Annotated in this window: 42 protein-coding genes and 2 pseudogenes; 22 read left to right on the forward strand and 22 right to left on the reverse strand. The window is 69.6% G+C overall.

The window, feature by feature from the left end; translation table 11 throughout:
• Window positions 1-20 precede the first annotated feature (20 nt).
• From HNQ01_RS12785 to HNQ01_RS12800, 4 genes are read left to right on the forward strand one after another with little or no spacing between them, the layout of a single operon-like run.
• Window positions 21-1,334, forward strand: coding sequence for an ABC transporter substrate-binding protein (locus tag HNQ01_RS12785; protein WP_173805831.1), 1,314 nt, complete (start codon window positions 21-23; stop codon window positions 1,332-1,334).
• 4 nt (window positions 1,335-1,338) lie between these two features.
• Window positions 1,339-2,223 carry an ABC transporter permease gene (locus tag HNQ01_RS12790; RefSeq protein ID WP_173805832.1) on the forward strand — a complete coding sequence of 295 codons (885 nt, stop codon included), beginning with the start codon at window positions 1,339-1,341 and terminating at the stop codon, window positions 2,221-2,223.
• Between the two features lies 1 nt (window position 2,224).
• Window positions 2,225-3,103 carry an ABC transporter permease gene (locus tag HNQ01_RS12795; protein WP_173805833.1) on the forward strand — a complete coding sequence of 293 codons (879 nt, stop codon included), beginning with the start codon at window positions 2,225-2,227 and terminating at the stop codon, window positions 3,101-3,103.
• Window positions 3,100-3,825 carry a GntR family transcriptional regulator gene (locus HNQ01_RS12800; protein ID WP_173805834.1) on the forward strand — a complete coding sequence of 242 codons (726 nt, stop codon included), beginning with the start codon at window positions 3,100-3,102 and terminating at the stop codon, window positions 3,823-3,825. The genes HNQ01_RS12795 and HNQ01_RS12800 overlap by 4 nt, the downstream gene beginning before the upstream one ends.
• Window positions 3,826-3,858: 33 nt before the next feature.
• On the opposite strand, the gene HNQ01_RS12805 is transcribed toward HNQ01_RS12800, so the two are convergent.
• A complete protein-coding gene (locus tag HNQ01_RS12805; protein WP_173805871.1) occupies window positions 3,859-4,056 on the reverse strand; it encodes a YgaP family membrane protein in 198 nt (65 codons plus the stop codon).
• A gap of 179 nt (window positions 4,057-4,235) precedes the next feature.
• On the opposite strand from HNQ01_RS12805, the gene HNQ01_RS12810 reads away from it, so the two are divergent.
• The gene (locus HNQ01_RS12810; protein WP_173805835.1) at window positions 4,236-5,657 is read left to right on the forward strand and encodes an FAD-binding oxidoreductase; all 1,422 of its coding nucleotides are present in this window, start codon (window positions 4,236-4,238) and stop codon (window positions 5,655-5,657) included.
• Window positions 5,658-5,675: 18 nt separating this feature from the next.
• Here HNQ01_RS12810 and HNQ01_RS12815 read toward each other — a convergent pair whose 3' ends face one another.
• The 5 genes from HNQ01_RS12815 to HNQ01_RS12835 form a co-directional block, all read right to left on the reverse strand.
• The gene (locus HNQ01_RS12815; protein ID WP_173805836.1) at window positions 5,676-7,244 is read right to left on the reverse strand and encodes a SpoVR family protein; all 1,569 of its coding nucleotides are present in this window, start codon (window positions 7,242-7,244) and stop codon (window positions 5,676-5,678) included.
• Window positions 7,241-8,527: a YeaH/YhbH family protein gene (locus HNQ01_RS12820; RefSeq protein WP_217427527.1), complete on the reverse strand. Its 1,287-nt coding sequence runs from the start codon at window positions 8,525-8,527 to the stop codon at window positions 7,241-7,243. Before HNQ01_RS12820 ends, HNQ01_RS12815 begins: the two co-directional genes overlap by 4 nt.
• 60 nt (window positions 8,528-8,587) lie before the next feature.
• Window positions 8,588-10,510, reverse strand: coding sequence for a PrkA family serine protein kinase (locus HNQ01_RS12825; RefSeq protein ID WP_173805837.1), 1,923 nt, complete (start codon window positions 10,508-10,510; stop codon window positions 8,588-8,590).
• A 511-nt stretch (window positions 10,511-11,021) separates the two neighbouring features.
• Entirely contained in the window at window positions 11,022-11,951 is a 930-nt protein-coding gene (locus tag HNQ01_RS12830) for a ParB/RepB/Spo0J family partition protein (protein WP_173805838.1), read from the reverse strand.
• An 18-nt stretch (window positions 11,952-11,969) separates the two neighbouring features.
• Window positions 11,970-12,548 (reverse strand): RBBP9/YdeN family alpha/beta hydrolase, encoded by a 579-nt coding sequence (locus HNQ01_RS12835; RefSeq protein WP_173805839.1) that lies wholly within the window; start codon window positions 12,546-12,548, stop codon window positions 11,970-11,972.
• Window positions 12,549-12,606: 58 nt separating this feature from the next.
• On the opposite strand from HNQ01_RS12835, the gene argC reads away from it, so the two are divergent.
• Entirely contained in the window at window positions 12,607-13,548 is a 942-nt protein-coding gene (argC, locus tag HNQ01_RS12840) for an N-acetyl-gamma-glutamyl-phosphate reductase (RefSeq protein WP_173805840.1), read from the forward strand.
• Window positions 13,549-13,639: 91 nt separating this feature from the next.
• Here the strand turns inward: argC and HNQ01_RS12845 are convergent, their stop codons facing one another.
• The gene (locus HNQ01_RS12845; protein ID WP_173805841.1) at window positions 13,640-13,987 is read right to left on the reverse strand and encodes an SWIB/MDM2 domain-containing protein; all 348 of its coding nucleotides are present in this window, start codon (window positions 13,985-13,987) and stop codon (window positions 13,640-13,642) included.
• Between the two features lie 316 nt (window positions 13,988-14,303).
• Between HNQ01_RS12845 and HNQ01_RS12850 the strand changes: the two genes are divergently transcribed.
• The 5 genes from HNQ01_RS12850 (at window position 14,304) to HNQ01_RS12870 (ending at window position 20,283) form a co-directional block, all read left to right on the forward strand.
• Window positions 14,304-15,002, forward strand: a complete 699-nt coding sequence (locus HNQ01_RS12850; protein WP_173805842.1) for a TerC family protein — start codon at window positions 14,304-14,306, stop codon at window positions 15,000-15,002.
• Window positions 15,003-15,184: 182 nt separating this feature from the next.
• Window positions 15,185-17,788 carry a serine/threonine-protein kinase gene (locus HNQ01_RS12855; protein WP_173805843.1) on the forward strand — a complete coding sequence of 868 codons (2,604 nt, stop codon included), beginning with the start codon at window positions 15,185-15,187 and terminating at the stop codon, window positions 17,786-17,788.
• Between the two features lie 31 nt (window positions 17,789-17,819).
• Window positions 17,820-18,602 carry a Stp1/IreP family PP2C-type Ser/Thr phosphatase gene (locus HNQ01_RS12860; protein ID WP_173805873.1) on the forward strand — a complete coding sequence of 261 codons (783 nt, stop codon included), beginning with the start codon at window positions 17,820-17,822 and terminating at the stop codon, window positions 18,600-18,602.
• Between the two features lie 47 nt (window positions 18,603-18,649).
• Window positions 18,650-19,330 carry an FHA domain-containing protein gene (locus HNQ01_RS12865; RefSeq protein ID WP_173805844.1) on the forward strand — a complete coding sequence of 227 codons (681 nt, stop codon included), beginning with the start codon at window positions 18,650-18,652 and terminating at the stop codon, window positions 19,328-19,330.
• Between the two features lie 170 nt (window positions 19,331-19,500).
• Complete coding sequence (locus HNQ01_RS12870) at window positions 19,501-20,283, forward strand: MBL fold metallo-hydrolase (RefSeq protein WP_173805845.1); 783 nt, start codon at window positions 19,501-19,503, stop codon at window positions 20,281-20,283.
• Between the two features lie 13 nt (window positions 20,284-20,296).
• Here HNQ01_RS12870 and HNQ01_RS12875 read toward each other — a convergent pair whose 3' ends face one another.
• A complete protein-coding gene (locus HNQ01_RS12875) occupies window positions 20,297-21,058 on the reverse strand; it encodes a sulfite exporter TauE/SafE family protein (protein ID WP_173805846.1) in 762 nt (253 codons plus the stop codon).
• A gap of 347 nt (window positions 21,059-21,405) precedes the next feature.
• Window positions 21,406-23,067 carry a GMC family oxidoreductase gene (locus tag HNQ01_RS12880; protein WP_173805847.1) on the reverse strand — a complete coding sequence of 554 codons (1,662 nt, stop codon included), beginning with the start codon at window positions 23,065-23,067 and terminating at the stop codon, window positions 21,406-21,408.
• 127 nt (window positions 23,068-23,194) lie between these two features.
• Here HNQ01_RS12880 and HNQ01_RS12885 point away from each other — a divergent pair, with 127 nt between their 5' ends.
• Window positions 23,195-24,151 carry a LysR family transcriptional regulator gene (locus HNQ01_RS12885; protein WP_173805848.1) on the forward strand — a complete coding sequence of 319 codons (957 nt, stop codon included), beginning with the start codon at window positions 23,195-23,197 and terminating at the stop codon, window positions 24,149-24,151.
• Here HNQ01_RS12885 and HNQ01_RS12890 read toward each other — a convergent pair.
• On the reverse strand, window positions 24,111-24,752 hold the full coding sequence (locus HNQ01_RS12890) for a MarC family protein (protein ID WP_173805849.1): 642 nt from the start codon (window positions 24,750-24,752) through the stop codon (window positions 24,111-24,113). The two genes, HNQ01_RS12885 and HNQ01_RS12890, sit on opposite strands and share 41 nt — an antisense overlap.
• Before the next feature lie 307 nt (window positions 24,753-25,059).
• Between HNQ01_RS12890 and HNQ01_RS12895 the strand changes: the two genes are divergently transcribed.
• On the forward strand, window positions 25,060-25,512 hold the full coding sequence (locus HNQ01_RS12895; RefSeq protein WP_173805850.1) for an RNA recognition motif domain-containing protein: 453 nt from the start codon (window positions 25,060-25,062) through the stop codon (window positions 25,510-25,512).
• A 145-nt stretch (window positions 25,513-25,657) separates the two neighbouring features.
• Here the strand turns inward: HNQ01_RS12895 and HNQ01_RS12900 are convergent, their stop codons facing one another.
• Genes HNQ01_RS12900 through HNQ01_RS12915 form a run of 4 tightly spaced genes read right to left on the reverse strand, consistent with a single transcriptional unit; the run spans window position 25,658 to window position 28,757 of the window.
• Window positions 25,658-26,479, reverse strand: a complete 822-nt coding sequence (locus HNQ01_RS12900; RefSeq protein ID WP_286180756.1) for an SDR family oxidoreductase — start codon at window positions 26,477-26,479, stop codon at window positions 25,658-25,660.
• Between the two features lie 13 nt (window positions 26,480-26,492).
• Window positions 26,493-27,173, reverse strand: a complete 681-nt coding sequence (gene lptC / locus HNQ01_RS12905) for an LPS export ABC transporter periplasmic protein LptC (RefSeq protein ID WP_173805851.1) — start codon at window positions 27,171-27,173, stop codon at window positions 26,493-26,495.
• A 16-nt stretch (window positions 27,174-27,189) separates the two neighbouring features.
• Entirely contained in the window at window positions 27,190-27,810 is a 621-nt protein-coding gene (locus HNQ01_RS12910) for a KdsC family phosphatase (protein ID WP_173805852.1), read from the reverse strand.
• Window positions 27,810-28,757, reverse strand: a complete 948-nt coding sequence (locus HNQ01_RS12915) for a KpsF/GutQ family sugar-phosphate isomerase (RefSeq protein ID WP_173805875.1) — start codon at window positions 28,755-28,757, stop codon at window positions 27,810-27,812. The genes HNQ01_RS12910 and HNQ01_RS12915 overlap by 1 nt, the downstream gene beginning before the upstream one ends.
• A gap of 122 nt (window positions 28,758-28,879) precedes the next feature.
• Here HNQ01_RS12915 and HNQ01_RS12920 point away from each other — a divergent pair, with 122 nt between their 5' ends.
• Window positions 28,880-30,877: a monovalent cation:proton antiporter family protein gene (locus tag HNQ01_RS12920; RefSeq protein WP_173805853.1), complete on the forward strand. Its 1,998-nt coding sequence runs from the start codon at window positions 28,880-28,882 to the stop codon at window positions 30,875-30,877.
• A 3-nt stretch (window positions 30,878-30,880) separates the two neighbouring features.
• Here HNQ01_RS12920 and HNQ01_RS12925 read toward each other — a convergent pair whose 3' ends face one another.
• From HNQ01_RS12925 to rpmH, 7 genes are all read right to left on the reverse strand, one after another.
• The gene (locus HNQ01_RS12925; protein WP_173805854.1) at window positions 30,881-31,348 is read right to left on the reverse strand and encodes a Crp/Fnr family transcriptional regulator; all 468 of its coding nucleotides are present in this window, start codon (window positions 31,346-31,348) and stop codon (window positions 30,881-30,883) included.
• Between the two features lie 125 nt (window positions 31,349-31,473).
• Window positions 31,474-32,106: a hypothetical protein gene (locus HNQ01_RS12930; RefSeq protein ID WP_173805855.1), complete on the reverse strand. Its 633-nt coding sequence runs from the start codon at window positions 32,104-32,106 to the stop codon at window positions 31,474-31,476.
• Between the two features lie 263 nt (window positions 32,107-32,369).
• A complete protein-coding gene (mnmE, locus tag HNQ01_RS12935) occupies window positions 32,370-33,785 on the reverse strand; it encodes a tRNA uridine-5-carboxymethylaminomethyl(34) synthesis GTPase MnmE (protein ID WP_173805856.1) in 1,416 nt (471 codons plus the stop codon).
• Window positions 33,786-34,184: 399 nt separating this feature from the next.
• Window positions 34,185-35,846 carry a membrane protein insertase YidC gene (gene yidC, locus HNQ01_RS12940; protein ID WP_173805857.1) on the reverse strand — a complete coding sequence of 554 codons (1,662 nt, stop codon included), beginning with the start codon at window positions 35,844-35,846 and terminating at the stop codon, window positions 34,185-34,187.
• The gene (gene yidD, locus HNQ01_RS12945; RefSeq protein ID WP_173805858.1) at window positions 35,843-36,226 is read right to left on the reverse strand and encodes a membrane protein insertion efficiency factor YidD; all 384 of its coding nucleotides are present in this window, start codon (window positions 36,224-36,226) and stop codon (window positions 35,843-35,845) included. Before yidD ends, yidC begins: the two co-directional genes overlap by 4 nt.
• A 17-nt stretch (window positions 36,227-36,243) precedes the next feature.
• A complete protein-coding gene (locus HNQ01_RS12950; protein ID WP_173805859.1) occupies window positions 36,244-36,747 on the reverse strand; it encodes a ribonuclease P protein component in 504 nt (167 codons plus the stop codon).
• Window positions 36,748-36,776: 29 nt separating this feature from the next.
• Window positions 36,777-36,911, reverse strand: coding sequence for a 50S ribosomal protein L34 (rpmH, locus tag HNQ01_RS12955; RefSeq protein ID WP_133595998.1), 135 nt, complete (start codon window positions 36,909-36,911; stop codon window positions 36,777-36,779).
• 226 nt (window positions 36,912-37,137) lie between these two features.
• Between rpmH and HNQ01_RS22205 the strand changes: the two are divergent.
• The 8 genes and pseudogenes from HNQ01_RS22205 to HNQ01_RS12990 all read left to right on the forward strand — a co-directional run.
• A pseudogene (locus HNQ01_RS22205) lies at window positions 37,138-37,332 on the forward strand (DnaA N-terminal domain-containing protein); the annotation flags it as partial.
• A 486-nt stretch (window positions 37,333-37,818) separates the two neighbouring features.
• The gene (gene dnaA / locus HNQ01_RS12960; protein ID WP_286180760.1) at window positions 37,819-39,273 is read left to right on the forward strand and encodes a chromosomal replication initiator protein DnaA; all 1,455 of its coding nucleotides are present in this window, start codon (window positions 37,819-37,821) and stop codon (window positions 39,271-39,273) included.
• A 43-nt stretch (window positions 39,274-39,316) separates the two neighbouring features.
• The gene (gene dnaN, locus HNQ01_RS12965) at window positions 39,317-40,447 is read left to right on the forward strand and encodes a DNA polymerase III subunit beta (protein ID WP_173805861.1); all 1,131 of its coding nucleotides are present in this window, start codon (window positions 39,317-39,319) and stop codon (window positions 40,445-40,447) included.
• A 124-nt stretch (window positions 40,448-40,571) separates the two neighbouring features.
• Complete coding sequence (gene gyrB / locus HNQ01_RS12970; protein ID WP_173805862.1) at window positions 40,572-43,109, forward strand: DNA topoisomerase (ATP-hydrolyzing) subunit B; 2,538 nt, start codon at window positions 40,572-40,574, stop codon at window positions 43,107-43,109.
• Between the two features lie 24 nt (window positions 43,110-43,133).
• Window positions 43,134-44,012: a DUF3800 domain-containing protein gene (locus tag HNQ01_RS12975; RefSeq protein ID WP_173805863.1), complete on the forward strand. Its 879-nt coding sequence runs from the start codon at window positions 43,134-43,136 to the stop codon at window positions 44,010-44,012.
• 69 nt (window positions 44,013-44,081) lie between these two features.
• Window positions 44,082-44,573 (forward strand): DUF3037 domain-containing protein, encoded by a 492-nt coding sequence (locus HNQ01_RS12980; RefSeq protein ID WP_173805864.1) that lies wholly within the window; start codon window positions 44,082-44,084, stop codon window positions 44,571-44,573.
• Window positions 44,570-44,998 (forward strand): HI0074 family nucleotidyltransferase substrate-binding subunit, encoded by a 429-nt coding sequence (locus HNQ01_RS12985; RefSeq protein ID WP_173805865.1) that lies wholly within the window; start codon window positions 44,570-44,572, stop codon window positions 44,996-44,998. The genes HNQ01_RS12980 and HNQ01_RS12985 overlap by 4 nt, the downstream gene beginning before the upstream one ends.
• Entirely contained in the window at window positions 44,995-45,447 is a 453-nt protein-coding gene (locus HNQ01_RS12990) for a nucleotidyltransferase family protein (protein ID WP_173805866.1), read from the forward strand. The genes HNQ01_RS12985 and HNQ01_RS12990 overlap by 4 nt, the downstream gene beginning before the upstream one ends.
• Here the strand turns inward: HNQ01_RS12990 and HNQ01_RS12995 are convergent.
• Window positions 45,398-45,654, reverse strand: a pseudogene (locus HNQ01_RS12995) (IS5/IS1182 family transposase); the annotation flags it as partial. The gene HNQ01_RS12990 and the pseudogene HNQ01_RS12995 sit on opposite strands and share 50 nt — an antisense overlap.

The following is a 45,654-nucleotide window of genomic DNA, read 5'->3' on the forward strand; positions in this document are numbered from 1 at the left end:
CCAACCCTGGAGCTCTCGCCATGTCCGCTGATCTCGAACCGCAGAACGCCCCGGCTGCCGCGCCGACCACCGACACGCCCGAACTGCAGCGCCGCGGCTTCCTGCGCGCCGCCGCCGGCGTCGGCGTGGCCGCCACCGGCATCACCGGCTTCCCCTTCGTGCATGCGCAGGAAAAGATCGTGCTGCGCTACCTGGGCACCGCGGTGAACCAGGACAAGGCCATCGCCGAGAAGTTCGAGGCCGACACCGGCATCAAGATCCAGTACATCCCGGTCACCACCGACGACGTCACCAAGCGCGCCGTCACCGCGCCCAATTCCTTCGACCTGATCGACACCGAGTACTTCTCGCTGAAGAAGATCATCCCGACCGGCAACCTGCTGGGCATCGACGTCAAGCGCATCAAGAACGCGGACAAGATCACCAGCCTGTTCACCAAGGGCGAAGTGGCGGGCAAGAAGGTCGGCGACCAGGGCACCGCGCCGAAGAAGGTGATGTACCTGCCGGGCGCCACCGCCAAGGAGTTCGCCAAGGAGCCCACCGGCTTCATGACGCTGATCCCGACCGTCTACAACGCCGACACGCTGGGCATCCGCCCCGACCTGATCAAGCGCCCGATCAGTTCCTGGGCCGAGCTGCTGAACCCCGAGTTCAAGGGCAAGGCGGCGATTCTGAACATCCCGTCCATCGGCATCATGGACGCGGCGATGGTGGTCGAGGCCATGGGTCTCTACAAGTACCCTGACAAGGGCAACATGACCAGGAAGGAGATCGACCTCACCATCAAGACGCTGATCGAGGCCAAGAAGGCCGGCCAGTTCCGTGCCCTCTGGAAGGACTTCAACGAGTCGGTCAACCTGATGGCCTCGGGCGAGGTGGTGATCCAGTCGATGTGGTCGCCGGCGGTGACGGCCGTGCGCACCAAGGGCATCGACTGCACCTTCCAGCCGCTGAAGGAAGGCTATCGCGCCTGGGCGGCCGGCTTCGGCGTGCCCAAGACCGTCACCGGCCGCAAGGCCGACGGCGTCTACGAGTTCATCAACTGGTTCCTCGACGGCTGGGCGGGTGCGTATCTCAACCGCCAGGGCTACTACAGCGCCGTGCTCGAGACCGCCAAGGCCAAGATGGAGCCCTACGAATGGGCCTACTGGATGGAAGGCAAGCCGGCCACCCAGGACATCAAGAGCCCGAACGGCGACGTGCTGGCCAAGAAGGGCGCCGTGCGCGACGGCGGCTCCTACGAGGCGCGCATGGGCGGCATCGCCTGCTGGAACGCGGTGATGGACGAGAACGCCTACATGGTCCAGAAGTGGAACGAGTTCGTCGCGGCCTGAGATCATGAAAAGCGCTCGCACCGCCGCCATCGCCTGGGCGCAGGCCTCGCCGCTCGCAGCGGTGTTCGCGCTGTTCTTCGTCGTGCCGCTGGCGCTCGTGCTGGTCGTCAGCTTCTGGCAGGCGACCGAGTACGAGCTGCTGCCGGCCTTCACCGGGCAGAACTACATCGATGTCTTCGCCGGCTGCCCGGTGACCGCCGACGGCGACCTCTGCGTCACCTTCAAGACCTACCTGTCGACGCTGAAGTTCGGTGTGCTGACCTGGGCGATCACGGCCGTGCTCGGCTTCTCGATCGCCTGGTTCCTGGCCTTCCATGTCCAGGGCACGCTGATGCAGACGGTGCTGTTCATCGTCTGCACCGTGCCCTTCTGGACCAGCAACGTCATCCGCATGATCTCCTGGGTGCCGCTGCTGGGGCGCAACGGCCTGGTCAACCAGACGCTGGTCGGCGCCGGACTGGTCGACCAGCCGGTGGAGTGGCTGCTGTTCTCGGACTTCTCGGTCGTGCTGGCCTTCGTCCACCTGTACACGATGTTCATGATCGTGCCGATCTTCAACTCGATGATGCGCATCGACCGCAACCTGCTGGAGGCCGCGCGCGACAACGGCGCCTCGCCGTGGCAGACGATGGTGCATGTGGTGCTCCCCTTGAGCCGCACCGGGCTGATCATCGGCTCGATCTTCGTGCTGGCGCTGGTGATGGGCGACTTCGTGACGGTGGGCGTGATGGGCGGGCAGCAGATCGCCTCGGTCGGCAAGGTGATCCAGGTGCAGACCAGCTACCTGCAGTTCCCGATGGCCGCGGCCAACGCCGTCATCCTGCTGGCGGTGGTGCTGATGATGATCGCCGCGCTGATGCGGCTGGTGAACCTGCGCAAGGAGCTGTGAGATGGCCCACCCCGTCCGCCGACGACGCCCGCTGAGCTTCTGGCTGCTGGGCGCCGTGTTCGCCGCCTTCGTGCTCTTCCTGTACGGCCCGATGTTCGCCATCTTCGTGCTGAGCTTCCAGGGGCCGGAGGGCGGGCTGACCTTCCCGATGCGCGGCGCCTCGCTGCACTGGTTCCGCCAGCTCTGGGAGGGCATCGGCGTCATCGACATCGGCGCGGCCTTCCGGCGCTCGCTGGCGCTGGGCACCGTGGTGATGCTGCTCACCGTGGGGCTGTCGCTGCTGGCGGGCCTGGCCTACCGCAAGAAGCTGCCCGGCGGCACGGTGCTGTTCTACATCGTCGTGGCCAGCCTGATCATGCCCTCGATCATCGTCTCGCTCGGCGTCGGGCTGATGTTCCGGCTGCTCGACACCGGCCTGAAGACGCTGCTCGAAGCCCACGCGCCCGCGCTGCTGGAGACCTTCACGACGACCATGGGCCTGTTCAGCTCCGGCCTGGGCGCGCAGCTGACCTGGACGCTGCCCTTCGGCCTCCTGATCATGTTCGCGGTGTTCAACCGCTTCAACCCGGCCTATGAAGAGGCCGCGCGCGACCTCGGCGCCACGCCGTGGCAGAGCTTCCGCCATGTGGTGCTGCCGCTGATCGGGCCGAGCCTGGTGGGCGTGGGCATGTTCGGCTTCACGCTGAGCTGGGACGAGATCGCGCGCAGCTCGCAGGCGATGGGCGACCTCAACACGCTGCCGCTGGAGCTGCAGGGCCTGACCACCACGGTGACCACGCCGGTGATCTACGCGCTGGGCACGGTCACCACCGTCATCTCCTTCCTGGTGATGGGTCTGACGCTGGCCATCGTCGCCTTCTGGCAAAGTCGCCGCCGATGAACGACGACGACACTCCGACGCCGCTGCCGACCGCCACCGAGCGCGTCTACGAAGGCCTCTACACCGACATCCTGGAGCGCCGCCTGGCCCCGGGCACACGGCTGCGCGAGGAGGAGCTGGCCGCGCGCTTCGAGGTCTCGCGCACGGTGGTCAGGCAGGCGCTGCAGCGCCTGGCGCAGGAGCAGGTCATCGCGCTGCATCACAACCGCGGCGCGCAGGTGCCCGCGCCGACCCGCGACGACGCGCGCCATGTCTTCGACGCGCGCCGGGTGGTGGAATGCGAGATCGCCCGCCGGCTGGCCGGGCGGCTGCACGCCGAGCAGGTGGCCGAGCTGGAAACGCTGGTCGAGGCCGAGGCGCGTGCGCAGGCCCAGGGCGACCGCGCGGCGGCGATCCGGCTCTCGGGCGAATTCCATCGCCGGCTCGCGCTGATGGGCGGCAACCCGGTCTTCGTGCGCATGCTCGACGGCCTGCTGCCGACGACCTCGCTGCTGACGGCGCTGTACCAGCCCGCCGGCACGCCGGCCTGCGTCGCGCACCGCCATGTCGAGCTGATCGCCGCGCTGGGCGGCAGCGGCGCCGCGGCCGCCACCGAGATGCGCCGCCACCTGCAGGAGATCGAGCGCTCGCTCGAGGAGCCGCGGGTGCGCGCCGGCTCGCGCGGCGCCCGGCCGCGCGACCTGTTCGGCGCCTACCGCGAGCCCGGCGACGGCGCGCGCTGAGCGCGCCGGGAAGACGGCCTCAGGACCGCGAGATCAGGACCGCGAGGACAGCGGGCAGGTGTTCAGCCCGATGATCGAATAGAGCGGGCAGCTGCGCAGCAGGCCGGTGGTCAGCGGCACGAGGCCGATCCAGCCCCAGGCGCCGACCGTGCCGGTGGCCGCCAGCGCGATCAGCACCAGACCGACGAGGATGCGCAGGATGCGGTCGAGGCCGCCGACATTGGTCTTCATCATGGCCGTTCTCCAGGGACAAGAGGGATCGGGCGACATGCCCCTTGCAGTATCCCTCCGCAGTACCACTGGAGGATGATCTGGATCATGTTCCGTGGCGTCGGCCGCGGCGCGAGCACGGGCTGCCTAGAATGGCCCCTCCCAGGAGACAGCGCCGACACAGGCCGGAAGGATCGCCGATGAACGCCCCGCAGCATGCCCACCCCACTCCCGTGATCGCGCCGCGCCCGATGCCGGCCGAGATGGTCGACGCGCTGCGCACGCGCTTTGGCGATCGCTGCTCGACCGCGATGGCGGTGCGCGAGCTGCACGGCCGCGACGAATCGCCCTTCGACGTGCCGCCGCCCGATGCGGTCGTCTACTGCGAGAGCAACGAGGACGTGATCGACGCGGTGCGGCTGGCCGACCGCTTCGCGGTGCCGGTGATCCCGTACGGCGTGGGCTCCTCGCTCGAGGGCCACCTGCTGGCGGTGCAGGGCGGGCTGAGCCTGGACCTGTCGCGCATGAACCGCATTCTCGAGATCAACGCCGAGGACCTGAGCGTCACCGTGCAGCCCGGCGTGACCCGCACCCGGCTCAACGAGGAGCTGCGCCACGCGGGCCTGTTCTTCCCGATCGACCCGGGCGCCGACGCCTCGATCGGCGGCATGACCGCCACGCGGGCATCAGGCACCAATGCGGTGCGCTACGGCACCATGCGCGAGAACGTGCTGGCGCTGGGCGTGGTCAGCGCCTCGGGCGAGTGGGTGCGCACCGGCACGCGTGCGCGCAAGTCCAGCGCCGGCTACGACCTCACCCGCCTGTTCGTCGGCAGCGAGGGCACGCTCGGCGTGATGACCGAGATCACGCTGAAGCTCTACCCGCTGCCCGAGGCGGTGTCGGCGGCGATCTGCCATTTCCCCTCGGTCGACGCGGCGGTGCAGACCACGATCGCGATCATCCAGATGGGCGTGCCGATCGCGCGCTGCGAGCTGCTCGACGGCCGCACGGTGGCGGCGGTCAACCGCCACGACCGGCTCGCCCTGCGCGAGCAGCCGATGCTGCTGATGGAATTCCACGGCTCGCCCGCCGGCGTGGCCGAACAGGCGCGCACGGTGCAGGACATCGCCGCCGAGCTGGGCGGCGAGGCCTTCGAGTGGGCCACCACGCCGGAGGAGCGCACCCGGCTGTGGACCGCGCGCCACCATGCCTACTTCGCCGCGCTGCAGACCCGCCCGGGCTGCCGCTGCGTCACTACCGACACCTGCGTGCCGATCTCGCGCCTGGCCGAGGCCATCGGCGAATCGGTCGCCGAGGCCGATGCCGCCGGCCTGCCCTATTTCCTCGTCGGCCATGTCGGCGACGGCAACTTCCACATCGGCTACCTGATCGACCCGACGCGGCCCGAGGAGCGCGTGCTGGCCGAGACGCTCAGCGCGCAGCTGGTCGGCCGCTCGCTGCGCCTGGGCGGCACCTGCACCGGCGAGCACGGCATCGGCCTGCACAAGATGGGCTTCCTCGTCGACGAGGCCGGCCCGGCCGCGGTCGGCCTGATGCGCGCGGTCAAGCAGGCGCTCGACCCGAAGAACATCATGAACCCGGGCAAGATCTTCGAGATCTGATCCCGGGTCCGCGCCGCCTCAGTGCGTCGGCGACGGCACCGCCCAGCGCTTGGTGATGTCGCCCTTGGCGTTGACGCTCTCGAGGTGGACCGCGAAGCCCCACAGCCGCGCGACGTGCTTGAGCACCTCGCTGGCGCTGTCGGCCAGCGGGCGGTCCTTGTGCTGGAAGTGGCGCAGCGTGAGCGACCGGTCGCCGCGCAGGTTGACGTTCCAGACCTGGATGTTGGGCTCGCGGCTGCCGAGGTCGTACTGCTGCGACAGCAGCTCGCGCACCCGGCGGTAGCCGCTCTCGTCGTGAATGGCGGCGACCTCGATCTCGGACTTCTTCTCGTCGTCGTGGATCGCGAACAGGCGCAGGTCGCGCATCAGCTTCGGGCTCAGGTACTGGCCGATGAAGCTCTCGTCCTTGAAGTTGCGCATCGCGTGGTCGAGCGCCGGCAGCCACGGCGAGCCCGCCAGCTCGGGGAACCACTGGCGGTCCTCCTCGGTCGGGTTCTGGCAGATGCGCTGGATGTCGTTGTACATCGCGAAGCCGAGCGCATAGGGGTTCAGGCCGCTGTAGCCGCGGTCGCCCACCTTGGGCTGGTAGACCACGTTGGTGTGCGACTTCAGCCACTCGATCATCACGCCGTCGGTCAGCCAGCCCTCGTCGTACATGGTGTTGAGCAGCTTGTAGTGCCAGAACGTGGCCCAGCCCTCGTTCATCACCTGGCTCTGGCGCTGCGGGTAGAAGTACTGCGCGATCTTGCGCACGATGCGCACCAGCTCGCGCTGCCAGGGCTCGAGCAGCGGCGCGTTCTTCTCGATGAAGTACAGCAGGTTCTCCTGCGGCTCCTCGGGAAAGCGGCGGTTGGCGCTGATGTCGTCGGCCTTCTCGCTGCGGCGCGGCAGCGTGCGCCACAGGTCGTTGACCTGCTGCTGCGCGTAGGCCTCGCGCTCCTTGCGCTCGGACAGCTCCTGCGCGAGCGACTTGCGGCTGGGGCGGCGGTAGCGGTCGACGCCGTGGTTCATCAGCGCGTGGCAGCTGTCGAGGAAGAGCTCGACGGTGTCGATGCCGTGGCGCTCCTCGCAGGCGGCGACGTAGTTCTTGGCGTAGACGAGGTAGTCGATGATCGACGCCGCGTCCGTCCACATCCGGAACAGGTAGTTGCCCTTGAAGAAGCTGTTGTGGCCGTAGGCGGCATGCGCGATCACCAGCGCTTGCATCGCCATCGTGTTCTCCTCCATCAGGTAGCTGATGCAGGGGTTGGAGTTGATGACGATCTCGTAGGCCAGGCCCATGTGGCCGCGGCGATAGTTCTTCTCGGTCGAGATGAACTCCTTGCCGTAGCTCCAGTGACGGTAGTTCACCGGCATGCCGACCGAGGCATAGGCGTCCATCATCTGCTCGGCGGTGATGATCTCGAGCTGGTTCGGGTAGGTGTCGATGCCGAAGCGCGAGGCGGTGCGGCGGATGACCTCGTGATAGCGGTCGACCAGCTCGAAGTTCCAGTCGCTCGGGCCCGGCAGCGGCTCGGCCGGGCGCTCGCCGGCAGGCAGCGGGCCGTCGCGCAGGTCCTTCATCGCGATGAACGGATGGCTCTTCATGCGGCGGCTCCTTCCTTCTTGAACAGGTCGCGGAAGACCGGATAGATCTGGTCGGCGCTGGTGACCTTGCGCATCGCGAAGTGCGGTCCGGCTGTCTCGGACAGCCGGGTGTACTCGTCCCAGAGGTTCTGCTCCGGCTCGGCGACCTGCACGTAGGCGTAGTAGCGGCACAGCGGCAGGATCTTGTTCTGCAGGATCTCGCGGCAGCGGCCCGAGTCGTGGTGCCAGTTGTCGCCGTCGCTGGCCTGCGCGCCGTAGATGTTCCACTGGTCGCTGGGGTAGCGCGCCCGGATGATCTCCTCCATCAGCACCAGGGCCGAGGACACCACCGTGCCGCCGGTCTCGGTCGAGTGGAAGAAGCCCTGCTCGTCGACCTCCTGCGCCTGGGTGTGGTGGCGGATGTAGACGATGTCGATCTTCTCGTAGTGCTTCGTCAGGAAGAGGTAGAGCAGGATGAAGAAGCGCTTGGAGAGCTCCTTGCGCGACTCGTCCATCGAGCCGGAGACGTCCATCAGGCAGAACATCACCGCCTTGGAAGTCGGCACCGGCGTCTTCACCCGGCTGCGGAAGCGCAGGTCGATCGGGTCGAGAAAGGGAATCGCCTCGATGCGCGCGCGCAGCATCTCGATGCGCTCGCGGGTCTGCGCGATCGCGTCGTCACGCTCGGCGTCGGCCGGCTGCTCCAGCAGCGTGCCCAGGTGCGCCTCGAGCTGGTGCAGTTCGCGCCGCTTGTCGGTGCCCAGCGCGATGCGCCGGCCCAGCGCGCCGCGCATCGAGCGCACGACGTGCAGGTTGTTGGGCGTGCCGTCGCTGGTGAAGCCGGCGCGGTGCGACTTCCACTCCGGCGTCTCGGCCAGCTGGGTGCGGATCAGGTGCGGCAGCGCCAGGTCCTCGAAGAAGACCTGCATGAACTCCTCCTTGCTCAGGCTGAAGACGAAGTCGTCCTCGCCCTCGCCGGAGTCGCTCGCCTGGCCCTTGCCGGAGCCGCCGCCCCCGCCGCCGCCCTTCGGGCGCGCGATGCGGTCGCCGGCCACGTACTCCTGGTTGCCCGGGTGGACCATGTCGCGCTGACCGCCCTGGCCGTGGTGGAAGACCGGCTCGCTGATGTCCTTCTTCGGAATGCGGATGTCCTCGCCGCGCTCGATGTCACGGATGCCGCGCCCGTCGATCGCGCGGCGCACGGCCCCCTTGATCTGCTCCTTGTAGCGGCGCAGGAAACGCTCGCGGTTGCCGATCGACTTGTTCTTCCCCGAGAGCCTGCGGTCGATGATCTGCTGCAACATGGTTCACCTTGCGATGTGAGGTCGCCCCGGGTCCCTCCCGGAGCCGGGGCGCCCGGGGGCTCAGCTGGACTTGCGCACGCGCAGGTACCACTCGCAGAGCAGGCGGACCTGCTTGGAGGTGTAGCCCTTGTCGACCATGCGCTGCACGAAGTTCTCGTGCTTCTTGGCCTCGTCCGCGCTGGCCTTGGCGTTGAAGCTGATGACCGGCAGCAGCTCCTCGGTGTTCGAGAACATCTTCTTCTCGATCACCGTGCGCAGCTTCTCGTAGCTGGTCCACACCGGATTGCGGCCCTGGTTGTTGGCCCGCGCACGCAGCACGAAGTTGACGATCTCGTTGCGGAAGTCCTTCGGGTTGGCGATGCCGGCGGGCTTCTCGATCTTCTCCAGCTCGCCGTTCAGGCTGGAGCGGTCGAAGACCTCGCCGGTGTCGGTGTCGCGGTACTCCTGGTCCTGGATCCAGTAGTCGGCGTAGGTGACGTAGCGGTCGAAGATGTTCTGGCCGTACTCGCTGTAGCTCTCGAGGTAGGCGGTCTGGATCTCCTTGCCGATGAACTCGGCGTACTTCGGCGCCAGCAGCTCCTTGATGAAGGCGATGTACTTCGACTCGGTCTCGGCCGGGAACTGCTCGCGCTCGATCTGCTGCTCGAGCACGTACATCAGGTGCACCGGGTTGGCGGCCACCTCGGTGGTGTCGAAGTTGAAGACCTTGGACAGGATCTTGTAGGCGAAGCGCGTCGAGATGCCGCTCATGCCCTCGTCGACGCCGGCGTAGTCGCGGTACTCCTGGTAGCTCTTAGCGCGCGGATCGGTGTCCTTCAGGTTCTCGCCGTCGTAGATCATCATCTTGCTGAAGAGGCTGGAGTTCTCCGGCTCCTTCAGGCGGGTGAGGATGGCGAACTGGCTCATCATCTTCAGCGTGCCCGGCGCGCAGGTGGCCCCGGCCAGCGACGATCCCTTCAGCAGCTTCTCGTAGATCTTCACCTCCTCCGAGACGCGCAGGCAGTACGGCACCTTGACGATGTAGATCCGGTCGAGGAAGGCCTCGTTGTTCTTGTTGTTGCGGAAGGCCTTCCACTCGCTCTCGTTCGAGTGGGCAAGCACCACGCCGTCGAAGGGGATCGCGCCGAAGCCCTCGGTGCCCTTGAAGTTGGCCTCCTGCGTGGCGGTCAGCAGCGGGTGCAGCACCTTGATCGGCGCCTTGAACATTTCCACGAACTCGAGCAGGCCCTGGTTGGCCAGGCACAGGCCGCCGGAGTAGCTGTAGGCGTCCGGATCATCCTGCGCGAAGGTCTCGAGCTTGCGGATGTCGACCTTGCCGACCAGCGACGAGATGTCCTGGTTGTTCTCGTCGCCCGGCTCGGTCTTGGCGATGCCGACCTGCTTGAGGATCGAGGGATAGCGCTTGACGACCTTGAAGCGGCGGATGTCGCCGCCGTACTCCTCCAGCCGCTTCACGGCCCACGGGCTCATGATGCGGTTCAGGTAGCGCGAGGGAATGCCGTACTCCTTCTCGAGCACCGGGCCGTCCTCGGCCGGGTCGAACAGGCCCAGCGGCGACTCGTTCACCGGCGAGCCCTTGATCGCGTAGAACGGCACCTCCTGCATCAGCTGCTTCAGGCGCTCGGCGATCGAGCTCTTGCCCCCGCCCACCGGGCCCAGCAGGTAGAGGATCTGCTTCTTTTCCTCGAGGCCCTGGGCGGCGTGGCGGAAGTAGGAGACGACCTGCTCGATCGCCTCCTCCATGCCGTAGAACTCCGCGAAGGCCGGGTAGATCTTGATGACCTTGTTCGCGAAGATGCGCGACAGGCGCGGATCGTTGCGGGTGTCGATCATCTTCGGCTCGCCGATGGCCTTGAGCATGCGCTCGGCCGCGGAGGCGTAGGCCAGGGGATTGCGCTTGCACTCGGCGAGGTAGTCCTCGATGGAGATTTCCTCCTCGCGGGTGCGTTCGTAGCGAGCGGCGAAGTTGCTGATCACGTCCATTGCAGGCCTCCTGTGAAGTCAGGCGATGGGCGACAGGTCCAGTGTCGCGCCACCAGGGAAGATCTGATGGAGTCCCTGCGACCGATGCCCGGTCCGGGCTCGGAGCCGCGAGGCTCCATCAGAGCTTTCCGTTGGTCTGCTGCAGGCCGCGGGCGACGTCGGGGAGAGGTCACCGTGATGGCTGCTGTGACTCGGCGTGGTCAGCTTCGTTCAACTTGAGCGACGCGGTCCATGAAAGAACCCCGACACGGCACGGCTTTTTCATCTCGCCGCCGCCGGCCGCGCATTCCGTCACTCGGACGGAGGCACGTCGCTGGCTCATGCACCCGGAGACCGGGCTGGATCACCGGGAGTCATGCAAGCGGCGTGCCGCCTGTCGTGCTCTCCCGATTGCATGCAACCTGAGGGACATCCTGACGCATGCGACACAGGCTATCAAGACCCTGGAACAGGTTGATCAGCCTGAAACAAGCCCCCGCCGACCGGGGGGGATCGCCGGGACAGCTCCCGGTCAGCGCTCGGTGATGCCCAGGCGGTCGAGCAGCGTGCCCAGGTCGTCGAGCGAACCGAAGGAGATCGCCAGCTCGCCCTGGTCGCCGCGCTTGGTGCGCTTGCGGATGCGGATCTCGACCGGCACCGCCAGCAGATCGGCGAGCTGCTCCTCCAGGCGCAGCACGTCGCGCGACTTGGCCGGCGCAGCCGCGCGGCCCGCCGGCTCGCCGCCGGCGCGGATCGCCGCGTCCTCGTGCTGGCGCGCGACCAGCTTCTCGGTCTCGCGCACCGACAGCTTGCGCGCGACGATCTCGTTGGCGCAGGTGATCTGGCGCGCCCGGTCGAGCGACAGCAATGCGCGGGCGTGGCCCATGTCGAGGTCGCCGGCGGTCAGCATCTGCTGCACCGGCTCGACCAGGTTGAGCAGACGCAGCATGTTCGAGATGGCGCTGCGCGAGCGGCCGATGGCCTGCGCCGCACCATCATGGGTCAGGCCGAACTCGCTGATGAGGCGCTGCACGCCCTGCGCCTCCTCCAGCGGATTGAGGTCCTCGCGCTGGATGTTCTCGATCAGCGCCATCACCGCGGCGGCCTGGTCGGGCACCTCGCGCACCAGCACCGGCACCTCGGTCAGGCCGGCCAGGCGCGCGGCGCGGGTGCGGCGCTCGCCGGCGATGATCTCGTACATCGGCAGGCCGTCGCGCGGCTCGACCTGACGCACCAGCACCGGCTGCATCACGCCCTGGGTGCGGATGCTCTCGGCCAGCTCGAACAGCGAGCCCTCGTCCATGCGGGTGCGCGGCTGGTACTTGCCGGGCAGCAGCTGATCGAGCGCGAGCGCGCTGGGCAGCGGCTCGCGACCGCCGCGCGCCGGCGCGGCATCGACGACCTGCGGTCCGAGCAGGGCTTCAAGACCGCGACCGAGTCCTTTGGGCTTCTTGGTGACCATCCCGCGATTGTCCGCGATTCAGGGCGCGCCAAGCAGCCGCTGCAGCAGCGCCAGCCCCTCGGGCCAGTCGCCCAGGCCGGAGTCGGCGTTCAGGTGGCCGCGCGGCCCGGCGTCGATGCGCTCGGCGCCCCAGTCGGCGCACAGGCCGGCGGCACGCTCGGGGGTGCAGTACGGGTCGTCCGACGACACCACCGCGATCGACGGGAAAGGCAGCCTCGGCCGGCGCATCGGCCGCCAGTTGTGCAGCTGCGGCGGCATGTCGACCCGCTCGGTGTCGGGCGGCGCCACCAGCAGCGCGCCGCGCACCCGCGCGACATGGCGGCTGTGGTCGGCCCAGGCGGCGACGAGCTGGCAGCCCAGGCTGTGCGCGACCAGCAGCGCCGGGCGCGCGTCGGCCAGCAGCGCCGCGTCGAGCTGCGCCATCCAGTCGCCGCGACGCGGCCAGAGCCAGTCGTCCTGCTCGACGCGCGCGAAGCCGGGGCGCGCGGCCCAGTGCGCCTGCCAGTGGCCCGGGCCGGAATCCTGCCAGCCCGGCAGCAGCAGCACCCGCAGGTCGGCAGGCAGGTCCGCAGGCAGATCGAAGTGCGATGAGGTCATGTGCATGCCGTATTCTTCCGCGTCCAACCGTTCCACAGCTCCCCGAGGAAGAACCCCCATGAAACACACCGTGTTCGTCGACGGTCAGGAAGGCACGACCGGCCTGCGCATCCACGAGTACCTGGCCGGCCGCGACGACATCGAGGTGCTGCGCATCGCCCCGGAGCTGCGCAAGGATGCCGCCGAGCGCGCCCGCCTGCTCAACGCCGCCGACGTCGCCTTCCTGTGCCTGCCCGATGCGGCCTCGAAGGAAGCCGCCGCGATGGTGAACAACCCCCGGACCTGCCTGATCGACGCCAGCACCGCGCACCGCACCGCGCCGGGCTGGGCCTTCGGCCTGCCCGAGCTCTGCGCCGGCCAGCGCGAGCAGCTGCGCGCCGCCAAGCGCATCGCCAATCCCGGCTGCCATGCCAGCGCCTTCATCCTGCTGATGCGCCCGCTGGTCGACGCCGAGATCGTGCCGCCGGCGCTGGCGGTCAGCGCGACCTCGCTGACCGGCTACTCCGGCGGCGGCAAGAAGATGATCGAGCAGTACGAGGCCGGCGGCGACCCGAAGCTGGCCTCGCCGCGCCCCTACGCGCTGGGCCTGGCGCACAAGCACATCCCGGAGATGATGGCCCACACCGGTCTGGCGACCAAGCCGCTGTTCCTGCCGGTGGTCGGCCCCTTCTACAAGGGCCTGTCGGTGACGGTGCCGCTGCACCTGGCGCAGCTGTCGGGCGGCGCCTCGGCCGAGCGCATCCACGCCGCCTTCGCCGAGCACTACGCCGGCGAGCGCTTCGTGCGCGTGATGCCGCTCAACGACGCCGCGACGATGGAGCACGGCTTCTTCGACGTGCAGGGCTGCAACGACACCAACCGCGTCGACATCTTCGTCTTCGCCAACGGCGACCAGGTGCTGCTGATGGCACGCCTGGACAACCTCGGCAAGGGCGCCAGCGGTGCGGCGGTGCAGTCGATGAACGTGCACCTGGGCGTCGACGAAGGCCTGGGCCTGTGAGCTGACGCTGCGGCGCCAGACGAAAAAAAGCCCGGCGATGCCGGGCTTTCGTTCTTTCGGGGACCGTGCAGCCGGTCCGCCGAAACCAGGATCAGGACAGCTGGTCGCTGATCAGCTTGGTCATCTCGAACATCGAGACCTGATCCTTCTTGAAGATCTTCTTCAGCTTGGCGTCCGCATTGATCATGCGCTTGTTCGCCGCGTCCTGAAGGTTGTGCTGCTTGATGTACTCCCAGACCTTCTTGGTGACTTCGGTGCGCGGCATCGCGGCCTTGCCGATCACGGCCGCCAGATCCTTCGAGGGAGTCATCGGCTTCATGAAGGCGGCGTTCGGCTTCTTCGCGGGAGCGGCTGCGGGTGCCTCGACGGCCGGTGCTGCGGCGACAGCGGTTTCTTGGGCGGGAGCCTTCTTTGCGGCGGCCTTCTTGGCAGTTGCCATGTGTGTTTTCTCCGTCTTGGATGGTGATGTGCCGGCGTCGGCACTGCGGGCGAATGGTACTGCGCCCCTCGGGCATTGAGAAGGCGGCTGTCATCAAAACAGCGGGGCCATCCTGGCGCTGTCCCGGCACGCACCGCCGGGTGGCGCCGGGTGACGCGACGGCGGTGCGGACGTGGTGCGTAGTATCACGCACGGGGCCGCCGGCTGCCGGCGGCACACTCACGCTGCGCGTGACGCGCGGCCGCTCCCGGCGGCATGTCCCGACGGAAAACAGACGAGACAACCTCCGAACCGACTCGAAAGAACGAAGCCGACCATGAACCTTGCCGACTCCACTTTCTGGATCGCCCTGCTGAAGATCATCTGGGTGAACATCCTGCTGTCCGGCGACAACGCCGTCGTCATCGCGCTGGCCGCGCGCAACCTGCCGCCGAAGCAGCAGCGCATGGCCATTCTCGGCGGCAGCGGCGCCGCGATCGTGCTGCGCGTCGTGCTGACGATCTTCGCGGTGCAGATGCTGCAGTACCCCTACCTGAAGCTGGTCGGCTCGGTGCTGCTGGGCTGGGTGGGCGTGCAGCTGCTGGCCGGCGGCGACGACGATGGCGACATCAAGGCCAGCGACTCGATCATGACGGCCATCCGCACCATCCTGATCGCCGACCTGGTGATGAGCCTGGACAACGTCATCGCGGTGGCCGCCGCGGCCGACACCGCGCCGGTGGAGTTCCGCATGGTGCTGCTGGTGCTGGGCCTGGGCCTGTCGATCCCGCTGATCATCTTCGGCAGCACGATGCTGCTCAAGCTGATGGAGCGCTTCCCCGTCATCATCACGCTGGGCGCGGCGCTGCTGGGCTTCGTCGCCGGAGAGATGGCGCTGAGCGATCCGTCGCTGTCGCGCTGGGAAGGCTCGCTGCATGCGGTGGCCATTCCGTTCAGCCTAGCCTGCGCGGCCATCGTCGTCGGCATCGGCATGTTCCTGGGCCGTCGGGCCAGGTCCGAGACGATCGCCGGCTGAAACCGGGCGGACCGTCTTTTCCACTTCAATGCCGAATTGAGGTGGTTCGGGCCGCCTGACGGCGCCTCATCGCGGGCTGGCGCTGCGATACTGTCGGACCACACCGACACAGCACTCCAGCCCGCCCGACCACCATGCCCAGCGCCCGCCCGCCCATCTGGACACAGGGACGGAGCACTCTCTTGCTGATCGCCGCCGTGCTGGCCGCCGCGGCGATCGTCGAGACGCGCACGCCGCTGACGCGCGGCGTGCAGCGCTGGCTCCATGACCGCGCCGTATCGGGCGCGCGCCCGGTGACCGACAGCTCGGTCGCGGTGATCCTGATCGACGCGGCCAGCCAGGCGCGGCACGGACCGCTGCCCTGGCGGCGCGACCTGCATGCCCGGCTGATCGACCGGCTCGGCCACGCCCGCGTCATCGTCGACACCGAAGGCCTGACCGGCCGCGAGAGCGAGCAGGCGCTGGCCGAGCTGCAGAACATTCACGCGGCGATCGCCTCCGACCCGGTGCTGTCGCGCCACCCCGAGCTGCCGGCGCTGCTCGAGCGCAGCGAGGCCAGCCTCGACGGCGACGGCCGGCTGGCGCAGAGCCTGGAGCACAGCGGCCGCACGCTGCTGGCGCTGGCCGCCCCGGGCGACGCGGCCGCGCCGCTGGCCAGCCTGGCCGAGGCCGCCGCCGGCGTCGGCCACGCGGTCCCCGGCGCCGACGACGACGGCGTGCTGCGCAGCCACCCGCTGCTGCGCACGGGCGCCGACGGGCGCCCGGTGGCATCGATCGCCGCGCTGGCCGCCGGCCTGCACCGCGGCCGCAGCGCCGCGCAGGTGCTGGCCGACCTGCAGGCCTGCCCGCCGCTCATGGCCGGCCAGCCGCTGCCCGCCGACGCGCAGGGCCAGCTCGCCGCGCTGTGGCCGCGACATGACGGCCAGCTGGGCAGCCCGCTGGTGGTCAGCGCCCGCGAGGTGCTGGCCGGCGACGCCGCGGTGCTCGCGCGGCTGGACGGCCGCATCGTCGTGATCGGCCGCGAGGAGCCGACCGAGCCGCGCTGGCGGCTGCCGAGCGGGCGCGACATCGGCATGCCCGAGGCGATCGCGCGGCTGAGCGCCACCTTCGTGCAGGACCGCTGGATCACCACGCCGCCGGCGGCGCGGTGGCTGCCCTGGCTGCTGCTCGCCGCCGCCGGCCTCTATCTGGCGCGCGTGCTGCCGCGGCTGACGCGCAGCTCGGCGCTGATGCTGACCAGCTCGCTGTGCCTGGCGCTGGCGCTGGCGTCGCACCTGCTGCTGGCCTGGGGCGGGATGTGGATCGCGCCGACGCTGCCGATCCTCGCGCTGGGCGGCGGCCATCTGGCGCTGTCGCTGGCCGACCGCTGGCAGCGGGCACGCCGTCGCCGCCATGTGCCGGTGCTGCCGCCCTCCGCCGCGATGGCCGACACGGTGATCACCACCTTCGAGGCCGAGGCGGTGGCGGCCGACAGCCGCCACGACAGCCGGCATGACACGCAGATCGACACCCAGGCCGATCCGGCGACGATCTCCGAGGCGCCCGACACCGTGGTGATGCTCGAGGACAGCACGCAGCCGCCCGCGACGCCGGCCGACGAGGCCGCGTTCCCGAAGACGCAGCCGCTGCTGCGCCCGGAGACGCTGCGCGCGCAGCCGCCCGCACCGGCGCCCGTCGCCGTGCCGCCGCCGGCCCCCGTGCCCGCCCCGCCCGCCGATCCGGCGCTCGAGGCGACGCAGCCGCTGACCCGCGAGGAGCTCGCCGCCTGCCTGTCGGCGCCGCCGGTGTTCCGCGAGCCGCCGCTGCTGTCGGAGCGGGTGCGCACGCTGCCGCGGCTGGGCCCGTACCAGCTCGAGCGCGAGCTCGGTCGCGGCGCGATGGGGCGCATCTACCTGGCCCGCCACCATGACAGCGGCCAGGAGGTCGCGCTGAAGACGCTGGCGCTGGCGCGCGAGTTCGACGGCGTGGCGCTGCAGGAGGCCCGCCAGCGCTTCCACCGCGAGGCGCGGGCGGCGCGGCGGCTGTCGCATCAGGACATCGTGCAGGTGATCGACGTCGGCGAGCAGAACGGCGTGGCCTTCATCGCGATGGAGCGCCTGACCGGCCACGACCTGAGCCATCACCTGCTGCACGACCGGCTGCTGCCGGTGCGCACCGTCGTGACGATCGCGACGCGCATCGCGCGGGCACTGGCCCACGCGCATGCCCAGGGCGTCATCCACCGCGACATCAAGCCGGCCAACATCATGGTCGACCTCTCGCGCGACCAGGTGAAGGTGACCGACTTCGGCATCGCGCGCATCGTCGACTCCAACCGCAGCCACACGCGCACCGGACTGGTGCTGGGATCGCCGTCCTACATGTCGCCCGAGCAGCTCGCCGGCCGCGAGCTCGACGGCCGCAGCGACCTCTACGCGCTGGGCGTGCTGATGTTCCAGATGCTGACCGGCGACCTGCCGCTGTCCGGCCACACGATGAGCGAGCTGATCGGCGCGATCGCGCGCACGCCGGCGCCGGACGTGCGCACGCTGCGCCCCTCGCTGCCCGAGAGCCTGGCCGAGGTCATCGGCATCCTGCTCGAGAAGCGTCCGGAGCTGCGCTACCGCGACGGCAACGACCTGGCCGCGGACCTGCAGGTCGTGGCCAGCCAGCTGCGCCCGCGCCTGCAGCCGCCCCGCCCGGCCCGGACCGAGCCCGGATCGGTGCAGGAATGCGCGCCCGGTCCCTCCAGGGACCGGGTCCGGAGCGCGCCACCGCCGCCGGCCGCGGCACAATCCCGTCGCTGAACGAACCATGGACCGTCCGCGCGCCCTAGCCATGACCCTCGAGTTCCACTCCGCGACCGACCGCGGCCGCATCCGCTCCAACAACGAGGACTCGATCGCCGTCGTCGAGCCGGCCGGCCTGATGGTGCTGGCCGACGGCATGGGCGGCTACAACGCCGGCGAGGTCGCCAGCGGCATGGCCACCGCCTTCATCGAGCAGGAGCTCGGCCGCTGGCTGCAGGAGGCCGGCGACGCCGACGACCAGGCGGTGAGCAACGCGATGGATGTCTGCGTCGACAACGCCAACCGCTCGATCTTCAATGCCGCCCACGCCAATGCGCAGTACGCCGGCATGGGCACCACGCTGGTGCTGGGCGTGTTCCGCGGCAGCCGGCTGCTGCTCGGCCACATCGGCGACTCGCGCGGCTACCGCTGGCGCGACGGCCAGATCCAGCAGCTCACGCGCGACCACTCGCTGCTGCAGGAACAGATCGACGCCGGCCTGATCTCGCCCGAGCAGGCCGCCTACAGCCACCAGAAGAACCTGGTCACCCGCGCGATGGGCGTCGAGGACGTCGTGCTGCTGGAACTGCACTCGCATGCGGTCCATCCGGGCGACTGGTACCTGCTGTGCTCGGACGGTCTGTCCGACATGCTCGACGACGCCCGCATCGCCGAGGTGCTGCGTTCCAGCCCCGACGACGTCGGCAAAGCGGCACAGGCACTGGTCGACGCCGCCAATCAGGCAGGCGGACGGGATAATATTGCCGTGATACTGGTCGCCGTCCGCGCCTGTGCCTCGCCCGGCCAGCCGTGGTGGCCCTTTCGGCGCTGAGGATCAGGGGACAAGGATCCCGGTCGCCAAGAACACAGAGGTCGCTCATGCCCAAACTCGTCGTTTCGCTGGACGGAGTCGTCATCAAGGAGGTTCAGCTCACCAAGGACAAGACGACCTTGGGCCGCCGTCCCTACAACGACATCGTGATCGACAACCTGGCGGTCAGCGGTGAGCATGCCGTGCTGCAGATGGTCGGCCACGATGTCTACATCGAGGACCAGAACAGCACCAATGGCACCTACATCAACGGTCGCGCCGTCAAGAAGCAGCTGCTGCAGCACAACGACACGATCGAGATCGGCAAGTACAAGATCAAGTACCTCGTCGAGGACAGCTCCGACTACGAGAAGACGATGATCCTGAAGCCGGGACAGATGCCGTCCGGCATGGCCACGCGCCCGACCGCGCCGATGCCGGGGCACTTCCCGGCCTCCGGCTTCGGCGGACTGGCCGCCGGCACCGTGCCGCAGGCCTCGATCCGCGTGCTCTCGGGCGCGGCGGCCGGCCGCGAGGTGGTGCTGACCAAGGTCGTCACCACCGTCGGCAAGCCGGGCGTGCAGGTCGCCTCGATCACGAAGCGCCCCGGCGGCTATGTCTTCGCCCATGTCGAGGGCAATGCGCGGCCGACCGTCAACGGCATGCCGGTGCACGCCGAGCCGGTGCACCTGAAGGACGGCGACGTCATCGAGCTGGCCGGCACGCAGATGCAGTTCGTGCAGCCCTGAGCGGCGCGCGACGCGGTCTCCGGTCACGTGGCCTTGTTCACGTCGTCCGCTCCCCGGATTCACGGGGAAGGGCAAGCAGTGCGGAAGTGCGCAGCAGCCGGCTTGCACCGGCATGACGTGCCGGGCAGCATGGCCGCCTGTCCTGCCTGCCCTCCTCACCTGGAATCCTGATGAACCTGCGTGTCCTTGGCTGCTCGGGCTCGATCGCCCTCGACAACCGGACCACCTGCTTCCAGCTCGACGAGCATGTCCTCGTCGACGCGGGAACCGGCGTCGGCGACCTGACGCTCGACGAGATGGCCGGCATCGACCACATCGTGCTGTCGCATTCGCATCTGGACCATGTGCTGGGCATCCCGCTGCTGGCCGACAGCGTCATGCAGCATCGCCTGGCGCGCCCGGATTTCCGCCCGATCCAGGTCCACGGCCTGCCCGAGACGCTCGACGCGCTGCAGCGCCACCTGTTCAACAACGTCATCTGGCCGGACTTCACCCGGCTGCCGACCCGCCAGCGCCCGATCCTCGAGCTGGTGCCCTTCGCGATCGGCGACCGGCTCGAGCTGGCCGGCCTGACGATCGAGGTGCTGCCGGCGCACCACACCGTGCCGGCCTGCGGCTTCGCGGTCGACACGCCCTCGGGCTGGTGGGTCTACACCGGCGACACCGGACCGAACCCGGCGCTGTGGGAGCGCCTGCGCGGCCGTCCGATCGCGCAGCTGGTCATCGAGACCGCCTTCAGCGACGAGGAGCGCGCCCTGGCCGAGGTCAGCCGCCATCTGTCGCCCTCGATGCTGGCCGAGGAGCTGTCCCGGCTCGACCTGGACTGCGACACCTCGGTCGCGATCACCCACGTCAAGCCCGGCGAGATGGCCGCGGTCACCGGCCAGCTCGCGACCCTCGACATCCGCATGCCGGTGTTCGCCCTCACCCGCGGCGAACGCTACCGGTTCTGACGCCCGACGACGCTCACAGCCTCAGCGCGTCCCAGCCGGTGCGCACGATCAGCAGGCTGACGACGACGATGAAGATCACGCGCACGAAGCCTGCGCCGTGACGCAGCGCCAGGCGCGCGCCCAGCAGGCTGCCGCCGACATTGGCCACCGCCATCGCCGCGGCCACCGGCCACCAGACATGCCCCTTCGAGGCGAACAGCACGATGGCCGCCAGATTGGTCGCGGTGTTGAGCAGCTTGGCGCCGGCCGAGGCATGCAGGAAGTCGTAGCCCAGCGCGCGCACCAGCAGGAAGACGAAGAAGCTGCCGGTGCCCGGCCCGAAGAAGCCGTCGTAGAAGCCGATGCCCGCGCCGATCGCGCAGCCACGCAGCGCCTCGCGCCGCGGCGGCAGGTGCGGCGCATGCACGCGGCCCAGGTCCTTGCGCCACAGCGTGTAGAGCAGCACCAGCAGCAGCACCAGCGGCAGCGCCTTGCGCAGCCCGGTCGCCGGCACCTGCGTCACCAGCCAGGCTCCGGCGAAGCTGGCCAGCAGCGCCGTGACCGCCGCCGGCGCCAGCGTGCCCCAGTTCATCGTCACGCGCCGGGCGTACTGGCTGCACGCCCAGGCGGTGCCGCCGATCGCGGCGGCCTTGTTCGTGCCGAACAGCGTCGCCGGCGGCGCGCTCGGGTGGACCGCGAACAGCGTCGGCAGCAGGATCAGGCCGCCGCCCCCGACGATGGCGTCGACAAAACCGGCCAGCCCGGAGGCCAGCATCACCCAGAGCAGATCGAGCATCAGGACAGGACAAGGCAACAGTCCGGCGACAGGCCGCGGACAAACAAAAAGGCACCGGGATCAGGGATCGCCGGTGCCATCGAATTGTCTCATCGCGCCACATGGCGCCGAATCTTATGGAGCGTCTGAGTGGTGCCGCCGGATGTGTTGTGGTGTGGGGCGGCGTTTGTTGTCGCGCTACGGTGAACCAGTCTCCTCAGTCCCTCGCTCCTGCCCGCCTGCCCCCTCGGGGGTGGCGTCTGCGAGTGGCGAGACTGTAGGGTTTCGCCACAATTCGCCATATCCGGGGTTTCCCGCACCAGAACAGCGCAGTACCCAACCGGAACGCGCATTTTTGTCGTCATCGCTCACGAAACTTGTGCATCGTCAAGAATCCAGCCCGCCGCCCGCTCCGCGATCATCAGCGTCGGCGAGTTGGTGTTGCCGCTGGTGATCGTCGGCATCACGCTGGCATCGACCACCCGCAGGCCCGCCACGCCACGCACGCGCAGCCGGGTGTCGGTCACCGCCATCGCGTCGTCGTCGCGCCCCATCCGGCAGGTGCCCACCGGATGGAAGATCGTCGTGGCGATGTCGCCGGCCAGCCGGGCCAGCTCCTCGTCGCTCTGGTACTGCACGCCCGGCCGGTACTCCTCGGGCTGATAGGGCCGCATCGCCGGCTGCGCGACGATGCGCCGCGTCACGCGCAGCGAGTCGGCCGCGACCTGGCGATCCTCGGGCGTCGACAGGTAGTTCGCGAAGATCGCCGGCGCGTCCTCGGGCCGCGGCGAGGTGATGCGCACATGGCCGCGCGAACCCGGATTGAGGTTGCACACGCTCGCGGTGAACGCGTTGAAGGCATGCAGCGGCTGGCCGAAGGCGTCGAGCGAGAGCGGCTGGACGTGGTATTCGATGTTGGGCCAGTCGAACGCCGCCGACGAGCGGGTGAAGGCGCCGAGCTGCGAGGGCGCCATGCTCATCGGGCCGGTGCGGCGCAGCAGGTACTCCAGGCCGATCATCGCCTTGCCCCAGGGCGTGGCCGCACGGGTGTTCAGCGTGGTCGTGCCCTGCACCTTGTAGACCGAGCGGATCTGCAGATGGTCCTGCAGGTTCTCGCCGACGCCGGGCAGCGCGTGGCGCACCGCGACGCCATGGCGCTGCAGCAGCTCGCCTGGGCCGATGCCCGACAGCTGCAGCACCTGCACGCTGCCGATGCTGCCGGCGCTCAGCAGCACCTCGCGGGTGGCGGTGACCGTCTCGACGCCGGCCGGCGTCACGACCTCGGCGCCGGTGCAGCGCAGCCGGCCGTCGGCGCCCGGCTCCAGCGTCAGTCGGCGCACCTGCGCACCGGTCCACATCTCGAAGTTCGGGCGGCCGTAGCAGGTCGGGCGCAGGAAGGCCTTGGCCGTGTTCCAGCGCAGGCCCGACTTCTGGTTGACCTCGAAATAGCCCACGCCCTCGTTGCTGCCGCGGTTGAAGTCGTCGGTGGCCGGGATGCCGGCCTGCTGCGCGGCCTGCGCGAAGGCGTCGAGGATGTCCCAGCGCAGCCTCTGGCGCTCGACCCGCCATTCGCCGCCGTGACCATGCAGGGCCTTGAACTCGGCACCGGCCTGCGCGGCGTTCGCGGCGTCGAGCCGCCAGTGGTTCTCGTGCTGCCGGAAGGCCGGCAGGCAGTGTTCCCAGCGCCAGGCCGCGTCGCCGGTCAGCTCGGCCCACTGGTCGTAGTCGCGCGACTGGCCGCGCATGTAGATCATGCCGTTGATGCTGGAGCAGCCGCCCAGCACCTTGCCGCGCGGATAGCGCAGCCGGCGGCCGTTCAGGCCCGGGTCGGCCTCGGTCTGGTAGAGCCAGTCGGTGCGCGGGTTGCCGATGCAGTACAGGTAGCCGACCGGAATGTGGATCCAGTGGTAGTCGTCGCGGCCGCCGGCCTCGATCAGCAGCACGCGCCGGCGCGGGTCGGCGCTGAGGCGATTGGCGAGCAGGCTGCCGGCCGAGCCGGCGCCGATGATGATGTAGTCGAATGCAGGCATGGTCCTTGTCTCCGGGGACGCTGCGCACTCTAGGCGCCCGCGGCGTGCGCGTGCACACTTTCGTCGCAGGCTGATTTCAGGAAAACTGCAATCAAACTGCAATCGCCTGCCCTTGCCGATCCAGCCGATGCGCCTCGACCTCCGCCAGCTCGACACCTTTGCCACCGTCGCCGAGACCGGCTCGCTGGGCCGGGCGGCCGAGCGGCTGCACCTGTCGCCCTCGGCGCTGTCGATGCAGCTGCGGCTGCTGCAGGACCGGCTCGGGCTGGTGCTGCTGCTGCGCACCGGCCGCGGCCTGCGGCTGACGCCGGACGGCGAGCGCCTGCTCGCCGAGGCCCGCCCGGCCCTCGAGGCGATGCGCCGGCTCGAAGGCACGGCCCGTGCGCTGGCCCGGCCGGAACGCCATGCGCCGGTGCCCGTCGCGCTCGGCACGATCCTCGATCCGGGCTTCATCCGCCTGGGCGACTTCATCGGCCGGCTGCACGGGGACGACGGACCGGGGCCGCTGCATCCGGTGCTGCGCCACGGCACGTCCGGCAGCGTGCTGCGCGACGTGCGCGACGGCCGCCTCGACGGCGGCTTCTACCTCGGCCACTGCGACGAGACGCTGTTCCTGCGCCTGCCGCTGGCGGCGGTGCGCTATGTCGTCGTCGCGCCGCGCGGCTGGCAGGGCCGGCTCGAGGCCGGCGACGACTGGGCGGCGCTGGCGCGGCTGCCGTGGATCGGCACGCCGCCGGAGTCGGTGCACCACCGGCTGCTCGCGCCGGTCTGGGAGCGCTGCGGCGTGCCCCAGCACCGCGTCGCCGAGGTCGACCAGGAAGCCTCGATGCTCGATCTGGTCGACGCGGGCGTCGGCCTGTCGCTGGCGCGCGAGGCCCTGGCGCTGCGCGCCGCGCACGAGCGCGCGCTGGTGCTGCTGCGCCATCGCGCGCTCGACACCGGGCTGTCCTTCGTCATGCTGCGCGCGCGCATGGACGAACCGGCCGCGCTGCGCCTGCGGCAGGCCGTGCGCGCGGTCTGGGATCCGCAGGCCGGCGCGCGGCTCAGGACGACACCGTCGACGCCAGCACCGGGAACAGCTTGACCAGCCCTTCGGCCATGATCTCGACCGCCAGCGCCGCCAGGATCAGGCCCATCAGCCGCGTCATCACGTTGATGCCGGTGCGCCCGAGCAGGCGCGCGACGCCGCCGGCGGCCGAGAAGGCGACGAAGGTCGCCAGCCCGACGACCACGCCGTAGCCGACCAGCACGCCGAGCTGCCACCAGTGGCGCGTCTTGTCAGCGTAGATCACCATCGTCGAGATGGTCGCCGGCCCGGTCAGCAGCGGAATGGTCAGCGGCACCACCGCGATGCTGTCGCCCGAGTCGGCCCGCTCGCGGCCCTCGCTGACATCGTCGGAGCGCGACTCGGCCGGCTGCGCGTTGAGCATCTGCAGCGCGCTGATCAGCAGCAGCGTGCCACCGCCGACCTGGAAGGAGGCCAGCGAGATGCCGAAGAACTCGATCACCTTCAGCCCGGCCAGCGCACTGATCGAGATCACCAGGAAGGCGGTGAAGCTCGACACCCGGATCGTGCGCCGTCGCGCCGCCTCGTCGAGGTGCTGGGTGAAATGGATGAAGAACGGCACGACGCCGATGGGATTGACGATCGCCAGCAGCGCGATCAGGGGCTTGAGCAGGTCCATGCCCGATTCTGCGCCGCCAGGCGTCCGCGCCACCATTGCGGATGGCCCGGCACCGGAACAGGGCCAGCTTGCGGGTTAACCCGGAATTATCGGTTGGTGAAGATCACGACTGGATCAAAAAACTGCGCAGGCTTACAACACTTCTTGCAGAAGGGGTGTTCGATGGGCTTGACGGTCATACATAATGTTCCCTCGTGATTGGATGCGGCGCCTTTTCTCTGTCCTATGGAATGAGTGCTGGCTGTAGCTCCGCCACATGGTCCCCTGGTACTACCTGTACCCTGTTTTGCTTGAAAGGCGCTCTTCCATGGGCAACAAACTCTACGTGGGCAACCTGGCCTACGGCGTTCGCGACGAAGAACTGAACGCTGCTTTCTCCGAGTTCGGCGCGGTCCAGTCCGCCAAGGTCATGATGGACCGCGAGACCGGCCGCTCGAAGGGTTTCGGCTTCGTCGAGATGGGTTCCGACGCTGAAGCCCAGGCCGCGATCAACGGCCTGAACGGTCAGCCGATCAGCGGCCGCGCCGTGGTCGTCAACGAAGCTCGCCCCCGGGAAGAGCGCCCGGGCGGCTTCCGCAGCCCGTACGGCGGCCGCCGTGATGGCGGCGGCGGTGGTGGCGGCTACGGCGGCGGCAACGGCGGCGGCGGCTACGGTGGTGGCGGCGGCAACGGCGGCGGCTTCCGCAGCCCGTACGGCGGCGGTGGCCGTCGTGAAGGCGGCGGCGGTGGTCGCGGCGGCTACGGCGGCGGCGGCTACTGATCCCGCGCGTGCAGGCCGGTGATCCCGACGGACACCCGCCTGCGCGATCTGCAGGTCCGCGAGGGCGACTTCCGCAAGGAGTCGCCCTCGCGGCATTTCAGGGGTCCGGTCCAGAAGGGCCGGCCGCGGCTTGCGTCGTGCGGCTTCAGCGCCGGGACTCGCCGCGACGTGCCTTGCGGCCCCGTCCGGCGATGAGGCGGTCCCACAGCGCGCGCGGCACCAGCCGCATCAGCCCCGCCAGCACGCCCATCGGCCACGGGATGACCGCATGGCGACGACCGCGGTCGATCACCGGCAGCGCCCGGCGCGCGAACTCCGCCGCGTCGATCAGGAAGGGCATCGGATAGCGGTTGTCCCGGGTCAGCGGCGTGTCGACGAAGCCCGGCAGCAGCGTGACGACGCGGATGCGGTCCTCGCGCAGCTCGATGCGCAGGCTCTCGCAGTAGTTCACCACCGCGGCCTTGCTGCCGCAGTAGCCGCCATGGCCGGGCAGACCGCGGATCGCCGCGACGCTGGCGAGGCCCACCAGCGTGCCGCGGCGCGCCAGCCGCATCGGCCGGATGAAGGGATGGAAGGTCGCGGCCATGCCGACGACGTTGGTCGCGTAGAGGTCCTCGAGCACCGCCAGGTCCTCGCGCTCGGCGGTGTCGATGCCGACGCTGATGCCCGCGTTGGCGATGACCACGTCGGGCAGGCCCTGCTCGATCAGGCAGCGCGTGCCGGCGGCGATGATCGCCTCGCGGTCGCGCACGTCGGCCGCGTGGACCTGGGCCTGGGACGCGCCGATGCCGGCCTCGGCAAGCCAGGCCTGCACCACCTCGGCCCGGCGCGCGACCAGCGCCAGGCGCCAGCCCCGCGCGGCATAGGCCTCGGCCAGCGCCCGGCCGATGCCGCTCGAGGCGCCGGTGATGAAGACCAGCGGCGCGCGCTCGCGCTCCAGCACCTCGCGCTCCTGGGGCGACATCATGGCCGGCGCCCCTTCAGCGCCGGGCCGGCAGGCGGCCGCGCACCGCGCCGCGCAGCTCCAGCCGCGCATCGGCCTGCCAGTAGGTCAGCGCCCGCGCCTCGATGACGCTGCCGCCCTGGCGCAGCACGACCGGCTGATCGCTGCGCACCTGGTCCTGGCGGCGGTCGAAGACCATCTCCTCGCTGCTGAACTGCAGCGGCGCGGCCTCGCCCGGCAGCGCGTCGCGCACGACGGTGGCGCCGCCCATCAGCCGCACCTCGCTGCCGTCGCCCTGAGCGATCGCCCGGGCCGCGCTGGCGCGCAGCAGGTGGCCGGCATCGTCGCGCCAGCGCATGCGCAGACCGTCGATCTCGAGCGTGTCGGTGTCGGGCCGGTGACGCACCACGTCGCCCTCGATGACGCCGCGAGCCGGACCGGCCTGCTGGTAATGCTGGACCGAGAAGCCGTGCATCTCGTAGTCGGGCTCATGCGTCGGCGCGCTGGTGGCGCTCTCGCCGGCGGGCGCGGGCGTGCGCTGCACCAGCCACCAGGTCGCGCCGGCCAGCAGCGCCATCAGGAACAGCGGCAGATTGCCCAGCAGCCCCTGGCGCCAGCGCTCGCCGCGCGGCAGCGCCGGCCGGGCCGCGTCGGCCGCCCGGGTGGCCACCAGCGGAGGCAGCGGCAGCGGACTGGTGTCGTCGTCGAGCGAGGCCACGCGATCGTGCCCCGCCTCAGGCCGCGGTGCCGTCGAGCGTGGCCAGATGGCCCGCCAGCAGCGCGGCGTACCGGCCGCTGGCGCACAGCAGCAGGTCGCAGAACTCGCGCGCCGCGCCCTGGCCGCCCGGCACCGAGGTGACGTGGTGGGCGGCCGCGCGCACCTCCGCATGCGCCTGCGCCGGCGCGCAGGCCAGCGCGCAGCGCACCATCAGCGGCAGGTCCGGCCAGTCGTCGCCGATGACCGCCAGCTCGTGCCAGCCCAGGCCCAGCAGCGCCAGCACCCGCTCGGCCTCGGCCAGCTTGTCGTGGATGCCGTGGAAGGCGTGCACGATGCCGAGGTCGGCGCAGCGCCGGCGCACCGCCGGCGTGTCGCGGCCGGTGATGACCACCGGCTCGATGCCGGCGCGCGCCAGCAGCTTGATGCCGTGGCCGTCGAGCGTGCTGAAGGCCTTGACGCTCTCGCCGTGCTCGCCGATGTAGATGCGCCCGTCGGTCAGGCAGCCATCGACGTCGAAGATGGCCGCGCGCACGCCCTGCGCCGCCAGCAGCAGCTCCGGCGCGAAGTTCAGCACCGGCGCCACCGGACGCGGCCAGGGGGCGACAAGGGGATGCGTCGGGGTCGGAGCAGCGCTCATCAGATCACCTTCGCGCGCATCAGGTCGTTGGTGTTGAGCGCGCCGACCAGGCGCGCCTCGCCGTCATGCACCAGCAGCGTCGTGATGCAGGCGTCCTCCATCAGCGAGGCGGCCTCGACCGCCAGCGCGTCCTCGCCGATGCTGCGCGGGCGGCTGCGCACCAGGTCGGCCGCCGACAGCGTGCGCAGGTCCGTGCCCTGCTCGACGGCGCGGCGCAGGTCGCCGTCGGTGAAGATGCCGATCGCGCGGCCCTCGGCGTCGACGATCGCCGCGGCGCCCAGGCCCTTGGCGCTCATCTCGCGCATCACCTCCAGGCAGCTCGCCGCAGGCGCCACCCGCGGCACCGCCTCGCCCTGGCGCATGATGTCGCGCACATGGGTCAGCAGCTTGCGCCCGAGCGCACCGCCCGGGTGCGAGCGCGCGAAGTCCTCGGGACGGAAGCCGCGCGCGTCCAGCAGCGCCACCGCCAGCGCGTCGCCCAGCGCCAGCTGCGCGGTGGTGCTGGCCGTCGGCGCGAGGTTGAGCGGACAGGCCTCCTGCTCGACCCGGTTCGACAGCACCCAGTCGGCATGCGCGGCCAGCGTCGAGCCGGGCCGGCCGGTCATCGCCACCAGCGTCACGCCCAGGCGCTTGAGCGCCGGCAGGATCGCGGCGATCTCGTCGCTCTCGCCGGAGTTGGAGAGCGCCAGCACGATGTCGCCCGGCGTGACCATGCCCAGGTCGCCGTGGCTGGCCTCGCCCGGGTGCACGAACATCGCCGGCGTGCCGGTCGAGGCCAGCGTCGCGGCGATCTTGCGTCCGACATGGCCGCTCTTGCCCATGCCCATCACGACCACGCGGCCGCGGCCGTTCAGGATGGCGTGCACGACGCGCACGAAGCTCTCGCCCTGCTGGTCCTGCAATTGCATCAGGGCCTCGGCCTCGATGCGCAGGGTCTGGCGGGCCATGCGCAGCACGCGCTCGGCCTCGAAGCTGGGGGCCGCGCTGGCGGCGGTGGCGGCAGGGGTGTCGGTCACGGGGATCGGGGCGCCGGAAGCTGAATTACGATTGCCCGATTCTAGGACGGTGAATGGCCAGCACTCTCGACATTGCCCTGCTCTACCTTCTTGCCGCCGTGGCCGGCGTCGTGGGCTGCCGCATGCTGCGGCTGCCCTCGATGCTGGGCTATCTGCTCGTCGGCGTGCTGATCGGGCCGAACGCGCTGGCCCTGGCCAAGGACTCGGCGGGCATCCGCTATCTGGCCGAGTTCGGCGTGGTGTTCCTGATGTTCGTCATCGGGCTGGAGTTCAACCTGCCCAAGCTGCGCAGCATGCAGCGGCTGGTCTTCGGCCTCGGCGCCGGGCAGGTGCTGCTGACGCTGGCCGGCGCGGCCATCGGCAACCTGATGCTGATCACCGCCTTCTCGCTGCTGGGCCGGGCGTGGGAGCTGAGCTGGCAGGGCGCGGTCGCGCTCGGCGCAGCCATGGCGATGTCGAGCACCGCGATCGTCGCGAAGATGATGGCCGAGCGGCTCGAGCTGGAGAGCGAGCACGGCCGCAACGTCATGGGCGTGCTGCTGTTCCAGGATCTGGCCGTCGTGCCGCTGCTGGTGCTGATTCCCTCGCTGGCCCAGGGCGGCGGCGACCTGTGGGCCACGCTGGGGCGCGCGACGCTGAAGGCCGCGGTGCTGCTGACCGTGCTGCTGTGGGGCGGCCAGCGGCTGATGCGCTGGTGGCTGACGCTGGTGGCACGCCGCAAGAGCGAGGACCTCTTCATCCTCAACATCCTGCTGATCACGCTGGGCCTGTCGTGGCTGACGGAACATGCCGGGCTGTCGCTGGCGCTGGGCGCCTTCGTCGCCGGCATGCTGATCGCCGAGACCGAATTCAAGCACCAGGTCGAGACCGACATCCGGCCCTTCCACGACGTGCTGCTCGGACTGTTCTTCATCACCATCGGCATGAAGCTGGACTGGCGCCCGGTGCTGGAGCAGTGGTTCCTGGTGCTGCTGCTGAGCACGCTGCCGGTGCTGGCCAAGGCCGGCATGGTCGCGCTGCTGGCGCGCGCCTTCGGCTCGGCGCCGGGCGTGGCGATCCGCACCGGCCTGTACCTGGCGCAGGCGGGCGAGTTCGGCTTCGTGCTGCTGACGCTCGGCGCCGAGGTCGACCTGATCGCCGACCGCTGGATGAGCCCGGTGCTGGCCTCGATGGTCATCTCGATGCTGGCCACGCCCTTCATCATCATGGGCAGCAACCGCATCGTCATGCGGCTGTCGGCCACCGACTGGCTGATGCAGTCGGTGCAGCTGACCAGCATCGCGAAGAAGTCGATCCGCACCGAGGCGCACCTGATCATCTGCGGCTACGGGCGCAGCGGCCAGAACCTGGCGCGCCTGCTCGACCAGGAACACATGCCCTACATGGCGCTGGACCTCGACCCCGACCGGGTGCGCCAGGCGGCCGCGGCCGGCCAGAGCGTGGTCTTCGGCGACGCGGCCAAGCTGCCGAGCCTGATCGCCGCCGGCCTGTCGCGCGCGACCGCGGTGGTCATCACCTACCGCGACACGCCCTCGGCGCTGAAGGTGCTGCAGCATGTGCGCGAGCACGCCGCGCATGTGCCGGTGGTGGTGCGCACGCTCGACGATGCCGATCTCGAGCGGCTGCGCGCGGCCGGCGCGACCGAGGTGGTGCCGGAGGCGCTGGAGGGCTCGCTGATGCTGGCCAGCCATGCGCTGGCGCTGGTGGGCGTGCCGATGCGCCGGGTGATCCGCATCACGCAGGACGCGCGCGACGCGCGCTACGGCCTGCTGCGCGGCTATTTCCACGGCGCCGACGACGACACGGTCGAGGAGCTGCAGCAGGCGCGGCTGCAGTCGGTCGGCCTGCCGCCGGGCGCGCCCAGCGTCGGCGAACGCCTGGGCGACCTGACGCTGCAGGCGATGGGCGTGTCGGTGGTGTCGGTGCGCCGGGCCAGCGGCGCGGTCATCGAGGCCGAGGACGAGCTGCGCCTGGCCGGCGGCGACGTGCTGGTGCTCAGCGGCCTGCCGGAAGCGCTGGCCCTGGCGGAGAGCCGGCTGCTGCGCGGCTGAACCTCAGGCCATCGCGACGCGCATCTGCAGGTTCGCGCGCAGCCGCGCGACCATGACCGCCCCGGCGGCGCGCATCACCTCGTTGGCGACGCCCGGCGCGCGCGCGTTGAGCTCCTCGAAGCGCGGCAGGTGCAGCGCCCAGACGATGGTCGGCACCATCGCCTCGACGTTGGCGCTGTGGGGCTGGTCGCTGAACAGGCCGGTCTCGCCGACGAGCGCGCCGGGGCGCATCAGCGCGACCCGGAAGGTGCCCGGCGCCGCGCCGCTGACATAGACCTGCAGATTGCCCTGGCCGACGAAGTAGGCGGCGCGATCGCACTCGCCCTGCTTGATCAGCAGGTCGCCGGCGCGCAGCTGGTAGGGCGTCAGGTAGGTGGCAAAGTTGCGCCACTGCGGCAGGCTGAGCCGCGCCTTGAAGGCATCATCGGCGCGCAGCGACTGCACCGCCTCGATCAGATCGTCCGTTCCCATCGCCGCATACCCCACACGCTTCTCGCAGTACCAGAGCATACCTGCCCCGCCAGCCCGGGATGATGCCGGGGCCATGCACACGAAAGGTTGCCGAAACTAACACTTTCGCTCAAGCGTGAAACACGTCACGAAGCACCCTGATATCTCAGGATCACCGCGCGAGCCCGCATCAGCTCGCCTTTCGGAAGATGCCGGTTCGCGTCGAGCAGCCGGCGCATCGCGCGCTGCTCGTCGACCGCCCGGTAGGTGCGGCTCTGCTCGCGCAGGCTGTGATCGACCGGCACCCGGTCGATGATGCCCATCGACAAGCCTGCGGCCTCGATGCGCACCGGCCAGATGTGGTCATAGCCCCAGCCCATGGGACTGCGCTCGTCGAAGGGCAGCAGCAGGCCGAAGGCATCGGCACGCACCGAGAACACCGGCCCGATCTCGACGAAGCGCGTCAGCCGAGCGATGCACCAGGGGCGCTGCAGCGTGATGTGATGGTCGTGAAAGCTGTGCAGGGTGCGCGCCGGCTGCGCCAGCGCCAGATCGCAGTGCCTTTGCAGCGCACAGTAGGCATCGAGAAAGCCGGACTGCACCTCGATGTCGTCGTCGGTGACCACGAGCAGGTCGAACGCCGACAGGTCGACCTTCGCGAGTTCGCGGTTGAGCAGCACGAACTTCGGCACCCGGGTGGTGATGTGCGCCGTGGTCAGGCCGGCCAGGTGGGGATCCGGATCGATGTCGCGGCCCAGCGCCAGCCAGCGCTGCGGCATGGTGGGACTGGTCGGAAAGATAGACGCCGATGACCAGCACGCGCAGGCCCTGGACGCGCTCGAGCAGCATGGGCGGCACGCGGGCCGGCAGACGACGGAAGAGACGGCGCGACAGCGCCCGGGTCACGCGCAGGCTGCGGAGGCGTTCGAGAAGCATGACACGCAGCGCAGCCGAGCCCTCGGGGCATCGCGCGCTCGACAGTGGACAGGCCTCCGATTGGTACGCCCGAGCGTATCGGATCGATGTCCGCCTTATTGGGCTTTCATTTACCGATGCAGAAGCGCGAGAAGATGACCCCCAGCAGGTCGTCGGCCGAGAAGGCGCCGGTGATCTCGCCCAGCGCGTCGTGCGACAGGCGCAGTTCCTCGGCGAACAGGTCCAGCGCCTCGTCGCGGCGCGCGGCCCAGCCCGCGGCCAGCTCGAGATGCTCGCGCGCGCGGCGCAGCGCCGTCAGATGGCGCTCGCGCGCGATGAACACGCCGTCCGGCGAGGCATGCCAGCCCGCCAGCTCCAGCAGCAGGCGGCGCAAGCCCTCCAGCCCGTCGCGGGTCTTGGCCGAGAGCGTGAGCGCCCGCTCGCCCTGCGGCACGCCGGCCAGCACCGCGGCCCGGTGCGCGGCATCGACCCGGTCGGTCTTGTTGAAGACATGCACGCGGCGCGAGCGGTCGGGCAGCCGCGCCTCGATGGCGCGATCGGCCGCGGCATAGTCCGCATCGAGCGCGCGGGTCAGGTCATGCAGCATCAGCACCGCATCGGCGCCGGCGATCGCCTCCCAGCTGCGCGCGATGCCGATGCGCTCGACCTCGTCGGCCGCCTCGGCGTCGGAGCGCAGGCCGGCGGTGTCGATCACGTGCACCGGCACGCCCTCGATCTGCAGCGTCTCGCTGACCCGGTCGCGGGTGGTGCCGGCGATCGGCGTGACGATGGCCAGCTCGGCGCCGGCCAGCGCGTTCAGCAGCGAGCTCTTGCCCGCGTTGGGCTGGCCGGCGATCACCACCGTCAGGCCCTCGCGCAGCAGCGCGCCCTGCCGCGCGGTGTCGAGCACCGCATCGAGCCGCTCGGCCAGCCGCGCCAGCCGCCCGCGCGCATCAGCCTTCTCGAGGAAGTCGATCTCCTCCTCGGGAAAGTCCAGCGTCGCCTCGACCAGCATGCGCAGCTCGACCAGGCCGTCGCGCAGCGCCTCGATGCGCCGGGAGAAGTCGCCCGACAGCGAGCGCGCAGCGCTGCGCGCCGCTGCCTCGGTGCTGGCGTCGATCAGGTCGGCCACCGCCTCGGCCTGCGCCAGGTCGAGCTTGTCGTTCAAGAAGGCGCGCTCGGTGAACTCGCCCGGCTCGGCCGGCCGCAGCCGCGGCAGCAGCCCGCCCTCGGCCGCCGCCTGCAGGCAGCGCGCCATCAGCAGCTGCAGCACCACCGGGCCGCCGTGGGCCTGCAGTTCCAGCACGTCCTCGCCGGTGTAGCTGTGCGGCGCCGGGAAATAGAGCGCCAGGCCCTGGTCGATCGGCCGGCCCTCCGCGTCGAGGAAGGGCCCGTAGGTGGCCACGCGCGGGGCCAGATCGCGGCCGGTCAGGCGCCGGGCCAGCGGGGCCAGACCGCGGCCGGAGACACGCACGATGCCCACGGCGCCGCGGCCGGGGGCGGTGGCGATCGCCACGATCGGATCCTGATGTCGAGCAAGCATGGCGCGCATTCTCGCCGACGCCGCACGGCCGGCCCGCACCATGAGAAACGCCCTGTCGGCAGCCGGGCCGACAGGGCGTCAGGGTGTTCGCGCGGAGGGGAGCCGGCTCATCGCCATCGACCCCCGGAGCCGGGCCTGTGGGGGCGAGCCTCCCGGCCCGTCTTCTGCTGGCTTGCAAGCCTGCCACCACAATCCCGGGGTCACGCCCCGCAGAACGAATGATGCGGGCCGTCCGTGACAGACTCAAGGCAGCCCTTGCAACCGGCGGCAAAGGCCGTGCCACTTGTCGCGTCCGAATTGCACAAAGCAACAAGGGTCGCAAAAGAGGTGCAGCTCACCCCCTTCACGACCCTTGCAGGCCACCCACCTGCAGGCAGGCGGGCAGGCGCCGACGCGGCGTCAGCGGTTCAGACCGAGCTGCCGGTTGATCAGCCACTGCTGCGCGATCGACAGCAGGTTGTTGACGAACCAGTACAGCACCAGGCCGGCCGGGAAGAACAGGAACATCACGCTGAACATCAGCGGCATGATCCACATCATCTTGGCCTGGGTCGGGTCCGGCGGCGTCGGGTTCAGCCAGGTCTGGAACAGCGTCGTGGCGGTCATCAGCGCCGGCAGGATGTAGTACGGGTCCTGCACGCTCAGGTCGTGGATCCAGCCGATCCACGGCGCGCCGCGCATCTCGACCGAGGCCAGCAGCACCGAGTACAGCGCGATGAAGAACGGCATCTGGATGAAGATCGGCAGGCAGCCGCCCAGCGGATTGACCTTCTCCTCGCGGTAGATGCGCATCATCTCCTGCTGCATCTTCTGCGGATCGTCCTTCAGGCGCTCGCGCAGCTCCTGGATGCGCGGGTTGACGGCCTTCATCTTGCCCATCGAGCGGTAGGCGCTGGCATTGAGCCAGTAGAAGGCGATCTTCAGCAGCACCACCAGCGCGACGATCGACCAGCCCCAGTTGCCCAGCAGGCCGTGCAGCTTGTCGAGCAGCCAGAACAGCGGCTTGGCCAGCATCGTGACCCAGCCGTAGTCCTTGACCAGCTCCAGGCCCGGCGCCAGGGCCTCGAGCTTCTTCTCTTCCTGCGGGCCGGCGTAGAGCGTCGTCTCGACGGTCTTCGAGGTGCCCGGCGCGACCGTGTCCAGCGGCAGCGTCATCGCCACCGAGTACAGGTTGGTCGCCTCCTTCTTGGCCTGGAAGCTGCGGGCCAGCTTGTCGTTGAAGACCCAGGCGCCGACGAAGTGGTGCTGGACCATCGCGACCCAGCCGCTGTCGGCGGCCTTCTCGTACTCGGCCTTGCCGGACTCGATCTTCGCGAAGTCGAGCTTCTGGAACTTCGCCGCGTCGGTGTAGACCGCCGGACCGGTGAAGGAGCTCGGGCCCATGAACATCGAGGTCGACTTCACGGTGCCGTCGCGCGACAGCTGCAGGTAGAGCTGCGGCGCCACCGGCGCGGCCGAGGTATTGACGACCTCGTGGCGCACGCGGATCGCATAGTCGCCGCGCTTGAAGACATAGGTCTTGCGCAGCTTCACGCCGCCCTGGTCCGGCGACTCGAAGCTGACCGCCAGCTCGCCCTGGCCGTCGGCCAGCGTCAGCGGACCCGGCACCAGCGTCATCGGCGTGGTGTGGTTGGGCAGCGCCGCCTGGCCGGCCAGCTTCGGGATCAGGCCCGAATCGGCCTGGTAGACGCGTTCGGCCGACTGGTCGAACAGGACGACCGGCTTGCTCGCGTCATGCTCGTCGTGATAGCGGGGCAGGCTCAGGCCGACGAGGCTGGCGCCTCGGGTGTCGATGGTCGCGCGCACCAGATCGGTCGTGATCTCGATCTTCTGCGATGGCGCGGCCGCCGCGACCGAGCCCGGCACCGGGGCGACCCCGGCGGGCTGCGCGGCCACGGCCGCCGACGGCACGCCCGGCGCGGAGGCCCCGGCCACCGCCGAGGCAGCCACCGGCGGCGAGAACATCGACGGATGGCCGTTGTGCTTGTTCCAGCCGTCCCACAGCATCACGAGCGAGACGGAAAAGACGCCCCAGAGAAGGGCGCGCCGCGTGTCGGTCATACGGAGCTCTTTCGATTGGCGAGCGAAAGGTCCGCCGCGGATGCGGGGCGTGCATCGGCATCGCCCGGCGCACCGGCGTCGGAACCTTCCAGGAGAGAGGTGAACAGCCGTGGCGGCCGTTCCGGGACCGGATCATGCCCGCCCGGACACCACGGATGACAGCGAGCGAGCCTCCGGAGCGTCAGAGCGCCGCCACGACGGGCACCGTGACGTTCCAGAGCAACAAGCGCGTAGGCCGAGCAGGTCGGCTCGAAGCGGCAGGACGATCCCAGCCAGGGGCTCAGCAGCAGGCGATAGCCGCGCACCAGCCCGAGCAGCAGCGCCACCGGCCATCGGCGCAGCCGGACCGGCAGCGGGACGGAAGCGGACTGCTGCGACATGGGAAGGCGGAGCGCCGTCAGGACGACGGCGGCTGGGCGCGCCGCACGCGACGCGCGGCGTCGGCAAGCAGGCGCTCGATCTCGCCGCGCAGCTCCTCGGCCAGCGCCTCCGAGCGGGCGCTCGGGAAGCGGCTGCGGTCGATGGGCGCACGCAGGCGCAGCACCCAGTCGCCGCTGGCGAGGTGCGGAAGATGGCGCCGGATGGCGTCGCGGAGCTGGTTCTTGACCAGCGTGCGGGTCACGGCACGTCGGGCATGACGCTTCGGGACCACCAGACCGAGACGCAGAACGGCAGGCCGCAGAAAGTCATCCACAGCCCTCTCCACAGAGTTATCCACAGTTTTTTCCACAGGCTCGCACGGGGGTTCCGAAGCGGCTTTTCCGGACAGGTCCGGAGGGGTGGAAAGATGGTGGACCATGAAGTGGGTGGTGCGCGCGCAGGGGCGCACGGACATCACGGCCTCGAAGCGCGAGGGCCCGGTGAGTCGGTCCAGCAGCGGCGACTCGACGGGTCCGCTCACGCCCGGAACGGAGCTCGAAGCCCCGGAAATCAGACGGCCAGACGCTTGCGGCCCTTGGCGCGGCGTGCATTCAGCACGGCACGGCCGCCACGGGTCTTCATGCGGACCAGGAAGCCGTGGGTGCGGGCACGGCGGATCTTCGACGGTTGGTAGGTGCGCTTCATGATGAATCCTCTTGCCTTGACGTGTGAGCACCCCGAAGGCGCCCTGATTCGGGAAACCCTCGATTACAGCATGCGACTTGCCGAGAAGTCAATCGAGAGGGCCTCAAGTCCGAGCATCGCGGGGGATTGACCCTGCGGCAGAATCTGTGGATAACCTGTACCCGGACAGGCCCGATGCCGATACAATCGCGCCCCTTCGCTCGAAGTTGTCCACAATTTTCAGCACATGCATACGGACCTGTGGGACAGAGGCCTGCAACGCCTCGCCGCCGAGCTGCCGGAACAGCAGTTCAACACGTGGTTCCGCCCGTTGCCTCCGGCCGAAGTGTCGGTGGACGGGGGGGAGGTCCGCGTGGGTCTGTGCGCGCCCAACCGTTTCAAGATGGACTGGATCCGCTCGCAGTTCGGCGCGCGGATCGAGCGGGTGCTGAGCGAGATCGCCGGCCAGCCGGTCCACCTTGAATTCCACATCGCGGGCGCGCGCGAGGCCGCGTCCGTGCCTGCGCAGGTCGCGCCCGCGGCGCCGACGCCTGCGCTGGCCCCCGACGCGGCCGCAGCCGCCGATCCGGTGCAGATGTCGATGCTCGACCTGCCAGCGACCGTGCCGCCGGTCCCGGCCGCGGCCGGCGCTCGTGCCCGCGCGCGCGCGAGCGCACGCAAGGTCGCGCCGATGACCGAGCCGCTGGTGCTGGCGGCCGACCTCTCGCCGCTGGCGCAGTCGCCGGCGCTGGCGCGACTGGCGGCCGACGCGGCCGCCGCGGCCTCCTTCATCTCCGCGCGGCTGGACCCCGCCGAGGCCGGCACCGATGCGGCGCAGGCCTCGCCCGCGCCGGCCGCCACCGCGCCGCCGGCCGGCCTGCCGCGACGACCGCCGCCGGCGCGCGGCAGTGGCGGCATGCTGCCGCCGATGCCGATCCCGGCGACCCTGCCCGAGCTGCCCGATCTCGCGTCCCCGGCGCCTGCGCCGGCGGCCGCTCCTGCAGCACCGATCGCCGCAGCGGCGGTCGTCGCGAGCCCGGCTCCGGGCGTGGCGGCGACCTCCAGTGCGGCCACCGGTGCAGCCGGCGCACGTCCGGCCGGTCCGATCTCGGCCTCGGCCGCGCTGGCCAAGGCATCGGCCGCGGTGGCCCGGCGCAGCCGCCCCGGCGCCCCGGCGCCCGCCACCGATGCCGCCGCCCCGGCCGGATCGAACACGGCGCCCCCGGCCCCACGGACCCCGGCCGCCCCGGCGCCGGCCCCGATCGTCGCCCGCCAGGTCGCGCCGGCGCCCGCTCCTGCGCTGACGGGCGCGCCTGCGCTGGTCATCCCCACCGTGCCGCCGCCCTCGGCGCCGACGAACACGCGCGGGCGCATCAACCCGCTGCTGACCTTCGACACCCTGGTGCCGGGCCGCGCCAACCAGATGGCGCGCACCGCCGCGCTGCATGTCGTCGGCTCGCCCGGCGGCATGTACAACCCGCTGTTCCTGTACGGCGGCGTCGGTCTGGGCAAGACGCACCTGATCCACGCGGTCGGCAACGCGATGCTCAAGGAGCGCGCCGACGCGCGCGTGCTCTACCTGCACGCCGAGCAGTTCATCTCGGACGTCGTGCGCAACTACCAGCGCAAGACCTTCGACGAGCTCAAGGCCAAGTACCACAGCCTGGACCTGCTGCTGATCGACGACGTGCAGTTCTTCGCCGGCAAGGACCGCACGCAGGAGGAGTTCTTCAACGCCTTCGAGGCGCTGGTGTCCAAGCGCGCGCACATCGTCATGACCAGCGACACCTACCCCAAGGGGCTGGTGGACATCGACGAGCGCCTGACCAGCCGCTTCGACTCGGGCCTGACGGTGGCGATCGAGCCCCCCGAGCTGGAGATGCGCGTGGCCATCCTGATGAAGAAGGCCGAGGCCGAGGGCTGCGCGATGCCCGAGGAGGTCGCCTTCTTCATCGCCAAGAACGTGCGCGCCAACGTGCGCGAGCTCGAGGGCGCGCTGCGCAAGGTCGTGGCCTACTCGCGCTTCAGCCACAAGGACATCAACATCGCGCTGACGCGCGAGGCGCTGAAGGACCTGCTGTCGATCCAGAACCGCCAGATCTCGGTCGAGAACATCCAGAAGACGGTCGCCGACTTCTACAAGATCAAGATCGCCGACATGTACAGCAAGAAGCGCCCGGCCTCGATCGCGCGGCCGCGCCAGATCGCGATGTACCTGGCCAAGGAGATGACGCAGAAGAGCCTGCCCGAGATCGGCGACCTCTTCGGCGGACGCGACCACACGACGGTGCTCTACGCGGTGCGCAAGATCGCCGAGGAACGCCACAAGAACACCGAACTGAACCAGCAGCTGCATGTGCTCGAGCAGACCCTGAAGGGCTGAGCGGGCCACAGGACGGAACCACCCCACCGCAGAGACCCACCTCATGATCGTCTTGAAAGCACCGCAGGACAAACTCCTCGCCGCCCTGCAGGCGGTCTCCGGCATCGTCGAGCGGCGCCACACGCTGCCGATCCTGGCCAACGTGATGCTGCGCAAGCAGGGGCCGGAGTGCGAGTTCACCACCAGCGACCTCGAGATCCAGGTGCGCACCCGCGCCGAGATGGGCGGCGACGCCGGCGACTTCAGCACCACGGTGGGCGCGCGCAAGCTGATCGACATCCTGCGCACGCTGCCCGGGGACCAGATCGTCACGCTGAGCGCGGCGCAGAACAAGCTGACGCTGCAGGGCGGCAAGAGCCGCTTCACGCTGCAGACCCTGCCCGCCGACGACTTCCCGCTGGTGCAGGAGGCGGCCGACTTCGGCCCGGTGTTCAGCGTGCCGCAGAAGACGCTCAAGCACCTGATCGACCAGGTGCACTTCGCGATGGCGGTGCACGACATCCGCTACTACCTCAACGGCATCCTCTTCGTCGCCGAGGGCCACACGCTGACGCTGGTGGCCACCGACGGCCACCGCCTGGCGCTGGCCCAGGCCACGCTCGACGTCGAGATCCCGAAGCAGGAGGTCATCCTGCCGCGCAAGACGGTGCTGGAGCTGCAGCGCCTGCTCAAGGACAGCGGCAAGGCGGCCAAGGACGACGAGGCCGCGCCGATCGAGATGTGCTTCGCCACCAACCAGGCGCGCTTCAGCTTCGGCGGCATGGAGTTCGTCACCAAGCTGGTCGAGGGCAAGTTCCCCGACTACAACCGCGTCATCCCGAAGAACCACCGCAACCACGTCACGCTCGGCCGCGCCACGCTGCTGACCAGCCTGCAGCGCGCGGCCATCCTGACCAGCGAGAAGTTCAAGGGCGTGCGCCTGAACTTCGAGACCGGCCTGCTGAAGATCGCCTCGAGCAACGCCGAGCAGGAAGAGGCCAAGGAAGAGCTGGAGATCGACTACGACGGCCCGACGATCGAGATCGGCTTCAATGTCACCTACCTGATGGACGTGCTGTCCAACATGGACCAGGAGATGGTGACGCTGTCGCTGCAGGACGCCAGCAGCTCGGCGCTGTTCACCCGGCCGGACGACGCCGGCTTCAAGTACGTGGTCATGCCGATGCGCATCTGAGCGGATCGGGCCGGATCCGCGTGGTCCGGCGACCGGGTCGGCGACAATGACAGACCGACCGGCATGGCGTGAACCCATCACCCGAGCGGGCTGCGGCCCGCTCCGGCCTTTCTGCAAGAGCGACATGAGCGACCTGAACCCGCCCTCCTCCACCCCGATCCCGGCCACCGCGGACGCCTCCGCCGCCTACGGCGAGGGCAGCATCCAGATCCTGGAAGGGCTGGAAGCGGTGCGCAAGCGCCCGGGCATGTACATCGGCGACACGTCCGACGGCACCGGCCTGCACCACCTGGTCTTCGAGGTCGTCGACAACTCGATCGACGAGGCCCTGGCCGGCCACTGCGACGACATCGTCGTCACCATCCACACCGACAACTCGATCTCGGTCATCGACAACGGCCGCGGCATCCCGACCGGCGTGAAGATGGACGACAAGCACGAGCCGAAGCGCTCGGCCGCCGAGATCGCGCTGACCGAGCTGCATGCCGGCGGCAAGTTCAACCAGAACTCGTACAAGGTGTCGGGCGGCCTGCACGGCGTGGGCGTGTCCTGCGTCAACGGCCTGTCGAAGTGGCTGCGCCTGACGGTGCGCCGCGACGGCCATGTGCACCAGATCGACTTCCGCAAGGGCGTGCCGCAGGACCGCGTGATCGAACTGCGGACCGTGGACGGGGTGGGCGTCGAGACCAGCCCGATGAAGATCGTCGGCGAGACCGACAAGCGCGGCACCGAGGTCCACTTCCTGCCCGACACCGAGATCTTCCAGCAGAACAACGAGTTCCACTACGACATCCTGGCCAAGCGCCTGCGCGAGCTCTCGTTCCTGAACAACGGCGTGAAGATCCGCCTGGTCGACGAGCGCAACGGCGGCAAGGAGGACAACTTCGCCTACGCCGGCGGCGTCAAGGGCTTCGTGGAGTTCGTCAACAAGGGCAAGAAGGTCCTGCACCCGAACATCTTCCACGCCGTCGGCGAGAAGCAGAGCGACCAGGGCACCACCATCGGCGTCGAGGTGGCGATGCAGTGGAACGACGCGTTCTCCGAGTCGGTGCTCTGCTTCACCAACAACATTCCGCAGCGCGACGGCGGCACCCACCTGACCGGCCTGCGCGCGGCGATGACGCGCGTCATCAACAAGTACATCGAGGACAACGACATCGCCAAGAAGGCGAAGGTCGAGATCAGCGGCGAGGACATGCGCGAAGGTCTGGCCTGCGTCGTCTCGGTGAAGGTGCCCGAGCCGAAGTTCAGCTCGCAGACGAAGGACAAGCTGGTGTCGTCGGAAGTGCGCGCGCCGGTGGAGGACATCGTCAGCCGCCTGCTGACCGACTGGCTGCTGGAGAACCCGACCGACGCCAAGACCATCTGCGGCAAGATCGTCGACGCCGCGCGGGCCCGCGACGCCGCGCGCAAGGCGCGCGAGATGACGCGCCGCAAGGGCGTGCTCGACGGCCTGGGCCTGCCGGGCAAGCTGGCCGACTGCCAGGAGAAGGACCCGACGCTGTGCGAGATCTACATCGTCGAGGGTGACTCCGCCGGCGGCTCGGCCAAGCAGGGCCGCGACCGCAAGTTCCAGGCGATCCTGCCGCTGCGCGGCAAGATCCTGAACGTCGAGCGCGCGCGCTACGAGAAGCTGCTGTCCAGCAACGAGATCCTGACGCTGATCACCGCCCTGGGCACCGGCATCGGCCAGGGCATGGGCGGCGACGACTTCAACCCGGACAAGCTGCGCTACCACCGCATCATCATCATGACCGACGCGGACGTGGACGGCGCCCACATCCGCACGCTGCTGCTGACCTTCTTCTACCGCCAGATGCCCGATCTGGTCGAGCGCGGCCACATCTACATCGCGCAGCCGCCGCTCTACAAGGTCAAGCACGGCAAGCAGGAGCAGTACCTGAAGGACGCCGCCGCGCTGGACGAGTACCTGGTGCGGGTGGCGCTGGACGGCGCGGTGGTCGAGCCGGGCGAGGGCCGCGAGGCCCTGCGCGGCGAGGCGCTGGACCGGCTCGCCGGCCAGTACGTCAAGGCCGCCAACGTCATCGACCGGCTGTCGAACTGGATGGACGTCGAGGCGCTGCGCGCGATCAGCGACGGCCTGACGCTGGACCTGGAGGACGCCACGCGCGCCGCCGCCAGCGCCGAGGCGCTGAAGGCCGCGCTGCACGACGCCGAGGTCAGCGCCGAGATCGACCCGCGCAGCGACAAGCCCTATCTGCGCATCAGCCGCCGCCACCACGGCAACGTCAAGAGCAGCGTCATCACCGCCGACTTCGTGCACGGCGCCGACTACGAGGCGCTGAGCGAGGCCGGCCGCACCTTCAAGGGCCTGCTGACCCCCGAGGCGGTCGCTCGCCGCGGCGAGGGCGAGCGCCAGAAGGAGATCCGCGTCGCCGACTTCCGCGCCGCGATGGCCTGGCTGCTGCAGCAGGCCGAAAGCTCGGTCGGCCGCCAGCGCTACAAGGGCCTGGGCGAGATGAACCCCGAGCAGCTCTGGGAAACCACGATGGACCCGACGGTCCGCCGCCTGCTCAAGGTCCAGATCGAGGACGCCATCGAGGCCGACAAGGTCTTCACGATGCTGATGGGCGACGAGGTCGAGCCGCGGCGCGACTTCATCGAGAGCAACGCGCTGAGGGCGGCGAACATCGACGCGTAAGTAAACTGGACCACAGATTGCTCGATGTCACGCGAACTTATCATCTACTGCGACGAATCCGACTCATCAGGTCGTCATTTCGGCAATTTCTACGGAGGAGCACTGGTGGAGTCGATCCACCAGCAAGAGGTGATCGCTAGGCTGGCGAGCACACAGCAGCGGCTCAATCTGCTTGGCGAAATCAAGTGGCAGAAGATCACGGAGCCCTATGCACAGAAGTACATCGAGTTCATCTCAACCGTCTTCGAACTGATCAGGGAGGGCAAGCTCAAGATACGGATCATGTTCACGCAGAACTACTTCTCGGCCCATCGCCTGACCGAGAGGCAGCGAGAGGACGGCTTCTTCCTGCTGTACTACCAGTTCATCAAGCATGCGTTTGGGCTTCGATATGCTGGACGGGCGCAGGAGAAGACCGGTGTACGGATCTACTTCGACAAGTTGCCTGACACAGCAGAGAAGTGCGCCGCGTTCAAAGGCTTTGTCACGGGGCTGAGCCACAACTCAGATTTCCGTCGAGCAGGCGTGCAGATCAGACAGGAGCAGATGGCGGAAGTCGACTCCAAAGAGCATGTCATCCTGCAAGGGCTCGATGTGGTACTGGGCGCTATGCAATTCCGCCTGAATGACAAGCACAAGGAAAAGCCAGAAGGCTCTCGGACCCGTGGAAAACGCACGATTGCCAAGGAGCGGGTCTACAAGCACATCCTCTCCGAGATCTGCAACACCTACGACGGCAAGCGGTTCAACATCGGGATTTCGACGGGGATGCCAGGGGGCAGGCCGGATCTGTGGCTGAATCCGTATCGCCACTGGCTTTTCAAGCCGACTGATGGCGCAATCCGTCCAGAATTTTCGAAGAGCGCAGCCCGAAAAGCGAAAAGCCCCGCGATCACTACATAAGAGTCCCAAGTGGAACTTGGGCGTTCGTGAGTCGAAGGGCCTCTGCATTGTACATGCTTGTCCAGTCGAATGGCACACCACATCGCCCACTACACCCTCGTGCGCCTGCTGCCGCAGTCGGACTCGGGCGAGTTCGCGAACATGGGCGTGGTGGTGGCCTGTCCAGCGCTGGGCTTCTTCGATTTCCGGCTGATCACCCGCTACCGGCGGATCACGCAGTTCTTCGAGGAGTTCAACCGCGAGCTGTTCACCCAGGTGCGGCGCGAGGTGGAGGCCGAGCTGGCCCATCTGCAGAACCACCTGCACCAGCGGCAGTTCGCCAGCGGGTGCCGGGAAGAGGCGCTGGCGTTGCGGCTGGTGCAGGATCTCGCGCAGCCTCGGGAGACCATGATCCGTTACGCGCCGCTGCGGGTGGCGATGACGGAGGATCCGCGGCAACTGCTGGATCAGGTCTTCGCCCGCTATGTGCAGCGCAGCAGCGAGCAGACCAGGAGCCGCCGGAAAGACACGACGGTTCGACTGGTGCGCGAGGCGCTGGATCCAGCGATCCGAGCGCCATGACCTTCACCCTCGACCTCACCCCGCTGCGCCGCGCCCTGACCTCGCTGGAAGACAGCCTGCGTGTCACCGAGGACGTGGCGTGGCTGCAGGCGCAGTCGGACGCGGTGCGCAACACGCTGTTCGCGGGCGTCATCCAGAACTTCGAGTTCGTCTACGAGCTGGCGACGAAGATGCTGAAGCGCCAGATCGAGGCGGAAGCGGCCACGCCGGGAGAGACCGACCAGCTCGGCTTTCGCGACCTGCTGCGGGTCGGGGCGGAAAAGGGGCTGGTGCGGGATGTCGAGGCCTGGTTCCGCTACCGGCAGATGCGCGGCACGACCTCGCACATCGATGACGTGGGCAAGGCGCGGCAAGTCCACGAAGGCATCCGCCCCTTCGTGGCCGATGCACGCGGGCTGCTCGAAGCGCTAGAGCGCCGGGGATGACCGCGCCGGCCGATGAGGCGGCTCTGGCAGCACGGCTGTCGATCGAGCCGCACCATCTGGCCCTCGTCCGGCAGATCCTGGCCCGGCTGCTGCCCGGACGGGAAGTCTGGGCCTTCGGTTCGCGGGCCGGTGGCGGCGCGCATCCGCCCAAGCCCTGGTCGGATCTCGATCTGGCCGTGATCGGCGCCCATGCGCTCACGCTGGACGAGCAAGCCGCGCTGGCGGAGGCGTTCTCCGAATCCGATCTGCCCTGGCGGGTCGACGTGGTCGACTGGACCACGCTCGATGAGGCCTTCAGGGCGCGGATCGCTGCGGCAAGGCTGCTGCTTCTTTCAGGATCGCAACGGCTCTGTTGCACAAATCCACGAACAGACGCCCTGACCCCAACCCCGGACGGACTCATGCCACGGCACCCACTGGCACGGTCTGCGGCCGGCCGATCTGACTGAAGCGGTTGAGCACGGCCACGCGCACATGCAGCTCCACCACCTGACGATCGAACGTGCGGGCCGTGACCCGCTCGCCCAACCGCTTCAGGCAGTGCATCTTGGTCTCCACCAGGCTGCGCCGGTGATAGCCGCTCCACGTCTTCCAGATGCTTGTGCCCAGGCGCTGGCATGCCCGGACGGCCTCGTTTCGGGACTCGGATCCCGGAC

The sequence above is a fragment of the Sphaerotilus uruguayifluvii genome, assembly GCF_013294065.1.
In the GTDB taxonomy this organism is placed as follows: domain Bacteria; phylum Pseudomonadota; class Gammaproteobacteria; order Burkholderiales; family Burkholderiaceae_C; genus Sphaerotilus; species Sphaerotilus uruguayifluvii.

Bases quoted from the DNA above. Each gene is read 5' to 3' on its own strand.
- HNQ01_RS12920 (WP_173805853.1), top strand. From the start codon at position 28,880: ATGGCCAGCACTCTCGACATTGCCCTGCTCTACCTTCTTGCCGCCGTG.
- HNQ01_RS12910 (WP_173805852.1), bottom strand. From the start codon at position 27,810: ATGAGCGCTGCTCCGACCCCGACGCATCCCCTTGTCGCCCCCTGGCCG.
- HNQ01_RS12885 (WP_173805848.1), top strand. From the start codon at position 23,195: ATGCGCCTCGACCTCCGCCAGCTCGACACCTTTGCCACCGTCGCCGAG.
- HNQ01_RS12820 (WP_217427527.1), bottom strand. From the start codon at position 8,527: ATGTTGCAGCAGATCATCGACCGCAGGCTCTCGGGGAAGAACAAGTCG.
- gyrB (WP_173805862.1), top strand. From the start codon at position 40,572: ATGAGCGACCTGAACCCGCCCTCCTCCACCCCGATCCCGGCCACCGCG.
- argC (WP_173805840.1), top strand. From the start codon at position 12,607: ATGAAACACACCGTGTTCGTCGACGGTCAGGAAGGCACGACCGGCCTG.
- HNQ01_RS12815 (WP_173805836.1), bottom strand. From the start codon at position 7,244: ATGAAGAGCCATCCGTTCATCGCGATGAAGGACCTGCGCGACGGCCCG.
- HNQ01_RS12845 (WP_173805841.1), bottom strand. From the start codon at position 13,987: ATGGCAACTGCCAAGAAGGCCGCCGCAAAGAAGGCTCCCGCCCAAGAA.
- HNQ01_RS12875 (WP_173805846.1), bottom strand. From the start codon at position 21,058: ATGCTCGATCTGCTCTGGGTGATGCTGGCCTCCGGGCTGGCCGGTTTT.
- HNQ01_RS12785 (WP_173805831.1), top strand. From the start codon at position 21: ATGTCCGCTGATCTCGAACCGCAGAACGCCCCGGCTGCCGCGCCGACC.
- HNQ01_RS12975 (WP_173805863.1), top strand. From the start codon at position 43,134: ATGTCACGCGAACTTATCATCTACTGCGACGAATCCGACTCATCAGGT.
- HNQ01_RS12865 (WP_173805844.1), top strand. From the start codon at position 18,650: ATGCCCAAACTCGTCGTTTCGCTGGACGGAGTCGTCATCAAGGAGGTT.
- HNQ01_RS12810 (WP_173805835.1), top strand. From the start codon at position 4,236: ATGAACGCCCCGCAGCATGCCCACCCCACTCCCGTGATCGCGCCGCGC.
- HNQ01_RS12800 (WP_173805834.1), top strand. From the start codon at position 3,100: ATGAACGACGACGACACTCCGACGCCGCTGCCGACCGCCACCGAGCGC.
- HNQ01_RS12925 (WP_173805854.1), bottom strand. From the start codon at position 31,348: ATGGGAACGGACGATCTGATCGAGGCGGTGCAGTCGCTGCGCGCCGAT.
- HNQ01_RS12860 (WP_173805873.1), top strand. From the start codon at position 17,820: ATGACCCTCGAGTTCCACTCCGCGACCGACCGCGGCCGCATCCGCTCC.
- HNQ01_RS12915 (WP_173805875.1), bottom strand. From the start codon at position 28,757: ATGGCCCGCCAGACCCTGCGCATCGAGGCCGAGGCCCTGATGCAATTG.
- HNQ01_RS12835 (WP_173805839.1), bottom strand. From the start codon at position 12,548: ATGACCTCATCGCACTTCGATCTGCCTGCGGACCTGCCTGCCGACCTG.
- HNQ01_RS12980 (WP_173805864.1), top strand. From the start codon at position 44,082: ATGGCACACCACATCGCCCACTACACCCTCGTGCGCCTGCTGCCGCAG.
- mnmE (WP_173805856.1), bottom strand. From the start codon at position 33,785: ATGCTTGCTCGACATCAGGATCCGATCGTGGCGATCGCCACCGCCCCC.
- HNQ01_RS12805 (WP_173805871.1), bottom strand. From the start codon at position 4,056: ATGAAGACCAATGTCGGCGGCCTCGACCGCATCCTGCGCATCCTCGTC.
- HNQ01_RS12795 (WP_173805833.1), top strand. From the start codon at position 2,225: ATGGCCCACCCCGTCCGCCGACGACGCCCGCTGAGCTTCTGGCTGCTG.
- HNQ01_RS12825 (WP_173805837.1), bottom strand. From the start codon at position 10,510: ATGGACGTGATCAGCAACTTCGCCGCTCGCTACGAACGCACCCGCGAG.
- HNQ01_RS12850 (WP_173805842.1), top strand. From the start codon at position 14,304: ATGAACCTTGCCGACTCCACTTTCTGGATCGCCCTGCTGAAGATCATC.
- yidD (WP_173805858.1), bottom strand. From the start codon at position 36,226: ATGTCGCAGCAGTCCGCTTCCGTCCCGCTGCCGGTCCGGCTGCGCCGA.
- HNQ01_RS12870 (WP_173805845.1), top strand. From the start codon at position 19,501: ATGAACCTGCGTGTCCTTGGCTGCTCGGGCTCGATCGCCCTCGACAAC.
- HNQ01_RS12890 (WP_173805849.1), bottom strand. From the start codon at position 24,752: ATGGACCTGCTCAAGCCCCTGATCGCGCTGCTGGCGATCGTCAATCCC.
- HNQ01_RS12895 (WP_173805850.1), top strand. From the start codon at position 25,060: ATGGGCAACAAACTCTACGTGGGCAACCTGGCCTACGGCGTTCGCGAC.
- dnaA (WP_286180760.1), top strand. From the start codon at position 37,819: ATGCCGATCCCGGCGACCCTGCCCGAGCTGCCCGATCTCGCGTCCCCG.
- rpmH (WP_133595998.1), bottom strand. From the start codon at position 36,911: ATGAAGCGCACCTACCAACCGTCGAAGATCCGCCGTGCCCGCACCCAC.
- HNQ01_RS12930 (WP_173805855.1), bottom strand. From the start codon at position 32,106: ATGCCGCAGCGCTGGCTGGCGCTGGGCCGCGACATCGATCCGGATCCC.
- HNQ01_RS12790 (WP_173805832.1), top strand. From the start codon at position 1,339: ATGAAAAGCGCTCGCACCGCCGCCATCGCCTGGGCGCAGGCCTCGCCG.
- dnaN (WP_173805861.1), top strand. From the start codon at position 39,317: ATGATCGTCTTGAAAGCACCGCAGGACAAACTCCTCGCCGCCCTGCAG.
- yidC (WP_173805857.1), bottom strand. From the start codon at position 35,846: ATGACCGACACGCGGCGCGCCCTTCTCTGGGGCGTCTTTTCCGTCTCG.
- HNQ01_RS12985 (WP_173805865.1), top strand. From the start codon at position 44,570: ATGACCTTCACCCTCGACCTCACCCCGCTGCGCCGCGCCCTGACCTCG.
- HNQ01_RS12900 (WP_286180756.1), bottom strand. From the start codon at position 26,479: ATGATGTCGCCCCAGGAGCGCGAGGTGCTGGAGCGCGAGCGCGCGCCG.
- HNQ01_RS12830 (WP_173805838.1), bottom strand. From the start codon at position 11,951: ATGGTCACCAAGAAGCCCAAAGGACTCGGTCGCGGTCTTGAAGCCCTG.
- HNQ01_RS12880 (WP_173805847.1), bottom strand. From the start codon at position 23,067: ATGCCTGCATTCGACTACATCATCATCGGCGCCGGCTCGGCCGGCAGC.
- HNQ01_RS12990 (WP_173805866.1), top strand. From the start codon at position 44,995: ATGACCGCGCCGGCCGATGAGGCGGCTCTGGCAGCACGGCTGTCGATC.